This window comes from Providencia sp. AGC89, assembly GCF_053543535.1.
Genome location: NZ_JBIXLP010000089.1, coordinates 1 through 55036, shown reverse-complemented (window position 1 = coordinate 55036; position 55036 = coordinate 1). Strand labels below are relative to the sequence as shown.

Sequence of the window (55036 nt, the reverse complement as noted above, 5' to 3'; positions counted from 1 at the left end):
TCGTTTTGCGGCAATCGAGGAAGCTCCTGTTTCTTTGCGAGCTAAAGCTATTGGGCTTGTTATGAGTGGGGGCATTGCTGCTGCGTTAATTGGCCCAACCCTAGCGGTTACCACCCAAGGATTTTTTGCAGAATACCCTTTTGCTGGCCCATTTATCATATTAGGCATCATTTATCTTATCGCTTTGCTTTTATTATTAATTGTCCCCTTGAAGAAGACTGTTAAGTCCACAACAGACGAAACCTTAGTTAAACGTAGCTATAAGGCTTTGTATTTACAGCCAATTTTAATGCTGATTGCAATTGTTAGTGCTGCAGGTTACGCCATTGTTGTCTTTACTTTTGCCTCAATTCCTTTATCTATGAAGCAACATGATTTCCCCTTTTCTTCAATTGCAATTGTATTTCAGTTTCATGTACTTGGCATGTTCGCTCCATCATTCTTTACGGGCACATTAATTCATCATTTAGGCGCAAAACGCATTATTTTCTGCGGTATTGTTTTATTAATTTTATCTGCTGTCATGAACTTACTCGCTAACCATTTTTATAACTATCTTTTCGCGGGTATTTTTGTCGGTGTAGCATGGAATTTAATTCTTATCAGCACGACCAACCTGCTACCACACACCTATGAAATACATGAACGTGCCAAAGTACAAGGAATGACGGATTTTCTTATTTATTTTTTTGGGGGAATTGGCAGCTTAGCTGCGGGTATGTTGTTTTTCACTCTAGGGTGGCAAGTGATGAATATCTTATCCGTTGTTATATCCATCGCAATTTTGGTCGGTTTTTGGCAGTTAAAAAGATATATTCCAACGCACCAATAAACCATTTAATACTCACATCTTAATTCTGTGCTTATGGTGTAAAAACAAGTTCATGATAGTTTGTTGCTCCATAAATATATCACCATAAGTCAAACAACACTGGTTGAGTACTAATTAAAATTTTGCATTATTGTTATTTCACAAATTAACAGCCTGTATTTATATCTGTTTATCTTTTATTTATTGGTAATTTACATAATCAGAGATATGATTAAAAAGTAACTAGTAGGAAAATATTATGTATAAAGAAATTACTGTTCCCTACCAAGGGAAATACACGGAATTTCAATCTACAGTTGTCAATGAGATATTAGTTTGGATTGAAATGAACTTAACCAATCGTCTATTACTCGACGATATTGCACTAAAATCGGGATATACGAAGTGGCATTTACAGAGGGTATTTCGCAAAGTTGTTGGGATACCTTTAGGTGAATATATTCGCCGAAGGCGGATATGTGAAGCAGCAAAGGACCTCTGCACGACCGACCTTCAAGTTATTGATATAGCAATAAAATACCAATTCGACTCCCAGCAATCATTTGCAAAGCGGTTCAGAGCATATTTAGGTACATCACCGTCAATTTACCGAATTTCCGGTGAAAGCCAAAATGACCCTTTACTACTGGAACCCAAAGTTGCCTGATACGCAATATGAAAATAAAATTTGTATATTCTTTTATTCAACCTTCAATACAAAGCTCCATGTAAGTTAATTACTGGAGCTTTTTCTATTATTACCTTAAGAAAATATTAATTTAAGAAACTCTTAATTTAAAATTAATAATCTCTTAAGGTTTAAAGTTATTATTTAATTTATTAAGATAAAAATAAAGGCCTCACAAGGAAGCCTTCATTATATTTAATATATTCCTCTAATTATATTGATAATTAGAATGGAATATCATCATCGAAATCCATTGGTGGCTCATTAGTTTGTGGTGCTGGTGCTTGTGAACGAGCTGGCGCACCACCGCCACTAAATTGTTGAGCAGCTTGAGCTTGTGGCTGCTGAGGCTGACCCCAACCCCCCTGACCGCCTTGCCCTTGTGATGACGAATCACCACCACGACCACCTAGCATTTGCATTGAACCACCGATATTAACAACAACTTCAGTGGTGTAACGGTCTTGACCGCTTTGATCTTGCCATTTACGGGTTTGCAAAGAACCTTCGATGTAGACTTGTGAACCTTTTTTTAAATATTCACCCGCAACCTCAGCTAATTTGCCGAAAATAACCACGCGGTGCCATTCTGTTTTTTCACGCATCTCGCCGGTTTGCTTATCGCGCCAACTTTCAGAAGTTGCCAGAGTCAGGTTTGCCACAGCCCCACCGTTAGGCATATAACGGATTTCTGGATCTTGTCCTAGGTTACCGATAAGAATTACTTTATTTACGCCTCTGCTGGCCATTTATTACTCCTGATGCATTGAATTTTAATCTCTGGATTAGCCGAGAAGTTTACCACGACCTCGCTGATTTGCACCACGAAATTGAAACTCCCCCTCGAACTTGCGAAACACTTTCCAAATTTTAGTGTAATTTCTGAGTGCAATTTCAGTATAGACACAAAATAATTCACCGTTTCCCCTTCGACAAATTCGTTCTTCCCTTGAGCTTATGTATAATTGTACATTTTTAAGACTAAAACTCCCCACTCTAGACTGTTTAATTCATAGCTAGGCGGCAAGCGAAGGCATTACAAAGGTATATATAAGTATGTAACTACCTAGCCAAGCACAACCAACAGCACTAAGAATTTAAATAGGAGTAGTAGAAAAATATGGCAAGTACTGTATATCCATTCAGCCATAATTATGTGATAATGATCGCTTGCGATTGTTCAATATCAAATCATCCGGGAAGTGGTAAATGGATAATATCGAAGTACGCGGCGCACGCACGCATAATCTGAAAAACATCAATCTCGTTATCCCTCGTGACAAACTGATTGTTATTACGGGTTTGTCTGGCTCTGGGAAGTCATCTTTAGCTTTTGATACCCTATATGCCGAGGGTCAGCGCCGCTATGTTGAGTCCCTATCCGCCTATGCACGCCAGTTTCTTTCTTTAATGGAAAAACCGGATGTCGACCATATTGAGGGGCTATCTCCAGCCATTTCGATTGAACAAAAATCGACTTCACATAACCCACGGTCAACTGTCGGGACAATCACTGAAATTCATGATTATCTACGTTTATTATTTGCTCGTGTCGGTGAACCTCGTTGCCCTGATCATGACATACCACTAGCAGCACAAACAGTTAGCCAAATGGTTGACAATGTACTAGCGCAGCCTACCGACCGCCGGATGATGTTATTGGCTCCTGTCGTTAAAGAACGCAAAGGCGAGCACGTTAAGTTACTTGATAACTTAGCAACACAGGGTTATATCCGAGCAAGAATTGATGGCGAAGTCTGCGATCTTTCTGATCCTCCAAAGCTCGAATTACAAAAAAAACACACGATTGAGGTTGTTGTCGACCGCTTTAAAATTCGTGATGATATCGCCCAACGTTTAGCCGAATCCTTTGAGACCGCACTCGAGCTTTCCGGTGGTAGTGCTATTGTTGCCGATATGGATGACCCAAGTGCAGAAGAATTGGTTTTTTCTGCTAATTTTGCCTGTTCGGTGTGTGGTTACAGCATGATGGAACTTGAGCCACGGCTGTTTTCCTTTAACAATCCAGCGGGGGCTTGCCCAAGTTGTGATGGCTTAGGTGTTCAGCAGTTCTTTGACCCTGAACGGGTTATCCAAAATACAGAAATATCCCTGTCTGGCGGGGCTATTCGTGGCTGGGATCGCCGTAATTTTTATTATTTTCAAATGATAATGTCATTAGCAGAACATTATAAATTTGACGCAGAAGCGCCATACAGTTCATTAAGTCCTGCTATCCAAAAAATTATTTTATACGGTTCAGGCAAAGAAACGATCGAATTTAAATATCGTAACGACCGTGGCGATGTCACTGTTCGTCGTCACCCATTTGAAGGGGTGCTCAATAATATGGAGCGCCGTTATAAAGAAACAGAATCCACTGCGGTACGTGAAGAACTCGCCAAATACATAAGCAATCGCCCTTGTGTTTCTTGTCACGGAACCCGTTTGCGTAAAGAAGCGCGCTTTGTTTTTGTTGAGAATACAACATTACCTGAAATTGCTGATTACAGCATTGGCCACGCAATGGCGTTTTTCCAAAATCTAAAACTCACGGGTCAACGTGCGCAGATCGCAGAAAAAGTATTAAAAGAAATTGGCGAGCGGCTGAAATTCTTAGTTAATGTGGGGCTTAATTACCTTAGTCTTTCACGTTCTGCGGATACCTTGTCTGGTGGGGAAGCTCAGCGTATTCGTTTGGCAAGCCAGATTGGGGCTGGTTTAGTCGGGGTGATGTATGTTCTTGATGAACCTTCAATCGGCTTACACCAGCGTGATAACGACCGCTTACTCGAAACGTTAATCCACCTGCGTAATCTTGGTAATACTGTTATCGTCGTAGAGCATGACGAAGATGCCATTCGCGCCGCTGATCATGTGATTGATATTGGGCCTGGGGCCGGTGTACATGGTGGGCAAGTTGTCGCTCAAGGCACATTAAATGATATTGTCACGAACCCAGACTCTTTAACCGGTAAGTATTTAAGCGGTGAGCGTAAAATAGAAATCCCTCAGCAACGTGTCCCTATTAACAAAGACAAAATACTCACTGTATTTGGTGCTAAGGGTAACAACCTAAAAAATGTGACGCTAAAAATCCCTGTTGGTCTATTTACTTGTATCACAGGGGTATCAGGCTCTGGTAAATCAACACTAATTAACGATACTTTATTCCCTATAGCTCAACGCCAACTAAATGGTGCAACAACCATTACTCCAGCCCCTTATTTGGATGTAGAAGGTATAGAACATTTCGATAAAGTTATCGATATTGACCAAAGCCCTATTGGCCGTACGCCTCGTTCAAACCCTGCCACCTATACGGGGGTGTTTACACCAATTCGTGAGCTATTTGCCGGTGTTCCTGAGTCAAGAACACGTGGTTACAACCCGGGGCGCTTTAGTTTCAACGTCAAAGGTGGGCGCTGTGAGGCATGCCAAGGTGATGGGGTCATTAAAGTAGAAATGCACTTTCTGCCAGATGTGTATGTCCCTTGCGACCAATGTAAAGGCAAACGCTATAACCGTGAAACGTTAGAAATCAAATACAAAGGGAAAAGTATTCATGAAGTCCTCGATATGACAATCGAAGAGTCTCGTGAATTTTTTGATGCCGTCCCAGCACTCGCTCGTAAGCTACAAACCCTGATGGACGTAGGTTTATCCTATATTCGTCTTGGCCAATCCGCGACCACATTATCCGGTGGTGAAGCCCAACGAGTAAAACTCGCCAAAGAGCTATCTAAACGGGGTACTGGGCAAACTATTTATATTTTAGATGAACCAACAACGGGTCTGCATTTTGCTGATATTCAACAGTTATTAGCTGTTTTACATCAGTTACGTGACCAAGGAAACACCATCGTTGTCATTGAACATAACCTTGATGTGATTAAAACGGCAGATTGGATTGTCGACTTAGGCCCTGAAGGTGGTAGTGGTGGTGGTGAAATTTTAATTTCCGGCACTCCTGAAGAAGTTGCTGAGTGTGAAAAATCACATACTGCAAGGTTTTTAAAGCCTATTTTAGAGCGCGGTTATTAAAAACTAAAGGCACAGGGAAAGCCGCCATGGCTTTCCCTTCATATCATCTGTATTCTTTCTAACCTAACGAATAACTAGTTATTAATACAATAATATCAATTAAATCAGTTTATTGTTCATCCGTCCTCAACAATGAACCTAAATCGCATATGGCTTTCAGTGGATAGCTATTAGAACCAGTTTCTGACGGGGTAGCTCATACTTATTTTATTTTTTGACATCTATTTCATGTGAGGCTGCCGTTATTGATACCGCAACGCTAAAGTTACATGGTGTTATCGATCTCACATCATCGAATCGGGTCGCACAAGAACGTCAAGGGACCTTAACTGGGGATACTGTCTTAAATGTTGAACCCATTAATGATACATTCAGAAATACTTAAGAACTACTCATATATGGGACACTATTTTTCGTCTCAGTGATCAGGTAATGGCTGTTATTACAGATAAAAGATAAAAAAACGCAGGGCTCAGCCTGCGTTTATTGAATAACTTTCTTTATGGGTAAATAACTATTGGCTAACCGCAGCAAATGCTTCGACAATGCGTTTCACATTATGACGATTGACCCCAGCCATACAAACACGGCCAGTTCCCACTAGATAAACTGCAAATTCGTCTTTTAGGCGAGTTACCTGTTGTTGTGAAAAACCCGTATAGCTAAACATACCGCGTTGTTTTAACAAATGGTCAAAGTTTTGCTCAGGTAAAGCTTTCTTCAGTTCATCAACCAGCACTGTACGCATATCTAAAATACGTAAACGCATTTCTTCCACTTCCGCTAACCATTTCGCTTTTTCTGCGCTGTTGGTCAATACGGCAGCCACAATTTTGGCACCATTTGATGGAGGACTTGAATATAGACGGCGCACGCCTGCTTTAAGCTGACCTAATACACGGTCACGCTCATCTGGGTTTTCGCAAATAACTGATAACCCACCCGCACGCTCACCGTAAATACCAAAGATTTTAGAAAATGAGTTGCTAACAAATACAGGTAACCCTGCTTTGACCATAGTTCTAATCGCGTAGGCGTCTTCGTTGATACCTTCGGCAAAACCTTGGTAAGCGATATCCAAAAATGGGATTAGTTTATGTTCAATCGCCACTTTAGTAACTTCATCCCATTGGGCTGGCGTTAAGTCAGAACCCGTTGGGTTATGGCAGCATGGGTGCATTAAAATGATGCTATTTGCAGGCAATTTTTTGAACGTTGCCAACATTTCATCGAATTTAACACCTTTGGTTTTTTCATCGAAATACGGGTAATAGTGAACTTTTGTGCCAGCACCGGAGAAAATAGACGCGTGATTTTCCCAAGTTGGGTCGCTGCACCAAACCTCTGAATCAGGATAGTACTGGTGTAGGAAATCCGCACCAATTTTTAATGCGCCAGAACCACCAATAGTTTGCACGGTTGCAATACGCTCTTGAGCGATCAGTGGGCAATCTTCGCCAAATACTAGTTTTTGCAGTTCAAGGCGGTAATCTTTCAAGCCTTCCATCGGCAAATACAACGACGCACTGGCAGGGAGTTTGTTTAATGTAGCTTTCGCAGTACCAACAGTACCCAGTTCAGGCGTTTTACCTTCACCATCGTAGTAAAGACCGATACTCAAGTTAATTTTATTTTCACGAGTGTCTTTATTAAATTCATCCATCAACGACAAAATTGGGTCGCCCGGATACGCATCAACATGTTGGAACACAGGACATCTCCTAATCATTATTTAGCATTATTTCGTTTTGTTATTTGAAAATAACCCTTTGCTAACTATTCGTCTACATATTCCATCGCAACTCGTGAGGTTAATTTTGTGAGTAACTCATAGTTAATGATGCCTGTTTGTGCGGCAATTTCTTCAACTGGTAGACCATTGCCCCACAAAATAACGTCATCCCCCACTTTATCTTCGGCATTTGGCCCTAAATCCACGACAGTCATATCCATAGAAATACGCCCAATAATTGGCACTTTTCGTCCATTAATTAACACTGGCGTGCCAGAAGGGACATTACGCGGATAACCATCACCGTAGCCGATTGCGACAACCCCCAACCGTGTATCCCTATCGCTACACCATGTTTCACCATAACCGACGCACTGACCAGCAAAATGCTCCCTAACCGCAATTAAAGATGACTTTAATGTCATCACTGGTAATAAACCGAAACTATCTGCACTTTTCCCCTCTTGTGGGGATGCCCCATACATCATGATCCCCGGTCTTACCCAATCATAATGCGCTTCTGGCCAGAGTAAGATCCCTGCGGATGCAGCGATGGATTTTTCACCGTCTTTGCCTGCTATAAACTGTTTAAAGCAAGCTATCTGATTTGCGGTTGTAGAAAGGAGTGGAGCATCAGCTTGGCAAAAATGACTGACGATATTGATAGGAAGCTTAACATTTTTACAACGTTGCAGCCGTTGGTAAAAACCTTCTGCATCTTTTGGTAGCACGCCAAGACGATGCATTCCCGTATCTAGCTTCATCCAAACTTTCAGTGGGTGTGGAAGGTCGGCCGCTTCCAACATTGCCAGTTGCTCTACACAGTGGATAACAGTATCGATACGCTGTGCAGCCATCACAAGCAAGTCAGATTGCTCGAAGAAACCTTCTAATAAAACAATAGGTTTAGTAATACCATGCTGTCTGAGCAATAAAGCTTCATTGAGCCTCGCTACGCCAAAGCCATCCACCAGCTCTTGAACTGCGATACCGACTCCAGCTAATCCATGACCATAAGCGTTTGCTTTAACAACTGCAATCAATTGGCTATTTGGAGCGATGCTTTTCACCCGTTGCAAGTTGTGTCGCAGAGCGCGGCGGTTTATCAATGCGGTTGCCGCTTTCATTATTTCCTCGTTGTTTCTCTCTAATTTGGCCAAAAATTAAGCTGCACGTTGGCAGCTCAATATATTCTCTATTTGTTATACGCTAAAAAATATCAATTTCCATTCGATATTATTTTTATGGATCATTTAATTTTAATACTCTAGCCAATACTCTAAATAGTTTGGGTTGTCGCTAAGCGGCGATTGAGCTAAGCCTAGGAGCATACATAAGTATGTGACTTGCGTAGCTGAGTGTAGCCAGCACCGCGACAGCGCAAAAATATGACGAGTAGAACTATTTAATCTTAATACTCTAGCCAATACTCTAAATAGTTTGGGTTGTCGCTAAGCGGCGATTGAGCTAAGCCTAGGAGCATACATAAGTATGTGACTAGGATTAGGGAATGAAGCCAACACCGCGACAGCGCAAAATATGACGAGTAGAACTATTTAATCTTAATACTCTAGCCAATACTCTAAATAGTTTGGGTTGTCGCTAAGCGGCGATTGAGCTAAGCCTAGGAGCATACATAAGTATGTGACTAGGATTAGGGAATGAAGCCAACACCGCGACAGCGCAAAAATATGACGAGTAGAACTATTTAATCTTAATACTCTAGCCAATACTCTAAATAGTTTGAGTTGTCGCTAGGCGGCGATTGAGCTAAGCCTAGCAGCATACATAAGTATGTGACTAGGATTAGGGAATGAAGCCAACACCGCGACAGCGCAAAATATGACGAGTATTTAGTCTTCGTCGTTATACGCAGGCCCCGCGTAATTATCAAAGCGCGACCATTGACCATTAAAGGTCAAACGTACCGTACCAATGGGACCATTACGTTGCTTACCAAGGATAATTTCAGCGACACCCTTGAGTTCGCTGTTATCGTGATAAACCTCATCACGGTAGATAAACATAATCAAGTCGGCATCCTGCTCAATAGACCCCGATTCACGTAAGTCAGAGTTAACAGGGCGTTTATCGGCGCGTTGCTCAAGGCTACGGTTTAACTGGGATAGCGCAACCACAGGGACATTTAACTCTTTGGCTAGTGCCTTAAGGGAACGAGAGATTTCGGCAATTTCAAGAGTACGGTTATCGGAAAGTGCAGGAACACGCATCAATTGAAGGTAGTCAATCATGATCAAACTTAAACCACCGTGCTCACGGTAAATACGCCGCGCACGGGATCGCACCTCCGTCGGCGTCAGGCCTGAGGAGTCATCGATATACATATTGCGCTTTTCCATCAAGATGCCCATGGTGCTTGAAATTCGCGCCCAATCCTCATCATCTAACTGCCCAGTACGAATACGAGTTTGGTCAACACGGGATAATGATGCCAACATACGCATCATGATTTGGTTACCTGGCATCTCCAAACTGAAAATAAGCACCGGTTTTTCCTCGGTCATTGCCGCATTTTCGCACAAGTTCATCGCAAAAGTAGTTTTCCCCATTGATGGACGTGCGGCAACAATAATTAAGTCAGAGCCTTGCAACCCAGCTGTTTTTTTATCGAGATCTTGATAGCCAGTAGAAACCCCTGTCACCCCATCGTGCGGTTGCTGATAGAGTTGTTCAATCTTTTCAACGGTTTCAGATAAAATGGCTTCGATGCCTTTTGGCCCTTCGTCTTTATTAGCCCGTGATTCTGCGATTTGGAAAACTTTAGTTTCCGCAAAATCGAGGAGATCTTCACTACTACGCCCTTGAGGATCATAACCCGCATCCGCAATATCATTAGCAACAGAGATCATATCACGCACAATCGCACGTTCGCGGACGATGTCAGCATAAGCATTAATATTCGCCGCACTTGGGGTATTTTTCGATAACTCTGCTAAGTAAGCAAAGCCCCCAACACTATCCAGTTCACCTTGTTGTTCAAGGGATTCTGATAAGGTGATTAAGTCAATGGGCTTGCCCTGCTCAAGCAGGATCTGCATTTGTGCGAAAATAGTACGGTGGGGACGGCTAAAAAAGTCGGCATGAGTGACTCGTTCAGAGACGGTATCCCAACGCTCATTATCTAACATTAACCCCCCTAAAACAGATTGCTCCGCCTCAAGGGAATGCGGTGGAAGTTTCAAACCTTCCATTTGGTGATCCCGGGGGGCATCTGTTTTAAAATTCGATGAGGGTTTTTTAGCCATACATTTGCATCCAAGTCTATAATTAACGAACAGCTTCTAGTATACGCCAATCTGATTTTTGTTGTGGCATTCTTTGCACCTTCACGCGAGAGAATTGCCTGATAACGCTTTCAACAAAAAGCACAAACCAATAATTCTTCTGATTGAAAGATGGCGTTATAGTAAACCTATTGATATTGTAAATAAAATGAATAGTCCTTATTGGAGATTGTCATGGCAAAACGTATTGAGTTCGCACAACATGGCGGCGCTGATGTACTTAACTTAGTAGATTATTCCCCAGTAAATCCGGCAGATAACGAAATTCAAATCGAAAACCGTGCTATTGGTATTAACTTTATCGATACCTATGTCCGCAGTGGTTTATATCCTGTCGCTAAACTTCCCAGTGGCCTAGGTACCGAGGCTGCTGGTGTTGTCGTTAAAACCGGAGCTCACGTTACCGGTTTCAAACCGGGCGACCGTGTCGTTTATGCTCAAGGCCCTTTGGGCGCTTATAGCGATGTACATAATGTCCCAGAGAGTGCGGTTGCGCATCTCCCCGATGGGATAACCTTTGAGCAAGCCGCAGCAAGTTCATTAAAGGGGATGACCGTCTATTATTTATTCCATCAAACCTACCAACTTAAGCAAAATGAAGTATTTTTGTTCCATGCCGCAGCGGGGGGTGTGGGCTTAATCGCATGCCAATGGGCAAAAGCATTAGGTGCAAAAATGATCGGTACTGTAGGCTCCGCAGATAAAGCGCTGCGTGCTAAAGAAGCTGGTGCATGGGACGTAATTAATTACCAATCTGAAGATATCGCAGCTCGTGTTAAAGACATCACTCATGGCGAAAAAGTCAATGTGGTTTATGATTCTGTAGGGCAATCCACATGGCTGGCTTCTTTAGATTCACTAAAACGCCGCGGGTTGATGGTAAGTTTTGGTAACGCATCAGGCCCGGTTTCGGGTGTGAATTTAGGGATTTTAAACCAAAAAGGTGGGTTATACGTCACTCGTCCATCACTTGGGGTATATGTCACAAACCGTGCTGAGTTGGACCAAGCCAGCAACGCATTGTTTGACATGATTTTAAGCGGCAATGTGAAGGTAGATGTGCCGCAATCGCAAATTTTTGCTCTGAAAGATGCGCAAAAAGCCCATGAAACAATTGAGTCAAGAAAAACCCAAGGCTCGAGCTTGCTTATTCCATAACATAATAAGTAACGCCGAATAGAGCTGAAAAGCACCTTACGGTGCTTTTTTTATAGGTAAAATATGTTACTCACCCCGGGTTACAAACGCCAACGCTTGCTCAACGACCGCTAAATCCGCGCCTTTTTTATGGGCATTCTCACTTAAATGGCGGCGCCATTGGCGAGCACCAGGAATACCTTGAAAAATCCCTAACATATGGCGCGTCATATGACCTAAATAAGCGCCTTTAGTGAGTTCATTTTCAATATATGGATACATTTCTCGTACTGCATCTACCCCATTCGTAATAGGAAAATGCTCACCAAACAATTGGTTATCTACGGCAGTTAAAATCGATGGGTTTTGATACGCTTCACGCCCGACCATTACGCCATCTAAATGTTGAAGATGCTCTTTCGCCTCTTCCAACGTTTTGATACCGCCGTTAATCGCCATAGTTAAATGCGGAAAATCGCGCTTTAATTGATAAACACGCGGGTAATCTAACGGTGGTATTTCACGGTTTTCTTTTGGGCTCAAACCGGATAGCCATGCTTTACGAGCATGGATAATAAACATTTCACAGCCGCCTTGAGTCGAAACTGTTTCAATAAAATCACATAAAAATTGGTAGCTATCTTGCTCATCAATGCCAATACGTGTTTTAACTGTGATCGGAATAGTTGCCGCATCTTGCATTGCTTTCACACAATCAGCCACCAACTGCGCATCCCCCATTAAACAGGCACCAAAACGCCCATTTTGAACGCGATCTGAAGGGCAACCCACATTTAAGTTAACCTCATCGTAGCCACGCTCTTCGGCTAATTTTGCGCATTGAGCTAATGCAGCAGGGTCGCTTCCCCCAAGTTGTAGAGCAACAGGGTGTTCCTCTTCACTAAATGCGAGGTAATCCCCTTTTCCGTAAATAATCGCCCCTGTTGTCACCATTTCAGTATACAACAAGGTATTTTTGCTTAATAAGCGGTGAAAATAACGGCAATGACGATCGGTCCAATCGAGCATAGGCGCAACGGAAAATCTATTAATGTTCTTATAGCCTGTCATACCTTGAAAACCCTTGTTTTCGCTGTTTTTTATATTTGTCGTGTTTCCGTGCATTTTGACCTATTTTAGTGTATTTTTGCTTTATCAGGACACCAGTGAGGACACCTTGAATTTGGTGTCCTCAGTGTCTAAATCTGTCATGGAAAATATTAAGATGGCTTATTATAGCATAGACAAAAGAATGAGAGCAGATGGTACTGTGCGATATCGCTGCTCGGTTAGCATCAAAAAAGACGGTAAAAGAATTTATAACGAGAGCAAAACATTCACAAAGCAAGCTCATGCTAAAACATGGGGCTCAAAGCGTGTCATTGAATTAGAACAGTCAGGAGTCCCCAATCCTGACGATGTTAATAAAATAACTGTTGGTGAACTAATTTATAAATACATCAATGATCCTAACCTAGGTGGTAAAGCTGGTCGCACAAAAACCTATGTTTTAAATATGCTACTCGATTCAGAACTAGCAAAATTACTTCTAAACGAATTATCTATTAATCATATTATCGAACATTGCCGCTATAGAAATGCTGCTGGCGCTGGCCCATCAACAGTAAATCATGATGTTAGTTATTTGGGGTCAGTACTGCAGTCAGCAAAACCTGTTTACGGAATTGATTACACTAAAAATCCAACCCTTGAAGCTAGACCGTTACTTAATCAAATGGGGTTAATTGGTAAATCTAATAGAAGAAGTCGCAGACCTGTTAATGACGAACTAGAAAGGTTAGAAGAGGCATTAAAAAAACGAAGTGAGCACAGAGGGGCGCATATCCCATATCTAGACATTCTAGAGTTCTCAATTCTTTCATGTATGCGTATTGGTGAGGTCTGCAAAATAAGGTGGGAAGACGTTGACTACAATACGCGTTCCGTCATTGTCAGAGACAGAAAAGATCCACGTAAAAAAGCTGGAAACCATATGTTTGTTCCATTACTTGGTAATGCTTGGGAAATTTTACTTCGACAAGAAAAGAAAGATGATCGAATTTTTCCATACAATTCAAAATCTGTTTCAGCTGGCTTTCAACGAGTTAGAAATAAATTAGGAATTAAGGATCTAAGGTATCACGATTTAAGGCGAGAAGGAGCTAGTAGGTTGTTTGAAGCTGGGTTAAATATTGCTGAGGTTGCTCAAGTGACAGGACATAGATCTTTAAACGTATTGTGGCAAGTTTACACCGAACTTTTCCCCAATACTCTGCATGGAAAGTATGAAGAGCTTATCAAAAAATAATTTTTATCCACCTAAATATTGCAACTCACTTCATTACTGTATATAAATACTGTATAAAAACACAGTAAAAAGGAGTTGCAATTATGCTTCGTATTGAAATTCTCTTTGATAAAGAAGCAAGTAATAAGCCATCAGAAAAAGTACGTAATGCTCTACGTGAACGAGTAATACAAAAGGTGGGTGATAAATATGGCCCTCTAAACGTTAGAGTAGACTTAAGCTCGTCAACATCATTAGTAGTTACGGGTGCTAAAAGTGATGATGCCACTAAAGAAATAAATGAAATTATCGAAAGTATTTGGCTTGACGACTCTTGGGTTCCAGCATGAAGAATGACCGCGGAGAAAGTAATATCGATATTGTCCCTCGAATTACAGAAGTGAAAGTAGGCGTTAATAGCCCTTATGAAATTCTAGTGTTGGAAATTACCTTTGCCGATGGCTCTATCAACAAAGAAACGCACAAATAGGAAGATATTGATAGACCGGCACAGTGCACCTACTTATCTCGTGATATTGCAGAGCATATGTACGCTAAGATTGGAGAGTATTTAGAAAAAACAGATGATGACTATCCTGAACCTGTCAAAAAATATTTAATGTGATAAGAAGCCGCTTTTTACAGCGGCTTTATTTTTTATCTAAAACGCACTCAAAATGAAAACATTGAGCCGATACAGATCTAATCTACAAAGTTGGTATTTACACTAAGAAAGTAATCACTTATTGCATTCTCCGATTGATTCTCTATGTACATCAACCCCCCTTTTCGATTAAACGCCGTTGATTGCACTGCATTTGATAGAATATATAATCTATTCCCTTCAAATTTTATTTGAAACCTAACAACTCCTGATGATGTATTTACATTTATTAAAGATGCAACAACACTATCATCTTCACCCTGCTTTACTTCTAGTGTTTTTTCATTTGTCATTTCAACATAGTAGCCATTTTTATAGGAAACATCGGGCTTGTATGCTATCCAGATCCGCATACCAACCGCAAATTTGGCTTCAAAACTAATGTAACCACTAAATGTATCTGAAACGCGGTCAGCTATGCGGCTGCCTATTGAGTAATCATATTTGTCATTATGATACCCAGATTTATTATCGACGATGGTTATCGGTAGCAAGCTTCCTTTTCTAACATCTGAATAAAATTGATTGCAACTTGAATTTTTCACGGTTTTCGATACAGATAAGAACGGGGCATATCCTGTCGTTGATGATTCACCGCTATAATAGACTCTTATAATATTCGGGCCATAGTCTAAATCGGTCAAACGCATTACATAATATCCCTTTAATTCAGCCCCTACTCCACTCACTGTTTTTTGATATGATCCACTTGCATTCATTAAAATAACAGCTGCGGGCTTTGAGTGAGGCGAGGGTAGTGGAATAATAATATTCAATACACCCCCGACAACTTTATTGTTGATAAGAAAATCGAAGGTCGGTGTTTTAGGCGTTGTGCAGCGACTAACTGCGCCAAAATCTGCTAAAAACCGCTCAGATGTATCGTTTAATGTAATTGTATTAAATTCTTCCCGACTGATAGAGTCATAGCTGATATGACGCGCGGTCCTAAATGCAGTGATCACGTCGTTGCTATCTATCTCTGTAACACGAGTATTAAATAGTGCATTGACAAGCTCGTAACCCATAAAGCGATGACCGATCTCTTTTGGGTGCGTAAAATCATAATCTTGTGGTAAAGGGCCTGAATAAAAAATATCAGATAATGTTGATTTACTATTGCATGCATAGTCAATTAGCTTTGAACCAACATCAAACCATTCAACACCATAGCGACGAACAACAGCATCTTTAAATGCCTCGGTGTTGTCATTTCTTACAGAGCACATTGAATTCGAAATTAACGCGACGTACGAGCCGTAGCCCCAGCATTTTCTTATAAATTTATCAAATTCATCTAAATACTTATTAACTAATTCCTCAGATGTAATGACATCATTATGCCCCATCGCAAGGAAAACAACGTTAGGCATTGTATTTTTATACGCCGCATTTTGAAAAAAACCAAAGTCGATATTACGGCAAGCCCACCCGTCGATTAATTTTTTACCACTTGATGATGCGTTGCTTGTTTCAATTACACGGTTTGGATTCAAACTAATTGCATGGCGCGATGAATTCCTGAACACAGAGAAATATCCGTTTTTCCCGCCATTTGCGTCATGATCATAATTCGTTGAGTTTAAGTTTCCATCCGCATCTACAGGGTTAGGCTTCCAATCCACTGATGCTCTACCGTCGCTGATTGAATCGCCTATAATCCCGATCCGGGGGTTTTTATTTTGAGATAAAATTGAGTTTATGCGTGATTTTATTGAGTGCTCTTGTACTTGAAGATTTGCTAAAGCAACATCAAATACATGCTCAATATTCCAAGGGTCGCGAGTCAGTATTTTCCCCTCACCCTTGAAAATTGTGACATCATCGCCGGGTAAAAGGTTGCAGCGGATGGTTGTGTTTAAAGGGATGTAAACATCTTTTCCATAGTTGTAAATTGCATCTCTATTATTTGTGGTCGTATCCATGACAACATTGGGAACAAACATTACTGGTAAAATTGAATTATATTTCCCTAATGCAATCTCTTTCCCTGCAAGCGGGGTAATTGCCTCTGATTCGCTATCACCGACAGCGTTAGAAAGCTTTGTTTTCCCTTTTACTTCTGTAGTTGCATCAGGCACATTAACTTGGCTATCCGATATCGCTTCTGTGACTGCTTTTTGACTCATAACCTCATCTTCAGAAGAACCCGTTTTCTGAACAAGTTTCGGAACTGATGATTTAGCTATTTTTTCAATAGACAGAGCCAGTTGGTTGTCTTTATTCGGATCTTGTACCACACCAGCCTTTACTAAAACATTCAAAATTTCTCGCTGGATTGCGGTAAGCCATGGCCCCTCCAATATTGTCGGTGGCGTTCCTGTTGAAATATTACCATTCGTAAATTCGCCGTTTTTATCGGCCGTGTTGGTGACATCACCAATTTTTTTCATGACAAATCCTCACTCAATTAAGGTGATAAAAGTAAATTAATAAGGTAATTAATTAGTTATTCAGAATAACCAATTTGGACAATAGTATGAGGGGGAGATATTTGATTAAATTTACACTTAAGATATCGGTCTCCCCATGACCTGAGAGGATCACCGCAATAACTGATTCCAGCTTTAGCTGCTGTCACGTCTGTATCACCGGCATTAACTCGCCATGTGTATAACCAATCCCCCGTATACAATGAGTCACCACATGCTGATATTCCCGCCCTTAGCGCCCGAAATTCTGTAATGGTAATTTGATATCCCAATTCATCAGCTAAATGGATAAAAAAGGGTTTAGATTGCCCTCCAGTTGAAATTAGCCTTGAAACAACCGCACCTTGTCTTTTAGGTAAACTGTCCATTTCACCGATTGCACAATCATCTGGTAAGCCTAGCGTTTTTTCCCATTCGGTTAGCATCACCGTGGCTGTTTTAGGAAATGAGCCACTCAGCAATTGAATAGAGTCAATATCAGAAATATGATAATTCCATGCAAGCCCCTTTAAAACGGAGTGCATTGTACTGTCAGGCTTCCAGCTCCACGCTAAACCATGAGGGGCTAAACTGATTAGTGCCTTTGTATAATCCTCTACGCTGTATGCAATCATGAATAAATGACCTCCCCTCGTATTGGAATTTCACCGATCCCCAATTCAATTTCATCAATAGGCATAATTAACTTGTACCCAACTAGACCCAATGCAGCAAAAATGGTGCGATCGATATCTGCTGGGTTAATCGTATTTAATTCCGATGGGTCACTATTGATATAGAAAAACCCATCAATGGCTCCTTCTAATTTTCGTCTTGTTTCTTGGTCAATATGCGACAACCCGCTAAATTCAAAATCAATTTTCTTTTCAACTGGAGAACAAACCCACAATAATGCGGTAACGGATTGGAGGTCATAAAGATAGTCAGCAACGCGCAACTGATCTCCAGTCGCATGGACTTGATAAACCTCTTTCGTTGCTGGGCCATCAGTGCCGATTGGAAAACCGCCATTAGTATTATTGTCACACATGATATAAATACCAACTGATCCCGCACCTAAAGCTCGACGCCTAATCCATGCTCGCGTTATTCCTGGTACTTCTTTTGCCCATCCTACATAATCATTAGCATTTCCACCTTGTGATGGATTTTGATAGGCTTCTAATATACGGCTTCTAAATAGTTCTTCTTGCTCAATATCTGCACCGCCAACAATAGGCTCAATTGCAACTAATTCCGAGGAAACACCGGGAATGCTAACATCTAAAGTTAATTTAGTTCCATCTGGACTATTACCAAATGAACCATCACCATCTTTAGTTGTATTGATATCAGGTAAAATCGCTACAATTGACAGAAAGGTTTCGCCAGAAGGTTCAATAATACCTTCCTCTGTCGTTTCATATTGGTAGCCATCTCCCCGATTCAGTTTACTCCCTTTACTAATCACGCTACCCGGAACACCCATCGCTTTTACAGAGTTGCATTTAGCCTTTTGCGGGGCTTTTCGATAAATTCGTTTTAATGCCCCCCATCCTGCTAACCATTCATCTGTTGCTGTAAAGGGAGTTGTTTGCTTTGCAATATAGTCTAAATAGCCATAATGCATATGCGACATACCCGCGGTCATATCTGCTAATATTTTCATATTAGAGAAACGCAATAATGCCCCTGGTTCTTTTAACTCTGAACGAATGAATTGCTCGCCCTGCTCCCGTAATTCTGAAAGTGTTTTTCTTTTAAATGGCATGATTATGCCTCCCAAACCCAATAAAATCGTAAGTCACCTTTATCACCCGGTCTGTGATAACGAATAATCATATTTAGCCTATTTGGGTAAACAATTTGAGTGGCCACTTCAAAAAAAGAAACCACCCCATCATCAATAAGCCATTTAAGAGACTCTTTGGCATAATCTTCCGCTTTACTCGCAACAGATTTAGTTAGCTTTTCTCTGTCGAGTAACCACAGGCGAGATCCAATGTTGTAATTATTTCCTAAATCCCCCCACCAGCCTCTGCGATAACTTTCATCCAATTTATCATCAGGTTTTGCAACACCATCCGTAAATAAACTAATCATGATGGCAGTTTGTAGATCATCACCCGCCAATAAATCACCAGAACCTTGAAACCAGTCCGCTTTATTTGAATTAACATGCCACCAGCTTGAAATATCGGACATTAAACTTTCTCCTTGATGGTGTCACTGGTGATAGTGCTACCACCCGATTGGACATTTTTAACATCATGATCATGGTCGTTATAACTGTCTCTTAATGCTTTCAACGTCGATTGGTTGCCTTCACAGTTATCAATGATATCGCCTGTCACTTTCAATAGTGGGGTATTAAGTAAGACCTCTGTCGTTGCATTGACTGTCACTTTATTGGCGTTGTTAACTGTGACATCTTTATCTTTTGCCTCAATCACAATGCCTTCCTCTGTCATTAAAATATGTAGGCCCCATTGGTTATAAAGCACACTTTCACCTGATTTAAGGTTCTGATGCCTTGATGAAGGATGGTTACTTGCAAAGATAATCGCATTTGAGCGATTACCATTAAGGTAAGCAATTAAAACGTCTGACCCAGCTGGCAATGATGATGAAAAACCAAAGTCGGTATAACGAATAGTACCGTCTCTCACTTCCATATTATTTTGGTACTGTACTTTTTGAGAGTTGCCTGCATCATCAGATAGGGTTGTTTTACCAAAACCAACCAACATTGCGATCCGTGTTTTGATATCTCTTAATATCTGATTCATCATTACATCCTGATCGTTTGATAGAATTCATATGGCTCAACAATGAATGCTTCAGGAGGCATTAGGGTTAAGATAGCTTTAGTACCATCACCACCCCGAATAAATACAACTTCAGATAGCAACCATTGTTTATCTTCAAGACCGAATATTGGAATGTTGATAGGAATTAACGTATTGGGTTGCCAAAGTTGATTATCTTTATCTCTCCAACTATCAATGACAACACGTAACTCCTTAGATCGGCCATAGCGACGGTTCATTTCCCAATTAATCGCTTCCTGCTCTCTTCTTGCTGTAATAAGGTTGCTTTCAACAATTGTGATGTAATTACGGTACCGCATTTTATCGGCTTCGGGATCTTGTGCTCTGGCGTTCTCAACTGATGAGTAGTCACCGCTCATTGGTGATATAGATAGAGAAACACCAATATATTCAGAATACCGATTACTCATGGAATCAGAGTAATTAGCTTCTTCAATATTTTGGCCTTGAGAAATACCACTAGCAGCAACTTCTGTTCCAGCTCGAGACAAAAATAAACTCCCATCAGGGAGTTCATAATAAAGTAGTGCAGACCAACGGCAAGTTCGTTCAATGACTTGCTGTGAAGACTCTCCCCAATTAAGCGTAAACTGGGGAATGTTCTGAAGTTTGTTATCAGGGATATCGCTAACGACATCAATGTCATACCAGCTAGCCAGTTTTTTCGCTATTTGTAACGCATTAGATTGACTAATAACATTATTTTCCCAATTCGCTGAACAATCGACCAAATCTTGACACTTACCACGCCCTGAAACACGGATCTGATGTTGCGTCTTATTAATAGCAGGGTTCCAACTATCGATATAGCCAGTAACAACCCTATCTTCACCTATCATCACTTCACAAGGATCACCCGCTTTCACTAATTGTTTTTCATTCGTCGCTGGATAATAGTCCATCAATGACAATTCAAAGTCGCTGGGGAATCGTTCAATACCACGCGTAATGCGAATACTGTCCCACCCCATAATGCGTTTGCCATTTATGAGTAATGAAACTTCATCGTTGTTTTTATCACTCATTTTTTCAATGCCTTAAAATTTATGGGCATAAATGCCGGATGGCGAGGTGAAACCTCCATTACCAATTCATCACTACGACTTGCATCCTGGTAAATTCGATTAGAAACATGTAAAACACTTAATGTTTCAGGTAATGAATACTGAGTTAAGCGCCCTTTTTCTGATCCCTTATAAATATATTGAGTTACAACGGCTGCGCGCATTTCATAAAGTAATTGATATGCATCATCCATCCCTAGATCGCCTATTTGGGTTAATGCATTGTCAATAATATGGCAAATGTCTCTTTGTTGGCTTGCTGCGTCATTACTGCTACTCGGCAATGTTTGTGTCGAAAGTGTGGCAACTGCCGCTGAAGTGATAACCGATAAATAAGCAACTGTCAGTATTGTAACCCGCTTACTTTGTGCATCTTCTTGGTATTCTGGATATTCAAACAACGATAACTGCGAAAGTAAGTGAATTCTACGGTCAATTGAACTGGCCAACTCCATCATTTTCGCTATAGTGTCTTGGGTATATTGGCAAAATTGTTCGGGGTCTTTCGCTTGCTGAACTAACTCAAGTTGCTGAGATAGATTCTCACGATCTATTGTGATAGCTGTTAATTGCTTATCTACAATTGTTGATTCATCACCATTTAATTCAGTAATAAACTTTTTACCTGTCGCCCCCGAAACTGAACCGCCCAATTTACCACTCTGATAACGGCCATACTGATCTGAACCAAACACACTACCTAATGAATCACTCAAGTTTGTGGCTTCATTAACCGTTTTTTCAGCCATCATGACCCAAAAACTTGCCGTTCGTTTTATCGTTTCTAGTGTCTGAGTAACCGCTCTCATTTCACCTTTGATAAGAGAAATATATTTAGCGGCCATTGTTGTGGTCGTTTTTAGCCAATTTTTAGAAGTTAAAATGCCTGAATTTTCTGATTCTGTTATTGCGAAAATTTTTAACCCTGATTCAATAACAACTAGCTCAAACTCAAATACTCGCCCATTCTCAGCATTTTCATTAATTCGCAAGCCACTTTCAGTCACATTTACCGTTAGCTCGCCTAATGTGGGATGAATTAACGTTCCTTTATTTCCTTCCTCACAAGCAGCGATCAAGTTATCACGCTGAGTGAAAACATCAGGCGCGTCGTAAACCAAGCTATCTTGAATTAAAAAACCTTTTATTGTGAACCGTCGAGTGCTACGACCTATATCCTCAACCCATGCCTGATCTCGGTAAGGATATTCATGTACTGCGACACGGCGACCAAATACACCCTCGCCAGACACCACACCAAAGGGAACGCCACGAAATGAAGCCTGACGTAAATGTTCAGTCCATGACCATGAGCTATCCTCTCCCAATAAAGAAGATAATGCGTTTTTAATTAATGCCATGGGAACTCCAGAAATGAAAAAAGCCGCAAAAGCGGCTATATCAATATATTTTTAATTACAATTTTATGTGGCAAGCTGTAACAAATTGACTAACGGCATTTGTTGAATTATTAACATCCCCAGTTCTAGACTCTTTGAAATCTACACTCTCAACATTAACTCCTACTAAAAATTTGCCTTTAGCGACTTTAAGTTGCTGTAAAGAATTTAAAATTTTCTCTTTGTCTGTTGATACCACTTCTACAGCATTAGCATTTTTAACTCTAAACGTTGCATCTAGCTTAATTATACTATTGCCATCCACTTTAAATAATAGTTCCGCTGGCACTGAAGGAAACGTTGCATCTTTGACAAACTCTATATATGAGAAATAAAGATCATCTCTTTCACACCTAAATAGAATTACGGATTTAGAGTTTTTAAGTTCCCCTACCATCATTGCATCACTTTCACCAAAAATATTTTCCTCGGCATTTGTCATCCATGCCGCTTGTGAAAATACTGGAGCAAGTGATATTAATAACAATAATATTAGCCTTTTCATGCTACCTCTTAGTGCGATTAAAATATTCCCTATAATACTAAGACATTTTAACTGATGTTGTCACTTTACTATTTATGGTATATCCATAGCTGTTGTAATACGGCCTGTTGTATTCACGTTTAATAACTGTTTGACACCTGTAACAGGATTAGTTAATACAATTTCTAACGTTCCTTTGCTTTGATTTTCTGCCAGCCCTAACCGTATAGCTTCACCTATCACCTCGGCAATGTTGGTATTGGCTGAAACATCATTCATAGTGATTGATGGTGCGGATTGAGAAGTAGGCTCTTGCTGTTGCTCAGAATCCAAATACCATCTATCGCGCTGTTCCATTAATCGTGTAGAATTGCGTTTTCCAGCCCACTTAGGGTGATTTATAGCATCATCAATAGAACCCATCATTTCTTCATAAGAATATGGCTGATAGCCTGTTTCCTTTTTGATTATCCCATTCATGGCATTGGCTAGCACTTCGGGATCATATAAGTCTAAAGGTTGATATGGCCCAACTCCCATATGCTGAGACATATGGCGAATATATTCACCTGTTTTATTATTATCACTTCTAGGGGCATACTTTCTCATAATCCCATCTAAGGTGTTATTACCACGATCCATAAATAGTAGTAGTTGGCGTGCTAATGCAGCCCTACCGTCATTTTCGTCTTGGAAAATAGCAAAGCCTTTTTTATTCCCATATATATCAACTCCCGGTTCATCTCGTCCAATCTCATTACTAGCTTCCCTGACATTACCTGGGTTGTTATTACGGAACGCCCGTACTCTTGGATCTTTATTGGTTGTCATTGACCAGTAATCAGGAATTTTGTCACCGATATTGATTCTAGACTCTGGGGGTTGTGGCTTAGGGTGACTTTCCAACCATTTATCATACTCTTTTTGAATATTGTCAGTCATATAACCAAAATCAACGGCAACCTGATCCAACCAGCCTAACTGATCTTTAAACTCTGGGGTTTCATAAGCCCAGCGTAGTATTTTGGATTGCTCGCCATTAATTATACCAAGAGACCGATTGATTGCTGCACTATCAGGCCCATACTCAATAAGCTCTTGAGCTCCCCCCATGATGAAAGAATCATTAACCGCAAATTCGTTAACTTTATCCTTTATTTGTGTTTTTTTACCTTCCCACCTTGCTACAATTTCATTGAGGGCCGTATCGACCTTGCTCAAATCTTCAATAGTCTTTGTTTTTCTTGTAAACCCCCAGTCATCAGAGTTCTGTAACCTTTTATCAAGTTTTCCCTCCCGTAACAATCCAAGTATATTGTCATCCAGACCAACTTTACTTTGTAACTCCCAGTTACGGCTTTCAGATATTTTTGATATTGCCTTTTCAAGGCTCTGCAATGTCTTGGTAGTATCAACTGCACCTCCTTGTTTCTGGTAGATATTTGCACCAATTTGGCGAATAGAAGCAAGAAGCTCATTATTCTGCCCCTTAATTGCTTTATCCAGTTCGACATAATATGCTGACATAGACTGACGGGCTTCCGGTTCATCTACGCCGCGCTGCTGAAGTGTGCCAGTTAATCGGGTTTCTTCCTCAACGGACATTCCCATACTTTTTGCACTGGTTGAGATATCGGTGGCTTTTTTACCTTCATCACGGATCTGAGAAGCTATTTGATACCCAGCATAGCTAATAGCACCAATCCCTCCAATTTTTGTTGCCATGCCAAGGTATTTACTCGATAACTCACCAAAGTTTTTTAATGGTGGAATCATATCACCGATATTTTGTGCACCTTTACTTGCTACATCACCAATACCCCGTAATTTGTCGCCAATTGCCCCAAGACCTGATTCGGTATCGCTACCACCAAGATTCAAACCTTCTTTCACATCACGAACACTGGGGCGTAATCGGTTTAGATCAGCTTCAATCTGACGGATAACGCCACTTGCTTTATCATCCGCAACCAACTCAAAATCAAATTTGTTACCCGCCATTTTAACCCCTATCTCTATTGATGATTCTGTTTGTATTCTCAACCCACCAGAGCAACCTACTTTTAGTGAGAGACCACGCTTCGTGTGGCCCCCATTTATAATGGTAAGTTACTTCAGCAGCTAACTGTTGCCACGATCTGATGGATTGAATGCCAAAAAACTTTGTAAATAGTCCCGACAAACAGCAAAGTCCGTTATAGACATTTTTTTGATCATTGGATCAGGGATGCCGCTCACAAGAACAATCAATAATCGCATAGCGGGCAGTGAGCTTGAATATTTTGCTTGTTCTGCATAAAACTGTTCAACTTGAAAAAGTACAGGCTCTTTCAGATTAATTTCTTCATAACGTTCAGATCCATCATTAGACTCAAGAGCTGTGGTTAGCCTAACTGTTTTCGTTTTTTCAATTTCCACATTAATTCTCCGTTACCGAGCGGCCTTCCCAGCGCACTTCAAATTCTGCATCTTCACTTTTAACTTCTTGCGTGTTAACTGACCATAAACCTTGACCGATGATAGTTTTTCCATTGGCTAACTCAGCCACGATATTTACATCAGTTTGATCATTAAAATCAGCCACAGTCGTGCCACCAGAATCACGGACGCGCATGGAGATAAAGCCTGGTGTTGGTTTCTCTTTGTATCCATGCACCGAGTCCATTCCTGATAGCGTTTCGCGTTTTACCCTTGATGGGCTATAGGTAAAATCCCCCACGACCATGATTGAAATACCATTGACGGTGACGTATGCCGTCCCCGCCAAACGGTTAGCTGTATTTGACATAGTCTCCCCTTAAATTGTTGGTTGTAAGCGGAACTGGTTAAGTAACGCAAACACACGAAGTTGATTAATTAGGGTTCCCGTCCATAAAACATCTAGACGATTTGGGTTCTGGCTATTACGCTCAACAAGCAAGCCTTTAATAAAAGCATCAGAATCTTGCACATGACCATTAAATTCTAATGACTTGTATTGCGCGATTAATTCAGCACGAACAATATTAGGTGTAACAATCGCAGCACCAGGAGCAAATCGAGTACCATCATTAGCCAACTTCATACGCCCAAATTTACTTGTTATTTGAGTTCGCATAAAACGAGAAACAAACATCAACAAAAACAAGGTTTCTACTTGAAGGTAACTATCGTCATTATCGCCATAAGCATTTTTCTGATAGGTCGTAATGATGTTTTCAACACGCACGGTACCATCGTCATCAACTGTAAATGTCGATACACCACTATGTAATAGGTTATTACGCTCAATAAGACCGATTTGCTGAGTTGCATCAGGCGCTAAAACACCATTAACAGGTAATGTTTGTAGTGGGCGACCCGGGTCGTTGCGTAAACTTTGAGCAATAGCGCCAACATAAGCAGCGGCCCATTGGTAAATGGGAGATGGTGATTTAGGAACCCCCAGCAAAGAATTATGCTGATCGTTACGCTTTTCACCGAAATCAGCTAATTGGCCATATGTTCCTGTAATTGCGGTAAAGCTATGCCCATAAAGTTGCTGATCCCATGACCAACGCCCACCGTTATCGGACAAAAAATCCTTAATAGCATCAAGTGAGGCCGTATCGCTATATGGGTTTACAATGAAATCAAACGAGCGATCATTAAGGTTAGATAACCCATCCAACAAATCAGGTGCGCTACTCCCACCAACCATGTCTGTGATAATAAGCTCTAGCCCTGAAGGTGTAGTTTCTCCCCCTGCTAAACCTCGATAATTAAGTTGAATATCAATGCTATTTCCTAAAGCACCTTTATTTTTCGCAGTTAATGTCAATGTATCGTTTTCAGCTTTAGCCGTTACTGGCATTTCTGATAATCGATTAATCGCAGTAACTAAACTTGAAGCGACAATTTCTACTGTATCTGTTGCTACAACAGTAACTTGAACGCGAATACCACCAACATAAAGTGAAATAACACCTGTAGCATTTGCAGGGCTGTTAACCTTGATTGTACCTATTGCCGCAGTCATTGACTCAGTATCGCTATGAGGTAAGGCCCAAACCTCTGCAGCAGTATCGTTACCAATATATGCCTTAACCATACTATGCAAAATTGAGCCACTACCAAATCGTTCCGCGGCTTGCGATGCTGAGGAAATGCGCTCAGGAATAGCATTCTGCGCGGCTGCTCCTGTTAACATTTGACCTACAATCAAAGTGCGCTGAGTCGCCGTTGCACTGTTGGCCATCGAATTATCAAATTCAATATAGAAAAGTGGCGCACGTAGATTATTTGGAACTCGTGAGAATGGCACTGTCATGCTTTTTTCTCCTTAGATTTTTGTACAACAAGCTCAACATCGCCATCGTTAAGCCGCGCACGCCAATAAACATTATTTTGTACTTCTTGCCCTGTTTCAGGCAGAGGAGAACCCTTGACCGGACAGCGAACGCTGCGGCCCTTAATTGGTTTTACATACATAGAAACTCCTGATTAGGTCAGGTCAATATTGATGTGATGCTGAGGTGTACCATCTGGTTGTTGAACATTGATATCAATACCCATTAACGGATCCGCGTCAATAGGATAAAACTCTTCGGGGCCTTGGTAATATTCGATATCTAAATCCATCAATAACTGTGCAAGGTGGCCTTCACCACCTGCGCTGATATCGATTTGAGAACGAATTTCAATAAACTGCTGAATTTGGCGCGTCAATTCATAACTATTAATGACAGCACGCTCAACTTCTTCCCGTAACGCTTCCAATGCTAGTTCGGCTTTCATGGCTCCATCGAGGTCACCACCATCAAACTCTTCTAGTCGCCCCGTCACACGTACTGTCGTGATGGTATTGAATTGAGGTACGTTACGACCCAGTGATTTTTTGTGGTCAAACGGTGTTTGAACAATAATACAAGGATAATCCGCATTCACTGTTGACCAATCCATCGGTGAATAAACACGGTTTTCTGCGGCTGTTTTTCCTTTTAGAGAGTTAACAACTAACTCGCGGATCTGTGCTGCATTCATGATGATGCCACCTTATTTAAGATGAGATGTGTTCCACCATGACTATCTGGCTGGACATCCCCAACAACAAATAATGTGCTCACACTATAGATAAATACCTTGTCACCTTTTACTGGGGCAGTGTTGAAAATAGCATCACGCACACCTAAAATCGGGCGAGTGGTGTTAATTCCACTCTCCCCATCGAGGGATTCATAGTTCTGGGCATAGGCTCTATCAAATATTCCCTCAATATCATAATGCTCTCCTTTTTTAGGTCGCCAGTTCGCCTTTTCAGCAAAAACATTATGAAGTGGATTTAATAGATGCTTATCCCAATCAACCCCCACTGATGGTTACCGTGCCAGATGGGTTGGCTTGAACCAACTTTTCACGCACGCTAGCCAATGACATAACAACACCGAGAGTAACAAGTCGATTGGCATCAATCTCATCCAATTCAATTTGTTGGCTTTCAGTATAGAGAGTGCCGTTGTGCTGGACAGAGCGACCTTTTACAACGACATAAATATCATCGGCTTCATCATCGTTATCTGATTTTGGTTCAGGGTCTAATTTTTGATCGGATTCAACAGGCGGTTTATCATTTAATTCATCTGTTGGAGCAACACGTTGTTGAGTATTACCATCAACCTGTAACTCAGGGGGTAATCCCCCCAAGCCATCAGTTTTATCCTGCTGCTCTTGGGGCTTCTTCGCCATAATGCCTCCGTTAGACTACCGTTGCACACAATGCCGCATTCACACGGCTAGGAATAACCAGCGGTGAAGATTGCATCATTAAAAAGCGTTGAGCGGGGTCATGTTGAAGCCATGATTTTGGTGCGTAAGCCATTGGTCCATAATTGAATGCAGGGTCAATTATGGCACCAAACGAACGAGTTCCCATTAAATCGGCACCGGACATAATCACTGCACCATCGGGGATCATCGGTTTTTCAACATTATCAATTGGGTCAATGAACCAATCATTGTAAAGCCACAAATCATAGTTACCCCAACGCCCTTTATATACCGCACCTTTTTGAACTTGTGTGCCGGCATTAATTTGGTTACCAAATGGGCTTAACGCAGGAAATTTAATTGCATTGTCCTTAATCGTGGTATCTAAACGAAACGCTTTCCATGATTTCGTTGTAAAAACGATATCTGTAGCAACTGCACCTGAGTTTTTCAGAATGCGCTGCGCCCAATCTTCAATATCATCAGAGGGCTGAGTATTGGTTTTTCCTGCATCAATCTGAGTTGGCCATGTATCACTGCCACTTAATGTGACTGTCAATTCAGCGGCGCGACCAAAATTAACAACTTTAGTGTCGTAACCCTCACCCGCCACTGTGACCGTACCTGAAACCAATGCGCTCGATGCCATCCACTCTAAGCGACGGTTGATCATGTCGATTTGGTCAGCCATTTCGAACTGAAGGTTTAACATTTCGCGCTCTGCTGCAGATAGCTGTCCACCAATGCGTTCGCCAATTTGACGTTTGATAGGTTTGCGCAAATCAGGCGCACGCTTGTCTTTAATGTAGGCTGGTTTAAAACTGTTGGTTTGGAATTTACGAGACTCAACAAGTTTGCCCTCCACCAATGGAGAAACAAAAGGGGCCATACGACGTAAGCCCACATCCACATCAATAGAGACTTCTTCAGTGTCAGACTCAACCACATTGGGAAAGAATTTATCTAATAACCAGTTTTGGCTAGTCATTAGATTTGGCACAACTTGAACTAAAATATTCGTATCGAAAATATTCATACTTTTTCTCATTTAAAAGACGTCAAAAACCCTACTATTGCTAGCATTCAACGTCTAAGTGAATTAATAGGGAATTAAGCTTGTACGCTATCGCGGAGGAAAATAGAGAATTGACGCAGTTCGTCAGCAAGTTCAGGCACGGTCCAAGTTGCATCATAAGTGGTTTTATGGTGATTAAACTCACCCATGAGAAACACCCCCGTAGACGCTGCTTCGCTTGTTGTATCAACATTATTGACCAAAATAGCGCAGGGTTTTTCGCTACCGTCTGTCGCATCTTTTTTGCAGATAACATATTCGCGGGAGTCTTTAATTTTACCCAAAATAGTGCCACGCACTAGAATACCCGCTTTAGCGATAACCACAGTATCAGTGACAACTTGTAATGGACCAGAAATCAACTGATCAGGGTTAAACTGTGCTTGTCTCATACCCGGTTGGAATGGGTTTTGTGAAATCTGATCCATTATTTACCCCCTTTGTTGCTGTTATACAGGTTGGTCATTTTATTAACGATAGATGCGGCAGAGCCTTTCGGGGCAACTTCTGCATCTTGCCCTAAACGTACTTGCTCTTCTTCACGCATACGGGCATCAAGAGAACGGCGATTGCTTTGCGGTGCTGGAGCTCCGCCCATTGCTTTCAGTGTGCTGATTGCTTCAGATGATGACATACGAGTATTAAATGCCAAATGAGCAGCCATATCTGGACGTGCCGCAGCAGCTTTACTACCAAAAATACGAGCGCAACGTTTACGTTCAGCTCGACGACCTTTTTTCACGTCTTTGTTGTCTTCATCATCTTCAGCGTCTTCATCGTCGCCTTCTGCATTTTCATCATCTTCTGCATCAGGGTCTTCATCATCATCTTCCGCTTTCTTGCTTTTTGCCTTTTTCGCTTTACGACCTTCTTTTTCGTCGTCTTGATCTTCCGCATCCTCTCGATCTTCGTCGTTTTCCGCATCATCGCCTTCCGCTTTGCGCGCTTTTTTGTCCTCATCCTCTTGCGAGGCTTTGGCTTTTTTACCCAATCCAATGAGGTGAGCAAAGGTAAACTTATTGTCTGACATAATTAAATTACTCCGGATTCTTTCATCAGTTCCTGAAATGCGACATCAGGACTAGCTACCACATCAGCCAGCCCCATCTGTACGCCCTCAGCTGCCAAATAACAGGCAGCCTGTGTATTGCGGACAACCGTCTCAGATAATCCGCGGTTACGGGAAACAGTGCTCACAAACAGACGCCCCATTTCATCGACATCGTGCTGAATAGCGGCTTTCGCCTCGTCACTCAGCGCCACATACGGGTTACTTTCCGCTTTGCGGTTCCCATAGGTAATAATGGATACCTTCAGCCCGTCATCTTTGATGTGCTGTGACCAGTCACAGTGAATGACAATCACGCCGACCGAGCCGACGCCACCTGTGCGCGGGACATAAATTTTGTCGGCCGCGCTGGCAATTGCATAAGCGGCTGAATACGCATTTTCGGACAGGATGGCGTAGACCGGTTTTTTGCCGCGTTCAGCATAAATCAAATCCACTAGATCAAAACAACCTGCTACTTCTCCACCGGGTGAATCTATATCCAAACAGATACCCTTTACCTCTGGATCATTCATTGCGGTCAGAAATACCCGACGGATGCCGTCATAGCCTGTCATGCCGCTGTAAGGTCTCAGGGTTCCGAGTTTCTGCACCAGCGTACCGTATACTGGAATAACCGCGATACCTTCCAGTACGTCATAACCACTGTCCTTCCTGGCCTTGCGGCTGAAATACTCGTCATCATCTTCCATCATAGAACTGCGGATCTGCGTGATACCTAACCGTTCTGTTAGTGATGAAACAATTACCTCCGCTTTCTGAGGATGTATGGCCAGAGGGGTATTAAATAGCTTTTGCGCTAAGTGCGGTAAATTCACTTGGCCTCCGTATTATTAGTTTGTTGAGGGATTGGCTCAGCCCATTCCGGTAATGGAATGCCACGTTCAGCAAAAGCACTAATTTCACGCGCACGCTGATCAAGCATTTCTTCCCAGTCCTCACCTGCGTTTTCTGCGGCTTCCATTTCAAGTGTGGATAAACCAGCGTTCATACCCAGAATTGAACCTTTCTTCTCAGAAACAGGATCTATCCATCCACGACCCGGCCCCATCCAACGAGCACGACAATACGCCGCTTTCGCCTCAAGGAAATCAGGTGCGCTATTTGGTAGTGGCAAGTCTTCCGTATCATGAATCTCTTCAACAAATGCAGAAGCAATAGGCTGTGAGAACCCGATAGAAAAATCATCACGACGACGAGTTAGGGTTTTCCATGCTTCAAGCATCGCAGCTCGAGCAGATGAATAGTTCACATCTGACCAATCTTGTGTCACTTGCTGAGTTGATAGCCCTGTTGCTGCGGCAATATTCCGCAATACTGCACTTTCAAAACCATCAAAATTACTGGTTGGGCGAGCTGCGGATAAGGTGACGATTTTTTCATTAGGAAATAGATGAGGAATTCGAGCACCGTTTTGTAAGTTTAGGCGCTTATCTTCATAATATTCTGCACGCTGCGTTTGATAAGCGCTGAGCTCTTCGCCATCACCAAAACCAGTATCACCCAATGCTGATGACACCATTTGTGCATCATAGGGGCTTTCGATATAAGCACCGAAAATCGCATTCAAAATTGCGGCTTCTAACTCTGATTCATCGTACTTAATCAGCATTTTAAGTCGCTGAACAATAGGAGCTAAAATTCCAACTCCACGATGTTGAGCCCCCCGTTCGTGGTCAAAATCATGAACAACATTAGGTCTGCCCCATGCGGTTTCACGTTTAATACGTTTCCATGAAACCGTTTTATCAGCAACATACCAATCACCCATGTGCGCTTCACGCATGTAATAAGCGATTGGAGCGCCATCACTATCAATTTCGACACCACCACGGACATTGGCTTGGTCAAAGTTTTGCTGAGGATTGCTTAACCTATCGGGGTCAATGATTTGAACTGTTGTTGCATAACGTCCTTTTCCTGCGCCAAGACGATCTGGTCGATACTGAATAACGGCTAGTGCATCGCCATCAAGCAACTTATGACGAAACCCGAGCCGTAACATCTGCGAGATAGTTTGCTTTCTCTCAACATCACAATATCGCCCCGGATCATTTGCCCAAGAACGCCAATGCGCTTCAATAACTTTCCCGTATTCATCAGCCCATGTCGCATCAAATGCTTTATTACCCGTTAGTAACTTGAGCATTCGATAATCAGGTTTAAATATTGGTCGATAATTTGCACCAATCGCATTATCTAATACCCGAGTGATCGTGCCCGATGCCCAACCGTCATTACGAGCAAGGTCACGCATCCGAGAGACGATGCGGTCACGGTAAATATTGATTTCATTGTCAGGTGACCACAGTGCTGGCTGCCAATTAGCTAACTGATCACTATATGAATCAGCGGCATCATAGGGAACTCGCCCACTACCTGATAATGCATTAAATTTTAGTTTGGCATTAGATGGTGGTAACGGCTCTCCATTTAAGCCAAGAATTTTTACACTCATCAGTATCTCACCCTAATTGGTCGCCTGCGTGATATCCCCAACATGGCCTGTATCGTTTGAATTAAGGCCAACAAATCACCAAGGCTTGTTTGCTGGTAAGATACTGAGCGCGTTCCATCCCCTTGCGTATACGAAAATGAAACGCCTTTAGCACCTGTTGAGAGATCAATATAGGCTTGCTGTGCTTGATTGAGTGCCTGTTTAAGCTGCTCTTGGCTCATGCCCGTCAACAGCGTTTTGATTTGTGACATTGGCACTCCTTAAGGTAATAGTTGCGATATCCGCTTACGCCTTGGTTTATCTTCCAAATTCTCTGGAATAACAGCACCAGGTAATCGAAAATCAATTCTTTGCTCAGGTTTTTCAGGTGGTGAGATCAAACGATCAGGGTTGTTCGTAATGTTGTCAGACAATGCATTCAACTTAAGCCCCATATAATTCAATCCGCATAATGCTGCATAGCTATATACTCGGCAGTCCAACGCTTCATTTGCTCGACCAGGAATAGCTTCCCAAACTCGGTAGCGTTGCCCACCAGCTACTTTAACTATCGACCTTTCGGCCAGTAGTTGGCTGAAATAATGTAAGTCACGATCAATCGGGAAATGCATATAAGCAGGCGAAGCCTCATTGCCTTCTGGTGGCTCTAAATGCAAACGTGCTCGAATAGAGTCCTTTGCCGCATTGACACCTATAATGATGGGTTTAAACCCTGCTTTGGATCGGGATGTAATTCGTTTTGTTGGCCAGATGGGAGAACGCTTACCACCACGAGCTGATTCCCCTTTTATCGCCCAAATTCGACGGCCTAAACGTGCCTTACAAAAGTCATAAACTTTCTGAGTATGGTGTCCACCGGAGTCATGACATGCCGCCATGATCGTAAACCCTCGACCATCAGCACGGCGCCATATTTGTTTTAAATAGGCATCCAACCGTTCCCATGGTTCATCAGTTTCTAAATCACCTTCAATCACGTCATGAGCAATAGACCAACTTTCTTCACTGCGCCCCCATCCGACCACTTCAATTTCGAAACGGTCATCTTGGGTATCGATGCCAGCCGTTAAAACTGCGACACCATCGGGCACATCGGCTGGCCAAACTTCACAACGTTCAAGTAATTTTTTCTCACTCAATGCTTTTTCCCCTCGATCTTCATAAGGTTCACCTAACACAAGGTTAATAAACGTTTGTCGCATTAACGGATCATCCTTAACGCGAAGCCACTCTTTCACCAAGTTAGGCCATGATGCATTGGGGAATAAACTGTAAGCAGCCCAAATATGGAAACCTGCATGACCAGTAAACGGCTTTTCTGCTCGCCACTCACCATTTTTAATCATCAATGCTTTGTCGTTATCATGAATAACACAGCCATTGTGACGACAAACGTAATAGGCAGTTTCTGGTAACCCATTGCCTTCGCTGTCTTTATCCCACTTCATGCCATAAGGCGTATCGGGTCCCCCCCATTCTAAAATCTGATATTCATCACAATGAGGGCATGGAACCCAATAACGACGCTGATCACTTTCACCATACGCCTTTTCAATCCGGCTAACGTTTTTAACCGTTGGTGTTGAACCGAGCACTATCTTCCGGTTCCAGAATGTTTCTGAACGTTTAGTACCCAATGCAATTTGGTCACCCTCTGCACCCGCACCACCAAATGGGTAACCATCCACCTCATCGAATAAAATTATTCGGCATGTAATACGACGGAACCCGCCCGGTGAATTTGCCCCCACAAGCGTTAAATTGGCTCCATTTGAAAATTGTTTTTTCAGGATAGTTTGACCGCTGTCTTTCGCTTTCGCCTCCCCTGCAATCGCCTTTAATACAGGCGTATCACGTAGCATGGGGGCAATCTCACCCTTACTGTAATCCTCCGCATCCTCAACCCTAGGCTGTACTACTAAAATCGGTGAGGGATCATGAGAAAGGTAATAGCCAACAACATGGTCAAGAATTTTGGTATAGCCCACTCGCGCTGATTTCATCACAGAAACCTGAGTAACAGTGGGATCAGTGATAGCATCCATCATGCCATCTTGATATTTAAATGAACGAAATCGACCTGTTTGTGCGGCATTTTCACGCGATAATACCGCGTATTTATTCGCCCACTCGCTTAATGATAAAGGCTCTGGAGGTTTGACATCGGCACGCTTCTGAACCAGTGCACGGGTGAATTGTTGCCATGCATTATCCCCCCTGTTCACTGTGGTCAAGGCTTAATTCCTCCATCGCCTCGTGGATAATATCTTGCAATGCGGTGACAAATTCAGCGTCGCTAGATGTGGTTGCCAATGACCGCAAGCGAGGCCCATGCTCTGGAGCAATAGCGATTAGTCGTGTCCGCATTGCGTGATATTCCTCACCGACTTTATTGATCATGTCTTGCCACGGCAAAACCAAGCCTGATTTTTCTTCATATTCCAACTTGGCAAGTTCCGCAAAATAATGCTCTTTGATAGCGCGTGACTCTTCTAAATCACGAACCTCAACATCACCGGAAACGAGCCCAGCTAAAACAGACTCAGCTTGTTGCTGAAAGTCTGGCTTTTCTTTCGCTGCTTTTTTTTCAGGGGCTTTTTTAGTTTTTCTTGTCGCATTTTTAGTGCGAGGATCTTTACTATCTCGGTATTTTTTTAAATTCTTATCACTTGCATCAACATTAATTTCGTCTCCAGACATCACGATATATTGCCCACTCTTCATCCAGCGTGAGATCGTCTTGCGGTTCACACCAGTATGTTTGGCATAATCAGAAATATTCATCGTGGACATGGGACATTTTCCGTTTGAGATGGGACATTGGGAACATGGGACATTGCGTGGGACATGCCCCACAAAACATGGGACACAAACCCTAATGATTTTTAACGTAAACTTTTGAAATAAAATTAAAAGGCTTCATCCCACGTCATGGGACATGGGACACAAATTCAAAATTTTGTAGCTAGACGCAGAACGCGGCGCGCAATGCCCGTGAAATAGCAAAGTGCTAGGAAGGACCCAAAAAATTTATGTGATTCATTTTCTATATAATCCGTATAAAATATACCAAAACTACTAAAAGGATATTCACATGAGTGATAATGAAGTTTACGGAGCAGATATCAATTTAGATTGGTATGATGCAATTAATCTTAACGACATTGAATACAAAGATAGTCATGACTGCATAAAAGAAATCCCTAAAACACCCGGAATATATATCTTCTGGCGAAAATTTGCTGATACACATGAATGTTTGTATATCGGAAAAGCGTCAGATTTGAAACGTCGAATCACCCAACAGCTCAATGCTAAAAAATTGATTGACCATATTCAAGATGCAAAAAAGGGTGCTAAGTTACTTTCCTTTGCAGAGATCCGTATGCATCAAAGCTGCGATATTCCTACCTATCTAGATGAGGTAGAAACATTCCTGATAGCTGAAGCACTAAGTGAAGGCCATAACCTTTTTAATTCAAAAAAAACAAAACTTTATTTTAATACGATTACTAGTGATGGTAATGGTGTTCCTAATATCTTTGATGGTGAAATGTACTTACCAACAAGAAAGAAGTAACGTTGACTATTTAGCCGTGCGCATAGCTTCCTCAAGTGCCCGGCTTATTTCCTGTGGTAATAAAGCCTGTGCCATTCGTTGTGCCCTATCCTGATATCCAAGTACAGGCTGGACAGGCAGAGCATCACCGAATCGAATAAGTAACTTAGGGGGTCTGCTAGGAGCGCGTTCACGTCGAGTACCATTAGGGGATCTGCTGAGGCGCTTACGATTTTTCTTTACTTTTTTAGCTTTTTTCCGCTGCCAAACACCATTAACACCTTTCCCGTATCTTGTTGATAATTCACCAACAAAAACATTATCCTTATTTTTCAAACTATTTAATTTATTCCTAGGTAAGTTACCGTATTTATTTAGCTTAATGTTTTTAGGGTTAAGCAATGCAGAACCATTAAGCTTATGAATTCCACCTTCTTCAAACGGCTCCAAGTATGTGGCAGCCGTTTTCATTACAAACACTTTAGCCCGTAGATCACTTTTACGTGCCCCGCGGCTTTTAATGCTCTTAACAGTGAAAGGTGTTGGGCTTTCTAAATTACGTTGCAATGCAACCTTTTGTGCATTTTCTATTTTACGTACTGTGCTAGTCAGTGCTTGCGCTGTCGCGAAAGGGATTTGCTTACGAATAGTTCTTAGTTGATTAGCTAAATCAGTTAAATTAGCCATAATTTACTCCTGAAAATAGCAACCAGTTAAAGCTCTATCAACGCCACTCAAAGAATGACGTTTGTAGAAAGTTATCTTTGTTGCCTTATTTGGTCGAGCGCATCTAATTGAATATTGGCCTGCTTTAGGTTTGCTAATAAATAAGGTATCCATTCGATAGCCTGACAATAAGTTAATTGTCGGGAGGGAGTGAAACCAACACCTGTTGTGTCAACTCGCTTGGGATCGCCGGACAAAGTGCTGGCTCGTAAACGGTATGTGTCGTCGAGCACCCCATCAGTAAAAGACTGAGGAACAATAAGATCACAAGTCGGCTCTTTCTTAAGAATCGTTCTGTATTCAATAATTTTCTCCTGTGACTCTGCCTTAGACATAATGCCGTTTCGATAAGCGGTACCTGTTATTTGATTGATGCGGTTGAATTCGAAGGACTGCTCAGCAATTAACTTGCTTTGTTTGTCATTATCGACTTGAAGCCTGTCATTATCTTTTTTCAGCAGCTTATTATCATCGTGAACAGTAACAACCCACCAGCCCATTCCTACAACCATAATGAATAGCCAGAATGATTTATCGAATTTCATAATTAACTTGCCTGCCCTTATAATGGTCGATAGCTTTTTGACAGCGCTTTTCTAAGCTGGCCTTATCAATGCCGCATGTGTTATCTGTCATACGGTAAGCGCCAAAAGCAATAATTGATATCGCGAGTAGCATAAAGCAAATTACAGCTACTATAGGTTTCCATGACATATAGCAGCCTCCGCTTCTCTGCGATTAACTAGACCACGCCATACCTTACCACCAACGTAAACCCATTTTTTAAGCTCTTCACAAGCGCCGTATTGGTCATCTGCATTTAGCTTTTTCAACATTGTCGATTTAGCAAATGCACCAGTGCCAACGTTGAAAGCAAATGAATAAAGCGCGGCTTTTGTATGTTCATCAACAGGAACTTTAACCAGACGATCTACCTGTAATTTAGTTCTCATAAAATCCAGCTCTAACAGCTCGTTGCATTCTTCTTTGGTATAAGTTTTATTGGGAACAATATCTTTCCCCGTATGACCGTAACAGACCGTTAATACCCCGCCCACATCTTCATAGGGCTCATATCTAACACCTTCAAAATGTGCAATCACTGTTAAAGCGATAGCCGTAGCCCCTGCGCTAGCAAGCACAGTTAGTTTTTGTTTGAGTGACATTAGATATCCTTTGGTGCTTTCGCCATAAGTTCAGCGGCTTTTCGTGCGGTGGCTGAAGGGTTTTGTGGGTCAGTCTTATTGACCAGATCTTCAAATAAACGAGTTCGCTTTCGTTGTTCCCGCCTATTCATGAAGAAAGTCGCTAAGCCTAGGATGATGCTGAATGCCATCCCGATAATAAAACCCCATTCATAAAGTGATAAGCTTGCAAAGAATGCTGTAAGCCCAGCACTGCCGTAGGCTGCGTTGCTATATTTATCCATACGCATAATTTCACCCCCTACGGAGTGCCCGATATTTAGTTAATAGGTAGCCACCAGAAAATTAATTGCAGTAATTAAACATGTTGATAGTGATTTGCGGTGGCTATATACGAAAAAGGCCACTCAATGCGCAGCCTTGAAATCAGTTGTTCGGAATAACCGAATATGTGAAATTTAACTTAAAAATATTACGTACGATAATGTTTTCAAATACTTAAGTTACATATGAACTATCCGGAAATACCGGATGGTTGAACCTGTAAGGATTACTTACAAGTTAACTTTTATGCTCTGCAGTGGAATGATCACACCGTTTGCATATGCAGCAATGACGATTGTTAAATCGTTCACCATCAAACTTGTCGATCAAGCTATCAATATCGGGTAAAAGTGCCCATGCAATATAAAAGTCATGAGGTGTCATTTCAGTTCCGGCAAAAGGATAAATACCGATATAACAATCATCACCCTCTCTATCTACTTCTATTGTTCCCGTATGCCAACCATCACAGGGATTAATAACAATAACATCTCGATTATCCATATCTGCGGTTGGTAATTCGCTAGCGGGTCTAAATACTAGATCTGTAGGTATTTGCATACTGGGCCTCAACGAAAAATGAATGCCTGATTTAGCTCAGGCAAGCTGTTGTACGCCACTACAACTATTGACGCGGTTTATTCTGCTCTATCTCTAACTTTGTTTGTTCAAAACGATCGGTTTCTAATTCAACACCGATAACTCGGCGGTTAAGTTTTAATGCTGCCTTTACTGTTGCCCCAGATCCCATAAAGAAATCAGCAACCACATCACCTTCACGGCTACTACTATTGATAATGTGTTCCATCATCTCAGCGGGTTTTTCACATGGATGTTTACCGGGGTAATATTGTACAGATGAATAATTCCAAACATCGGTATAAGGAACATCAACGGTCACAGTGAAAGGGCGACGTAATAATTGGTATTGTTCAGCTAATTCATGATATTCACGCCTTAATGTTGCTTGCTGCATCACTAGTTCAGCGTGTTCACGATCTAACGGATTTTTACTTAATTTTTCATCTGCAACACGTTTGAATAAATCCTGAAGCTTCAAATAATCCGGTTCACTTGGTAGCTGCCACTGGCTATAACCAAACCAATGTGAGGCCATTTGCTTACCTGTTGCTTTGTGGATCTCTTTTGCCGTTATTCCTAACAAATCACGGGCTTGCTTGAAATACTCAATCAACGGCTTAAGCACATTTTCTTTAAGTTCACGGCATTGTTGCAGATATTCACTACTTTTCCCTTTGTAAGGGCATTGGTAATGTTCTGCAAATATAATGCGCTCTGTACTTGGGAAAAAACTACGCAGATCAGCTTTACACGCTCTTCGCCATGGTCCTGACGGTTTAGCCCAAATGATATGATTTAAAACATTGAACCGCTCACGAACTAATATTTCAGTATCTGCAGCCAGCTTTGAACCACAAAACATATATAAGCTACCGTTTGGTTTCAAAACCCGCCAAAACTCCGCCAGCATTTCATCAAGCCAAGATAGGTATGCAGTAACATTTTCCCACTGATTATCCCAACTACAGCTTTTAACTTGAAAATATGGCGGGTCGGTTGCGATTAGGTCAATACAATTATCTGGAAGTGTCTTTATATAGCGGAGTGAGTCATCATTGATTAAATTTATACTGTTTAAAGTTACAGTGTTTTTCATAGATCAGGAGAACCTTTTTTGATAAGCTCACCTAGCTTTACGCGTAAAAGCGGTGGGCCTTGGTTTGTCCGTGACCTCTTACAACGGGCAGATGGCTGGTGGAGTGCGTCAACACCCACCAGCCGCCCATTTTTCACAGTTGAATGCTTTGATATGTTCTTTCTTTGATGTTTTCTTTGATTAACCCAGCCATGACAAGTTGTGTCAGTATTAGTTGGCAGCATGAATCTGTTAACTTAGCATCCTGCGAAACCTCACCTGCCGTGGCTGGCACATCAGTAACCGCATTAAAAACAAGCCTTGCTTTTTCTGTCATATCTACATGTTTTAACATGATAATTTCAAACCTTTGGTTAGTTATTGTGCATAACTACACATGTAACTCTGACCAATCGTAACAGCAAGTCTTATGTTTATTTCAGGCATAAAAAAACCCCGCATTGCGAGGTTATAAACAATTTTGGCAACATACCAAATTAGTGTTAAATATGGCTTATTTTGTTCGGTTTTGCAAGTATTATGATGTTAAATTGCAAGAACGTGACTCATTTCTAATATTTGAAACAGACAACAAAACCTCACGATCTATTCGCTCAACAATAGAAACCAACATAGTCCAATGATCCCGATATATCTCTGACCATGTTGACTTACTGACACCGACTAATTTTGCTAACGCTGTATCGGTATATTTATCAAGTGTTAGTATTTCCCCAAACCTTGAAGCGGTATCTTGTGCCGCTAACCATACCAATTGCATTAATCTGGCCGTTACCTTTTTAGTGATCCGTTTCCCTGATAGTGAGGGTTTAAACTGCTCCCACACGTAATTACATATTTCTACTTGATGGTCATAATCCAAATCATATGCATAACAGTACAACAGCCATGCCTTATGAGCTTCATCTAACTTATTAACTGCACGACGCCATGAACTAAGACAGAATGTTGTTTCGAGTATCGGTGGCATCGGTGATTTACTTATCCGTGTTTCAGTACATTTAACGGGATCCGATTCACGCATTGCCCCTGTACTATCACGCATTTTATTTCTTTTGAATCTACTCGTTCTTACTAATGCTGCACCTTGAAACGCATCTAATTGCCCTTTAGTTCCTCCGTTAATATTGGCTAATGCTAAGGTCACACTTGCTCGAAGATACTCTAAATATTGATAATTCATGCTGTTATCTCCTGCTGCCACATTAACCTAATACACCTAGGGCAAATGCCTTATTTACCAATTTAATAAAAAACTCTATTTGAGTTCCGTGCTCTTTTTCCCACCCTTTAGGGTCTCGATGTAACTCACTATGATCTACGCGACATAAAGGAATGACAAAAAAGTCGTGAGGCTTTGTTCCCATACCGCTAAGGCCATGATCAATAATATGATGAGCATCATCAGCAATAGCACCACACCCGCAGCATGGCTGTGATTTAACCCACTGAAGGTATTTATCATTAGTCCAGCGCTGTAGCTTCGGATTTAACATCAAGCTAGCTGGTGGCTCAGGATCTACAGTTAGTTTTAATACCTGTTTTATCTCTTCAATATCATTAAATTCGTCGCTGAGGAATGATGAAGAAAGAGAGATAGGCCCTACTGATTTATCATTTAATGAATTAGGTACCGGGATAATTAGCATGCGCCCATTAAAATTTGATATCTCACCCACTCCTGGTCGAAATATTACTAACCCCAAGTCTGGTACCGTATTCGCTGTAAGTATGGAAGCTTTATGCATGGGCCTGACTCTCCATCCACTTGCTTGCTATCCAACCAACACCTTTTGCTGTGAACCTTGCTTGTGAGAATGCATAAGAACTTTCTTTGGTTACCCCTGTTTTAACTTCAAATCGTCCAGCGTCGATATGAGGTTGGTATGGGGTTAAAATATTATTCAGTCGGTAAACGATCCGCCTATCGATTAAAAAGCATCTGAAGTCATTTTCTTTAGCACCAAGCATTTTGCAAACTTGGCGAAAAGTCATAGAGCCATTCGCTTTTACATACTTATCAACGAACTCAACTTTCGGAGCGGCTTCAATTAACTTATTTTCAAGCTGTTGTTTTTCTTCTTCCAGATCCGCGGCTAAACGCAAGGCTTCAGAGAATGTTGTCGGTACCAATTTTTGATTTTCTAGCTCTTGCCATCTATCCACCAGCTTTGCTGTGAACATTGGTGATAATTGAGCCACGACAACATAACTGTCACGTTTATTTAATTGATAAACTTGTACCACTTGGTTTTGATGATTTCTAACCTCCCCCATTGGGGGGAGTTGAATTGCACCTCGCGCCGCTAGGCGTTCTATAGACTGCTTAACTTTGTCATGACGAGATTCAACTAATTCCGATATTTCAACGCTCGACATTGTTAATGCTTTTATCGCTAACTGATTCATATAATTTCTCCACATTTACGCAACCGCATTTGCGCTATCAAGTAGGTTGATTGTTATTTCAAATCGACCACCTTTAACTACTTCACACCACCGCATATCAACATGTTTAACCTGATCATCGTCTTTCCAAATATTGGCATGTGTTAATGCATCAAATGGCGCTTTTAAATAATTATCAATATCCCTCCTATGATTAGTGGGTGGGTACATCTTCACAATGACTGACACGTGTTCAGTAATAGCTTTTGGTCTTTTGCGTAGCTGTTCGTAGATAGCGGCCATTGCATTTGCCCGGAATGCCCGTCCCTTTGCACTGATTAACGTTTTACCGTTTATATTCCGCCAGCACGCATTAACACTTGGAGGGAAAGGTAGGACAAGGCTTAGAGATCCAGACATATTTGTCCCCCGCCTCGGATAGCAGATAAGTGATTACCTTTAGCTGAATTAAACTTGGAGTAGTGAGCTTGGCGATAAATTTTAACCTGCCCAATGTCATCAAATATATAATTGCGACCAAAGCCTATTTCCTGACTTTCGCAAATAGGGCAATAATCAATTGATTCACAGCCACCTGAGCGCCCCTTGCGCCAGTGAAGGTTTCCATGGAAAGTGGAACAACTTGCACACATAGGAGCGTCGCAAGTGTAAGCCGATGAGAATCGGGATAGTACGCCACTATCATTTCGCTCACCGATGTAGCAAATAACGCCATCGCAATGCAAATCAGCATTGCCCCCACAGAACATGCATTTATTGCTAGCCATTTGTCACAACCTCATTCCATAATTTTACAGCCTCAGTTCTATCGTTTACTGCAGGGCTTTTTTTTCCGCAGCTATGACAATAAACATAAAACCAAGTGCGATATTCTAGGGTTTGAATGTGCAAATCTTCACTGCCACATTTGCATTGATGAATTTCTGGCATTTTGTTTTTCACTATCTCACCTCCGCCAGCAACTTATCTAACTGCTTAAGTGATTTATTCCCCATGTCCCCTATATAAGCCTTTTCAACAACCCTGATCCCGCACTCAAAATTATTTCCTTTTAAAATTGCTGCGGGCTTAACCTCGTTTATGTGGATTGTTGACTTAATGATTTGTTTTGCTTGATTTTTTTTGCTTTCTCTATTTTTTAGCTTTGCTTCCCACACTACTTTTAGCTTTGTAATCGCATGGGGATCGATGCTGTATTGCTTTGAACGTTGCTTTGTTTCTACTGTTGGTAAATTACCGACATATTTTATACAGCCAATTTTTTCTAACATTTCAAAAGTTCGGTGCGCTGCGGATGGTGAATAGCTAGCAACAGATTTTAAGATTGAAGCGTTTACTGTCTCAAACTCACGTCCAATTCTAATAACTTCAATTCCTTGAGTGTAATTGTGTTCAGTTATCATTTTATGCAGTCACCCTCTTAGCTAACCACCTAACCTGCTCTATGAATGTTCTGCCTCGCTCCTCTAGATCTTCACGCTGGATATAATCAAATGGTTTTCCATCCCATGTTTTATCGAAAACAACGATAGCCCCGGCAAAGAATGCACCGGTTGGTTTTTGTTTCTCATCAGCTGGGTTAAACCACTTCGGAACGCCAAAACCAATACGACCGCGAATAAAGCAAACATGATCTGCATTTTCTGGCCACCACACCTCACTCGTTGCCACTTTCAATAAAAAGACATAACGGCCACCTAACTCCCTCATTGCTGAGGCATGAGACATGATGTGACGAACACCTGTGATTGCCTGTTTTTCATGATATGAACTGCGTGAGTACGGAGGGTTACCAAAAGCAACACCACCAATTTCTTTTAACTTCGCTGACCAATCCTGTGTTAATGCGTTATCTTTGGCCGTATAGAAATGAGGTGCCTTACTGTTTTCACCGTCAGTGAATAAATCAAGCGTGAATAGTCCATATATTGAACTGATACCCCAGTACAATTCATCTGGAGTGCACCACTGATCCCCAATTTCATTTAGCTTATGCAGGGGCTTAGCTTTGAGCATATCGAGGCTTTGTACATATTTGTTCATTAGATAGCACCTTGTTGCTGGTGGGATTTAACATACTCGCGCATATGCTTATAACGCTGTTGAACTTGAAAATCGTCAGCATAATGATTTAAGTGGCGAAACTTTCTACAGGTGACTAAATCACGACGAGATTGATTCCATCTGTTGCGAAGCTTGCGAATAGTGCGCCATTTACGTAGCTGTTTGAACATGGCAATCATGCCTAGCACGTCAACGCCATAGATTGTTTTAGTTTCACTTCGCATCATGCTGCTCCTCCTAAACGCTGCTCATGGTCATTCCAGATACTTACCCATTTTTTCTGCGCCCACTCTGGCTGCATGCGCTTAACGCCTGCATTGCTTGCATCACGCCTCACTAAGTTTTCAAGTTCTGTTGGATTTTCAATTGGAAGAGATTGGCCTAAGAAACGCTTAAAGGCCTTATCACACTCAGGGTTGTGGGCTGATGCTTGTGATTTTTTATGTGGATTTTCTTTGCTCTTAACGGTCAGCGTGTCAAAGTGCTTGCGGAGGCTTTTTGTGCTTAAAATATTTTTATGCCAAAACGAATCACGGCTAGCCCAGTCAAACAACGCACAAATTTGCTCATGGGTACGACCATCAATTTCACGCATCAAGCGGATATCATTTGCCCAATCAAACCACTTAGGGGCTTTCTGGGTCGGGTTGATAACTTGAATGCGCTTAAACATCCACTTGGCTGCTTCTAAATCTTCCAGCGTTCCCCATAGCTGGCCATTCGCACTCGATACCGCTGAATTTAAATTTTTATTAGAAACATCACTCTCAGCCGTGTCGCTGGATTCGCTAGAATTCTGCGACGAAAGGGGTTTACTGATCTGTAAGTTATTATCTGAGTTAAGATCTGTATAAAGATAGGAATCCGCATTTTCGACGTTTCCATGATTCTGCATTTCTGCGGTTTCCATTCCGCATTTTCGACGATTGGATTCGTCGATTTCGACGTTTCCATTCCTCACTTTCGACGTTTCAGAAATTGCAGGAAAAATCATTGAGATAAGTGCATTACCATCTAATCGATAGTGCGTTACTGGAGTGCCGTTTACTTTCTTAGTCTTAGTTTCAATGATGCCGGGGAAGTATTTTTTACGTAATTTATCCACCAGCCTACGCGATTGCTCTTCACCTGACAGCCCTTTAATTTCATCAGCAAGATCTTCATGGCTCTTATAAAACCATCCACCCTCTGCACTCGATGCAACACCTGACCAGAATACCAATTGATTCAGTATTGCAGCCAAAGCATGAGCTTGCTGATCACCCTTAAAAAACTCAAGGTAAGGCACAGGTATAACAATTACGTTTTTATGCCCTGACATTGCTTGCACAACATCAAATGTATTAGTTGCCATACCTATCACCACTTTTAATCTTCGACTTCTGTGTAATCACGCTGAAATAACCAAAGTGGAACAAAGCACCGATGTGGATAATCGCCCCACATGAAGATGACCCGCTTTTGGTACGGATCCCACTCAATGACTTTAACGACGATACCGCGCCTATCTCGGAAGTAACGGTTAAGGTTTTTATGCTTTTCATTGGACATGTCCCCCTCTCCCACTACGGAAATAGTATTCAGCCCAACAACGTTTGAATTCACTGCTATCTTTGTCTACCAATTGTTGTTTAGTCTGGTAGTTGCCTGATTCATCAGCTAACGTTATGATCTCTACATATTGAATTGAGTCACTTTTAGAAGTAAGCAAACACTTAAATTGCTTTCTTGGCTGTAACTGATTTAAACTGTTCATAGCGTTCATTACTCCACACTTTGTTTTGACGCTCGGCGCTCGGGACCGCATATCCTGAGCGCCACCCTCTCTTAGTGAAATCATGATTTCTCAGCCCTATATACAGTTTTAAATGATTCTAAAAATCCCTTTGAATACGAAAATATTTCACCTAAGTCCCTCTCCATTGCCCTTAGCTTTTCGTCCGTAGCAAAACCAGCAGCAACACACTTTTGCATCAATGCGTACAGCGAACCGTACTTAGCGTCTAAATTCATTCGAATTTCGAACAAATCCACCTTATCTAACGGCTCGGCCTTGATTTTTCCTGCTTCAATCTGATTTCGTTTTCCTTTGAGATATTCAAATAGCAACGCTGTTCCTGATAACATCTCCATTTCTTCTAACTCTTGAAGTTCAAAGAAACGACAGCCATTTTTTTCATATAATTTGTTGTTAAATGTGTTTTCTGACATACCTAATGCGCCAGCCATTCCTGCACGTCCGTTCGGATATCCTTTGCACATTCCTTTAACAACTTCTCTAAGTGTTTGATTGCACATATCTACAATTCCTTTTTTTTCTGGTAGTTAACTTAATTAATTAGCTTTGATATTGTCTTGATAAAGTTCTGGGTCATACTTGAGCTGCCCATTTGTTAATCTATCCACCAGCAGCGCCTGTTTTTCGGGTATTACCGACTTCCACCGACTTACAGCAGGATGAGAAATCCCCAGAGCGCTGGCGGTTTTTTGAACACCACCAAAAAAGTTAATAACATTCTGTTTGTACATTTTGTTTCCTCTTGTTTGAGTTTAGATTGAAATGTAACAAAAGGTACATCAACAAGCAAACACTTTTCACATCGAAATGATGTAACATTGGTTACATGAAAAAAGAAGACATGAATTTCAGAATTAAGGCTAGACGCCTTCAGTTAAATCTTACACAGGAAATCTTGGCTAAGAAGCTAGGAGTTAGCCGTGTGTCTGTAACCAAGTGGGAAACTGGCGTGTCTAAACCTGACGGTGAGAACCTACAAAACTTAGCTCGTGTGCTAGAGACGTCAGCTGAGTGGATACTGTATGGGAAAAATGCCCCTGTAGAAAAAGAGCTATTCCCATCAAGAAAGCCACTAACTGTAATAGAGGTACCAGTTATATCTTCAGTTCAAGCAGGGTTATGGAATTCAACATGCGAGTCCGTAACTATAGATGATGTTATCCGATGGGTTGGAACTACTGTAAGAGTTTCCGATAGTGCTTTTGGCCTTGATGTCCGAGGTGACTCTATGACAAACCCTAATGGTTCCCCAACGATACCTGAAGGTTCTACTGTTATTGTAGAAACAGAGTATGGAAATGTTGATGATTTATATGGAAAAATAGTTGTAGCCATTTTAGATGGAACCTCGGAAGCTACGATAAAAAAACTAGTATGGGATTCACCCTATAGTTACCTAATGCCTCTGAATCCATCATTCAACCCCATCTTGATAAATGGAAATTGCAGAATTATCGGAAAAGTAGTACAGGTAGTGCAAAACTTATAACCCTCAAACAGCCCTCAAAAAATCAATGTAACTTATTTCACATTTTATTATTGACACTTGATGTAACCTAATGTACCTTTTGTTACATCAAGTGCAATCAATGGGAATAAGATCATGCAACTCAATTCAAACGAACCAATTGTTACCTTTAGCGTGCCAATGTCGCAGGAAGACGCTCAGGCATGGATTCTAAAAAAAGCATCTGAATTCAAAACGCTTGAATCACTAAAAGCTAAACAAGCTCAATATGAACAAGACAAGGCCGAACTGCAGCGCAAGATTGAAAAGCTTGATGACGAAATCTTCGACCAGCAGGAACTCTGTAAAGTCACCATCAGCGCCTAACTCGTGGGGTATTCAGGATGAAAGTCACTGTAATAGATGAGAAAAATACTGATATTCGCTGGGAGTTCAGGCAAGAACCAAAAAGCGGACGTATGGCAGTTAAATGGCTAAAGGACGGAACGCAAGATCGGATTGTTACTGCCCTTGATCAAGCATTAGAAGAGGCAAAAAACCAATATTCAATGGTTAGTTCAACCACTAGCAATTTGGTAACTATTGATGAGCAGTTATTTAAAGACCTTATTTATCTAGCCATCAATAATACAGAATTTGTAAATAAGCTTTGCGATATGAAAGTAAATTCTGAGCCTGACAATAACGTTACGATGGAATTTAAACCTAGTGATTTTCTTTTTCGCTTATCTGAGGCAATTAAAGAGCCCTCACGCGCTGCACCAATAGGCGTTGATAACAAATTAAATTCACTAAATGCTTGGAAACCAACTATACAGCACATTTTACACCCTGAAAAATATCCGGCTTCATGGATTATTCAGCTAGGTAAGAATGAAGTGCAATTTAATCGAGTTATCGACGGGAGAATAGAGGAAAGCTACGCCCCCGTTAATTATGCAAAAGCCAATGTATATGCGGCAGCTATTTTGAATGATCTTCAACCACCAAGAGATCTTCGGTTGTCCGATAAACCGACTGATTAAATTCAATTTGAATAAGGTTTTCACCCTGTTTATTTATGCGATAAAAATCAAGACCACCGAAATAAACACGGGTTTCAGGGGGATAACCTTCAAGTTGTCGAAGTAGATCACCAAGCTCAATAGTATGGCTTTGAACTATATCTTTAAATGACATTATTTATACCTTCTTGGTTGTGTAGGAACTTCCAAGAATACCACAGCCGCCTGATGTGGCTAAATAACCAGGCACTAATTTTCATGTGGAGTAGTGGAGAGGGATATATGCTTATTTTGACACGTAACGTTGGTAAGGCGCTCATGATCGGTGATGAAATTACAGTTACCATATTGGGAGTTCGCGGTAATCAGGTCCGAATAGGTGTTGAAGCACCAAAGAATGTGGCTGTACACCGTGAGGAAATTTATAAACGTATTCAGGATGAAAAAAAACGCCAGTGCTAGTAAGTAGTTATTGATAGTTTTGGTGGCGACCTGAATCTTCCACACTACGAGGTTGATGATAATGTTCTATTCAGTAGCCACCCTTTTTACATCACACATAAGACCGCTGATATTTAATCAGTCCATACTAGGTAATATGTTTTAATTATTATTAGCGGTCTTATTTGTGGAGTAATAACCTAATAATGAGGATCTACTCATGAGTGAAGATAGAAAAACAAATGTTCCAGATTTTCTTTCTGAATTAGATGCAGGCACATTTCAGAATAAAATTTCTGCAGCATTAAATCTTGTCGGTGGTGGTGTTAATAAAAATGGTGGTACGGGTGAAATTCAAATTGTTTTTAAAATTACTCAATTTGATGAAAATAGAGTGAAAGTTTCACATAAATTGAAGTTCGTCACACCAACTCGACGCGGTAAGCAATCAGAAGAAGATACAACAGAAACACCAATGTATGTAAATAAAGGTGGGAAACTTACTATTTTGCAAGAAGACCAAGGTCAATTATTTGCAATTAATGGTGCACCTGACGGCAAATTAAAACAAGTTAATTAATTTCTTTTTAATCTAAATATCAATCTTTAAAAATACTTTATTAAATAAGTAGGAGCCTTTATGTCTCAATTAAATGGTGATGCTATTTCTAAAATTACAGAACTAGCTATTTCAGGTGTTCGCTTAGGTGCTGTGGAAAGTATGCCTTGCCCTGCTGTTGCCAAACCTGATGGACTTGAAATTGTTAGTCTAGAGAGATATCAAGAAGGTCGTTATCGCTTCCGTGGTGCACTAAAAACCACCAGCATTAGCGACTTCGTAAAATATAGTGTTGGTTATGCTGATACTCCTGGTGTTCGTTGTTTTATCGATGCTGAAGATATGAGTGCAAAAACTATCTTTAACCTCGGTACTATTGCAGCTCCTGGTCACGCGGATAACTCAGCTGTAATTGGCCTGAAAAAAACATCCCCTTTTTCTGCTGTTCTATCAGTTAATGGCCGCAAACAAGGACAAAAAGAGCTTGCCGAGTGGTTGGAAGATTGGCGCGAATTCTTATTAGCTTTCGATGCTGAAGGTAATGTTCTGGATATTAAGCAAGCTATTGGTGCTGTCCGTCGAATTACTATTGAATCAAGCCGTTCATCAGATCATGAAGATAGTGATTTTTCGGCAAACCGTTCTGTAATGGAAAGTGTTGAAGCGAAAAGCAAAGACATTATGCCAGCTGTTTTTGAGTTCAAATGTACTCCGTATGAAGAATTGCAAGAACGCGCAATTAAACTTCGCTATAGCATTTTAACTTCACACGATACGCCAGCATTGATTCTTCGTATTGTTCAACTTGAAAATTTAGAAGAGCAAATGGCGCAGGAATTTCGTGATCTACTTGCTTCTAAATTTGAAGGCACTCAGATCGAAACATTCATTGGGAATTTTTCAGCTTAATTAATTTATGCGCCACTAGTTTAGTGGCGCTATTTGTAGTGTGGAGATTTGAACATGTCATATATTTCAACTTTTACAGGAAAGCATTTTAACTTTATCAATATCAGTGCGAATGATATCGATATTAATGATATTGCTCAGGGTTTATCTAATGAATGTCGCTTTGCTGGGCAAATTAGCCAATTCTATTCTGTTGCTCAGCATTCTGTTTATGTTAGTCAAATTGTACCGTCAGAATATGCGTTAGAAGCATTACTACACGATGCATCAGAAGCCTATTGCAAAGACTTACCTAGCCCATTGAAAGCGCTGTTACCCGAATACAAGACAATTGAGCGCAGAGTACAACAGACAATAACTGACAAGTGGAACCTACCAACTAATTTAAGTGATGTTGTTCATTATGCTGATTTAACAATGCTAGCTACGGAACGTCGCGATTTAGAAGTTGACGGTAATAACTACTGGTCAATTTTAGACGGTATTCCAGCAACTGATTTAATTACAGTTAGCCCACTATCCCCTATACAAGCGCGAGCAATGTTTATTTATCGCTACAACCAGTTAACAGGAACCATACCTGAATTCGATGCTGATATAAGGTTAAGCACAATTCGCGGTGAATGTGCGTGGGGTGACATTTATTCAGATAAGAAAAAGCGCTTTCAAGATGGCGATCCTATTCAAACATCGCGAGTTATCAATATCGATACTTATTTAACCGATGGCTATATACAAACAGTTAATTCAGTTTACAGAATTATTGTTTAGGTGGCTGATATGAAAGAGCGCGGAATTATTTTTAATGCTGAAATGGTACGCGCCATCATTGATGGCCGCAAAACTCAAACTCGTAGCGTAGTTAAAGGCGCGACAAGCAATCATATCTTTCATGGTTGGGTAACATCAAGCATACACTCAAAGGATGAAGGTAGGGCCTGCTGGTCTAATAACACCCTGTCCATGCGTGGAAACTCTATTAGATTGCATTGCCCGTTTGGTGAAATTGGTGATCGCCTTTGGGTTCGTGAAACATGGCAAGGGCCATTGATTAATTACACAGATGATGAGCCACCGTTCAAGGGGCATCATATATTCGAGAAATCAGATAATTGCGTTTACAAGGCTGACGGTGCGGCGACACCTGAATTTATTGACAGTGATGATAATTTTCGGCAAGGCTGGAGACCCTCAAGCAATATGCCTCGCTGGGCTTCACGTATCACACTAGAAATTACTGATGTTCGCGTAGAGCGCCTGCAAGAAGCTAGCGACGATGATTTTAAAGCTGAAGGCTATCCGCTGGAGAGAGAATTAACTGGCGGCAGTACTGATGCATTTTGCTGGTTTCGTCACTTATGGGATTCAGTTAGTAAGCCTGACTGTAATTATGAAAGTAATCCGTGGGTGTGGGTTATTGAGTTTAAGCGAGTGTGATTATGAATAATGAAATGCTTGAATTAGCCAAAGAATTAAAAGCCGCCGCAATCAAGTTGAAGGTCAATAAATATGATTATGTGTGGCTAAAAAATGAATTAACAGACGACTGGAGTCATGGTTCGCCATATGAATATTTTGCTCTTTTATCTAATTACCATAAGGTAATTAACCTCTGTGAGCATATTGAGCGTATTTCTCAAATTAACGAAGATAGTACTAAATTGATTGAAGCATTCTGCGCTGATGATGCCGAATGGCATAAGTTACTTGATACAAGGGAGCAAGAAAACTCAAAACTAATCCGTTTAGTAGTTAAGTTAGCTGATAAATACTCTGAAATACAAAAAGAATTAGAGCGTATTAATAACTTGCAGCCTGTAGCTTGGATGTACCCTGTATTTCATGATGAAAAAATGCAATTCACAACTGATGCGGTTGCATCTGAAAATATTGATATCCATTTTCAATCTCATGGTTCACCACTTAAAGTCACACCACTTTATAAATTAGATAAATAAGGACTAACAATGAAATATAAGCACTTAATGGTAGATCTGGAAACTATGAGCAATAAAGGTAATGCCGCTATTGTTTCTATTGGTGCTGTAGCTTTTGAGCCGTCAACGGGTGAAATTGGTCCTACTTTCTACCGCACGGTTGATTTAACGAGTTGTGAGCGCGTTGGGCTTCATATTGATGCCGATACCGTTCTTTGGTGGATGAAGCAAAGCAGTGAAGCAAGAGCCGCTATTGTTGATGAGCGCGCAGAGCCTATTATGTATACGCTTACATGTTTGTCTATGTTTGCTGAAGAGCATTTATCGAATAAAATTTGCGTCTGGGGTAATGGTAGTGATTTTGACAATGTTGTTTTAGCTAATGCCTATAACGTATGTGATTTAGAGCCATTCTGGAAATTTTATAATAACCGTGATGTTCGCACCATTGTAGAACTTGGTCGCAGTGCTGGTATTGATCCTAAGCGTACGCTCGAATTTGAAGGAGAACAACACAACGCATTAGCTGATGCAATCCATCAAGCTAAGTATGTGTCTATTATCCACCAGCATTTGATTAAACCAGTTAACGACGATATTTAATTTTTAAATCTGTATGCGGCAGATATGTGGGGATAAATATGAACACAATGTTTTTATTAATGGCTGAATGTGGAACATCTCAGATACCACTAGAGATAGTCGCTGAAAAATATTTAAATTTGACACCAGCATATGCAGATAAAAAAGCAGCTTTAGGTGAATTACCATTTTTAACATACAGAGATGAAAATAGCCAAAAATCACCAAGAATGGTTCATATTAGTGACTTAGCTGAATGGATCGATAAACAAAGAAACATCGCTAGAAAAGAATTTGATAAAATTCAAAGCTAAATAAACATGCTAGCTACAAAATGCTATTACTATGTAGCTAGCATGTATACATTATGAGCTGAAAACCTTATAAAGTGCGATACCTGCGGCAACTGCAATTCCTATAAGCCATCTAATATTCGCTGATTGATTATCTTTTATCTTGTTAATAACAGTTTGTTCTGACCTTAGTATTGATTCTCTTAGTATGTCATTTTTATCATCTATTTTTGTTAAAATAGTGTCATGCTTATCTGCTATTTTTTGATTTAAATTATCACACTTGTCATCTAATCTATCTTTAATAATTTCATGATTTACTTCTACTTTGTTAGTAATAGAAGTTATATGATTTTCTAAAGTAATTTTGATAGCACTGTGAGATGCCGATAATCTATTTAATTCCTGCATAACCCATTGCAGTTGAGAGTTATCAGATGATGAACTAGGTGTGCTATTTGGGTTTGGAGTGCCATTTAAGTCCATTTTTTTACTCATATACTACCCCTTTTTAACGCTTAACCAATCCCACAGTTCCCTATTGTGCCTTCCCCAGTATGCGGTAAAAAGAGTAACTATAGTATTGTTGAGATCTACTGTATGAGATTCCAATAACTCATAAAATTCTTTAGGGGTAACAATATTGTTAGGACTAGATACAACCCAAGCTTTGGAGTCAATTTTATACCTATCTCCTTGGGGAACTATAGCATTAATAGCTTTTTCAACCTTTTCTGGACTACCTGAGGTTTGTACCATAAATACAGGCATACAAGTTTATCTCCCTATTGTTTGCTTACCTTGCTAGTTATTTTGTAATGATAGCATAAAATATTTTTATTCATTAGCATTTGAATGCTTATCTGAATAAGAAAAACAAACTTAGCAGGACACCAATAGCGCACCATGATTTTATAACTTATTGATATTTAATTGTGGTGCATCCCATCGAGCAT

The 55036-nt window shown here is 41.0% G+C and carries 71 protein-coding genes and 1 pseudogene (1 of these 72 cut by a window edge); 19 read left to right on the top strand and 53 right to left on the bottom strand.

The genetic code is table 11. From position 1 onward, the window contains the following. Together ACIPUA_RS18320 and ACIPUA_RS18315 are read left to right on the top strand one after the other, a co-directional pair. A protein-coding gene (locus ACIPUA_RS18320) for an MFS transporter (RefSeq protein ID WP_349488765.1) crosses the window boundary here: on the top strand, positions 1-832 show its 3' portion. 341 nt of this gene lie to the left of the window's left edge; the window shows 832 of its 1173 coding nt (coding positions 342-1173); its start codon lies off the left edge, out of view; the stop codon is at positions 830-832. A 238-nt stretch (positions 833-1070) separates the two neighbouring features. Beyond that, the gene (locus tag ACIPUA_RS18315; RefSeq protein ID WP_198861122.1) at positions 1071-1478 is read left to right on the top strand and encodes a helix-turn-helix domain-containing protein; all 408 of its coding nucleotides are present in this window, start codon (positions 1071-1073) and stop codon (positions 1476-1478) included. Positions 1479-1723: 245 nt separating this feature from the next. Here the strand turns inward: ACIPUA_RS18315 and ACIPUA_RS18310 are convergent, their stop codons facing one another. Beyond that, complete coding sequence (locus tag ACIPUA_RS18310; protein WP_042848855.1) at positions 1724-2248, bottom strand: single-stranded DNA-binding protein; 525 nt, start codon at positions 2246-2248, stop codon at positions 1724-1726. Positions 2249-2708: 460 nt separating this feature from the next. Here ACIPUA_RS18310 and uvrA point away from each other — a divergent pair, with 460 nt between their 5' ends. Further along, the gene (uvrA, locus tag ACIPUA_RS18305; RefSeq protein WP_042848856.1) at positions 2709-5543 is read left to right on the top strand and encodes an excinuclease ABC subunit UvrA; all 2835 of its coding nucleotides are present in this window, start codon (positions 2709-2711) and stop codon (positions 5541-5543) included. Positions 5544-6057: 514 nt separating this feature from the next. Here the strand turns inward: uvrA and ACIPUA_RS18300 are convergent. The 3 genes from ACIPUA_RS18300 to dnaB form a co-directional block, all read right to left on the bottom strand. After that, positions 6058-7254, bottom strand: coding sequence for an amino acid aminotransferase (locus tag ACIPUA_RS18300; RefSeq protein WP_042848857.1), 1197 nt, complete (start codon positions 7252-7254; stop codon positions 6058-6060). Positions 7255-7319: 65 nt separating this feature from the next. Next, positions 7320-8402, bottom strand: coding sequence for an alanine racemase (gene alr / locus ACIPUA_RS18295; RefSeq protein ID WP_042848858.1), 1083 nt, complete (start codon positions 8400-8402; stop codon positions 7320-7322). 726 nt (positions 8403-9128) lie between these two features. Continuing rightward, the gene (gene dnaB, locus ACIPUA_RS18290) at positions 9129-10541 is read right to left on the bottom strand and encodes a replicative DNA helicase (RefSeq protein ID WP_042848859.1); all 1413 of its coding nucleotides are present in this window, start codon (positions 10539-10541) and stop codon (positions 9129-9131) included. 213 nt (positions 10542-10754) lie between these two features. Between dnaB and ACIPUA_RS18285 the strand changes: the two genes are divergently transcribed. Then, positions 10755-11738, top strand: coding sequence for a quinone oxidoreductase (locus tag ACIPUA_RS18285; RefSeq protein ID WP_042848860.1), 984 nt, complete (start codon positions 10755-10757; stop codon positions 11736-11738). A 66-nt stretch (positions 11739-11804) separates the two neighbouring features. Here ACIPUA_RS18285 and dusA read toward each other — a convergent pair whose 3' ends face one another. Further along, the gene (dusA, locus tag ACIPUA_RS18280; RefSeq protein ID WP_226618998.1) at positions 11805-12788 is read right to left on the bottom strand and encodes a tRNA dihydrouridine(20/20a) synthase DusA; all 984 of its coding nucleotides are present in this window, start codon (positions 12786-12788) and stop codon (positions 11805-11807) included. 154 nt (positions 12789-12942) lie between these two features. Between dusA and ACIPUA_RS18275 the strand changes: the two genes are divergently transcribed. The 3 genes from ACIPUA_RS18275 (at position 12943) to ACIPUA_RS18265 (ending at position 14494) form a co-directional block, all read left to right on the top strand. After that, a complete protein-coding gene (locus ACIPUA_RS18275; RefSeq protein WP_449059994.1) occupies positions 12943-14025 on the top strand; it encodes a tyrosine-type recombinase/integrase in 1083 nt (360 codons plus the stop codon). Between the two features lie 83 nt (positions 14026-14108). Beyond that, a complete protein-coding gene (locus ACIPUA_RS18270) occupies positions 14109-14354 on the top strand; it encodes a DinI-like family protein (protein WP_449059990.1) in 246 nt (81 codons plus the stop codon). Then, positions 14351-14494 (top strand): hypothetical protein, encoded by a 144-nt coding sequence (locus ACIPUA_RS18265; protein WP_449059989.1) that lies wholly within the window; start codon positions 14351-14353, stop codon positions 14492-14494. The genes ACIPUA_RS18270 and ACIPUA_RS18265 overlap by 4 nt, the downstream gene beginning before the upstream one ends. Positions 14495-14706: 212 nt before the next feature. On the opposite strand, the gene ACIPUA_RS18260 is transcribed toward ACIPUA_RS18265, so the two are convergent. The 24 genes from ACIPUA_RS18260 to ACIPUA_RS18145 form a co-directional block, all read right to left on the bottom strand. Continuing rightward, positions 14707-17061: a hypothetical protein gene (locus ACIPUA_RS18260; protein ID WP_449059988.1), complete on the bottom strand. Its 2355-nt coding sequence runs from the start codon at positions 17059-17061 to the stop codon at positions 14707-14709. Between the two features lie 56 nt (positions 17062-17117). Beyond that, a complete protein-coding gene (locus tag ACIPUA_RS18255) occupies positions 17118-17714 on the bottom strand; it encodes a YmfQ family protein (protein WP_449059987.1) in 597 nt (198 codons plus the stop codon). Next, positions 17711-18850, bottom strand: coding sequence for a baseplate J/gp47 family protein (locus ACIPUA_RS18250; protein WP_449059986.1), 1140 nt, complete (start codon positions 18848-18850; stop codon positions 17711-17713). The genes ACIPUA_RS18255 and ACIPUA_RS18250 overlap by 4 nt, the downstream gene beginning before the upstream one ends. A gap of 2 nt (positions 18851-18852) precedes the next feature. Continuing rightward, positions 18853-19284, bottom strand: coding sequence for a phage GP46 family protein (locus ACIPUA_RS18245; RefSeq protein ID WP_377146180.1), 432 nt, complete (start codon positions 19282-19284; stop codon positions 18853-18855). After that, a complete protein-coding gene (locus ACIPUA_RS18240; protein ID WP_404462905.1) occupies positions 19284-19868 on the bottom strand; it encodes a phage baseplate assembly protein domain-containing protein in 585 nt (194 codons plus the stop codon). Before ACIPUA_RS18240 ends, ACIPUA_RS18245 begins: the two co-directional genes overlap by 1 nt. A 2-nt stretch (positions 19869-19870) precedes the next feature. Then, complete coding sequence (locus ACIPUA_RS18235; protein WP_449059985.1) at positions 19871-20935, bottom strand: phage baseplate assembly protein; 1065 nt, start codon at positions 20933-20935, stop codon at positions 19871-19873. After that, positions 20932-22335 (bottom strand): DNA circularization protein, encoded by a 1404-nt coding sequence (locus tag ACIPUA_RS18230; protein ID WP_449059984.1) that lies wholly within the window; start codon positions 22333-22335, stop codon positions 20932-20934. The genes ACIPUA_RS18235 and ACIPUA_RS18230 overlap by 4 nt, the downstream gene beginning before the upstream one ends. 55 nt (positions 22336-22390) lie before the next feature. Continuing rightward, positions 22391-22879: a hypothetical protein gene (locus ACIPUA_RS18225; protein WP_449059983.1), complete on the bottom strand. Its 489-nt coding sequence runs from the start codon at positions 22877-22879 to the stop codon at positions 22391-22393. A gap of 72 nt (positions 22880-22951) precedes the next feature. Continuing rightward, positions 22952-24859, bottom strand: a complete 1908-nt coding sequence (locus ACIPUA_RS18220; protein ID WP_449059982.1) for a phage tail tape measure protein — start codon at positions 24857-24859, stop codon at positions 22952-22954. A gap of 120 nt (positions 24860-24979) precedes the next feature. Continuing rightward, positions 24980-25276, bottom strand: coding sequence for a phage tail assembly protein (locus tag ACIPUA_RS18215; RefSeq protein ID WP_449059981.1), 297 nt, complete (start codon positions 25274-25276; stop codon positions 24980-24982). Position 25277: 1 nt separating this feature from the next. Next, on the bottom strand, positions 25278-25646 hold the full coding sequence (locus ACIPUA_RS18210; protein ID WP_112307724.1) for a phage tail tube protein: 369 nt from the start codon (positions 25644-25646) through the stop codon (positions 25278-25280). Between the two features lie 9 nt (positions 25647-25655). After that, positions 25656-27146, bottom strand: a complete 1491-nt coding sequence (locus ACIPUA_RS18205; RefSeq protein ID WP_449059980.1) for a phage tail sheath subtilisin-like domain-containing protein — start codon at positions 27144-27146, stop codon at positions 25656-25658. Next, positions 27143-27307, bottom strand: a complete 165-nt coding sequence (locus ACIPUA_RS18200) for a DUF2635 domain-containing protein (RefSeq protein WP_449059979.1) — start codon at positions 27305-27307, stop codon at positions 27143-27145. Before ACIPUA_RS18200 ends, ACIPUA_RS18205 begins: the two co-directional genes overlap by 4 nt. Before the next feature lie 12 nt (positions 27308-27319). Beyond that, positions 27320-27859 (bottom strand): ATP-binding protein, encoded by a 540-nt coding sequence (locus tag ACIPUA_RS18195; protein ID WP_449059978.1) that lies wholly within the window; start codon positions 27857-27859, stop codon positions 27320-27322. After that, positions 27856-28188 (bottom strand): head-tail joining protein, encoded by a 333-nt coding sequence (locus tag ACIPUA_RS18190; RefSeq protein ID WP_449059977.1) that lies wholly within the window; start codon positions 28186-28188, stop codon positions 27856-27858. Before ACIPUA_RS18190 ends, ACIPUA_RS18195 begins: the two co-directional genes overlap by 4 nt. Beyond that, the gene (locus ACIPUA_RS18185; RefSeq protein ID WP_449059976.1) at positions 28178-28561 is read right to left on the bottom strand and encodes a hypothetical protein; all 384 of its coding nucleotides are present in this window, start codon (positions 28559-28561) and stop codon (positions 28178-28180) included. The genes ACIPUA_RS18190 and ACIPUA_RS18185 overlap by 11 nt, the downstream gene beginning before the upstream one ends. Before the next feature lie 10 nt (positions 28562-28571). After that, positions 28572-29618 (bottom strand): major capsid protein, encoded by a 1047-nt coding sequence (locus tag ACIPUA_RS18180; protein WP_449059975.1) that lies wholly within the window; start codon positions 29616-29618, stop codon positions 28572-28574. A gap of 74 nt (positions 29619-29692) precedes the next feature. Further along, positions 29693-30085 carry a head decoration protein gene (locus ACIPUA_RS18175; protein ID WP_449059974.1) on the bottom strand — a complete coding sequence of 131 codons (393 nt, stop codon included), beginning with the start codon at positions 30083-30085 and terminating at the stop codon, positions 29693-29695. Next, on the bottom strand, positions 30085-30687 hold the full coding sequence (locus tag ACIPUA_RS18170; RefSeq protein ID WP_449059973.1) for a hypothetical protein: 603 nt from the start codon (positions 30685-30687) through the stop codon (positions 30085-30087). The genes ACIPUA_RS18175 and ACIPUA_RS18170 overlap by 1 nt, the downstream gene beginning before the upstream one ends. Positions 30688-30689: 2 nt before the next feature. After that, positions 30690-31544 (bottom strand): S49 family peptidase, encoded by an 855-nt coding sequence (locus ACIPUA_RS18165; RefSeq protein WP_449059972.1) that lies wholly within the window; start codon positions 31542-31544, stop codon positions 30690-30692. Beyond that, positions 31541-33184, bottom strand: a complete 1644-nt coding sequence (locus tag ACIPUA_RS18160; protein WP_449059971.1) for a phage portal protein — start codon at positions 33182-33184, stop codon at positions 31541-31543. The genes ACIPUA_RS18165 and ACIPUA_RS18160 overlap by 4 nt, the downstream gene beginning before the upstream one ends. Further along, positions 33184-33435 carry a gpW family head-tail joining protein gene (gene gpW, locus ACIPUA_RS18155; RefSeq protein WP_096864638.1) on the bottom strand — a complete coding sequence of 84 codons (252 nt, stop codon included), beginning with the start codon at positions 33433-33435 and terminating at the stop codon, positions 33184-33186. Before gpW ends, ACIPUA_RS18160 begins: the two co-directional genes overlap by 1 nt. Positions 33436-33444: 9 nt before the next feature. Then, positions 33445-35418 (bottom strand): phage terminase large subunit family protein, encoded by a 1974-nt coding sequence (locus ACIPUA_RS18150; RefSeq protein WP_449059970.1) that lies wholly within the window; start codon positions 35416-35418, stop codon positions 33445-33447. Beyond that, entirely contained in the window at positions 35393-35977 is a 585-nt protein-coding gene (locus ACIPUA_RS18145) for an RNA polymerase subunit sigma-70 (RefSeq protein ID WP_449059969.1), read from the bottom strand. Before ACIPUA_RS18145 ends, ACIPUA_RS18150 begins: the two co-directional genes overlap by 26 nt. A 301-nt stretch (positions 35978-36278) precedes the next feature. Between ACIPUA_RS18145 and ACIPUA_RS18140 the strand changes: the two genes are divergently transcribed. After that, positions 36279-36764: a GIY-YIG nuclease family protein gene (locus ACIPUA_RS18140; RefSeq protein ID WP_449059968.1), complete on the top strand. Its 486-nt coding sequence runs from the start codon at positions 36279-36281 to the stop codon at positions 36762-36764. Positions 36765-36770: 6 nt separating this feature from the next. Here ACIPUA_RS18140 and ACIPUA_RS18135 read toward each other — a convergent pair whose 3' ends face one another. From ACIPUA_RS18135 to ACIPUA_RS18030, 22 genes are all read right to left on the bottom strand, one after another. Then, positions 36771-37430, bottom strand: a complete 660-nt coding sequence (locus ACIPUA_RS18135; protein ID WP_449059967.1) for a hypothetical protein — start codon at positions 37428-37430, stop codon at positions 36771-36773. 71 nt (positions 37431-37501) lie between these two features. Then, positions 37502-38014 (bottom strand): hypothetical protein, encoded by a 513-nt coding sequence (locus ACIPUA_RS18130; RefSeq protein ID WP_449059966.1) that lies wholly within the window; start codon positions 38012-38014, stop codon positions 37502-37504. Beyond that, complete coding sequence (locus ACIPUA_RS18125; RefSeq protein WP_449059965.1) at positions 38001-38183, bottom strand: hypothetical protein; 183 nt, start codon at positions 38181-38183, stop codon at positions 38001-38003. Before ACIPUA_RS18125 ends, ACIPUA_RS18130 begins: the two co-directional genes overlap by 14 nt. After that, the gene (locus tag ACIPUA_RS18120) at positions 38165-38635 is read right to left on the bottom strand and encodes a lysozyme (RefSeq protein WP_449059964.1); all 471 of its coding nucleotides are present in this window, start codon (positions 38633-38635) and stop codon (positions 38165-38167) included. The genes ACIPUA_RS18125 and ACIPUA_RS18120 overlap by 19 nt, the downstream gene beginning before the upstream one ends. Next, positions 38635-38904 (bottom strand): HP1 family phage holin, encoded by a 270-nt coding sequence (locus tag ACIPUA_RS18115; protein WP_004912034.1) that lies wholly within the window; start codon positions 38902-38904, stop codon positions 38635-38637. Before ACIPUA_RS18115 ends, ACIPUA_RS18120 begins: the two co-directional genes overlap by 1 nt. A 271-nt stretch (positions 38905-39175) precedes the next feature. Next, positions 39176-39499, bottom strand: a complete 324-nt coding sequence (locus tag ACIPUA_RS18110; protein WP_449059963.1) for a hypothetical protein — start codon at positions 39497-39499, stop codon at positions 39176-39178. 64 nt (positions 39500-39563) lie between these two features. Continuing rightward, positions 39564-40616: a DNA-methyltransferase gene (locus tag ACIPUA_RS18105; RefSeq protein WP_449059962.1), complete on the bottom strand. Its 1053-nt coding sequence runs from the start codon at positions 40614-40616 to the stop codon at positions 39564-39566. Between the two features lie 133 nt (positions 40617-40749). Next, the gene (locus tag ACIPUA_RS18100; RefSeq protein WP_164565494.1) at positions 40750-40950 is read right to left on the bottom strand and encodes a TrmB family transcriptional regulator; all 201 of its coding nucleotides are present in this window, start codon (positions 40948-40950) and stop codon (positions 40750-40752) included. A gap of 183 nt (positions 40951-41133) precedes the next feature. Then, positions 41134-41799: a bacteriophage antitermination protein Q gene (locus tag ACIPUA_RS18095; RefSeq protein ID WP_449059961.1), complete on the bottom strand. Its 666-nt coding sequence runs from the start codon at positions 41797-41799 to the stop codon at positions 41134-41136. A gap of 22 nt (positions 41800-41821) precedes the next feature. Further along, positions 41822-42364 (bottom strand): DUF968 domain-containing protein, encoded by a 543-nt coding sequence (locus ACIPUA_RS18090; RefSeq protein ID WP_449059960.1) that lies wholly within the window; start codon positions 42362-42364, stop codon positions 41822-41824. After that, positions 42357-43025, bottom strand: coding sequence for a phage antirepressor KilAC domain-containing protein (locus tag ACIPUA_RS18085; RefSeq protein ID WP_449059959.1), 669 nt, complete (start codon positions 43023-43025; stop codon positions 42357-42359). Before ACIPUA_RS18085 ends, ACIPUA_RS18090 begins: the two co-directional genes overlap by 8 nt. Positions 43026-43040: 15 nt before the next feature. Next, entirely contained in the window at positions 43041-43424 is a 384-nt protein-coding gene (locus ACIPUA_RS18080; protein WP_449059958.1) for a RusA family crossover junction endodeoxyribonuclease, read from the bottom strand. Then, a complete protein-coding gene (locus tag ACIPUA_RS18075; RefSeq protein ID WP_449059957.1) occupies positions 43409-43792 on the bottom strand; it encodes a hypothetical protein in 384 nt (127 codons plus the stop codon). Before ACIPUA_RS18075 ends, ACIPUA_RS18080 begins: the two co-directional genes overlap by 16 nt. Next, a complete protein-coding gene (locus ACIPUA_RS18070; RefSeq protein WP_430261707.1) occupies positions 43785-43967 on the bottom strand; it encodes a hypothetical protein in 183 nt (60 codons plus the stop codon). The genes ACIPUA_RS18075 and ACIPUA_RS18070 overlap by 8 nt, the downstream gene beginning before the upstream one ends. After that, a complete protein-coding gene (locus ACIPUA_RS18065) occupies positions 43967-44428 on the bottom strand; it encodes a hypothetical protein (protein WP_449059956.1) in 462 nt (153 codons plus the stop codon). Before ACIPUA_RS18065 ends, ACIPUA_RS18070 begins: the two co-directional genes overlap by 1 nt. A gap of 1 nt (position 44429) precedes the next feature. Continuing rightward, positions 44430-45068, bottom strand: a complete 639-nt coding sequence (locus tag ACIPUA_RS18060; RefSeq protein WP_449059955.1) for a phage N-6-adenine-methyltransferase — start codon at positions 45066-45068, stop codon at positions 44430-44432. Continuing rightward, positions 45068-45316: a hypothetical protein gene (locus ACIPUA_RS18055; protein WP_449059954.1), complete on the bottom strand. Its 249-nt coding sequence runs from the start codon at positions 45314-45316 to the stop codon at positions 45068-45070. The genes ACIPUA_RS18060 and ACIPUA_RS18055 overlap by 1 nt, the downstream gene beginning before the upstream one ends. Beyond that, the gene (locus tag ACIPUA_RS18050) at positions 45313-46443 is read right to left on the bottom strand and encodes a replication protein 15 (protein ID WP_449059953.1); all 1131 of its coding nucleotides are present in this window, start codon (positions 46441-46443) and stop codon (positions 45313-45315) included. The genes ACIPUA_RS18055 and ACIPUA_RS18050 overlap by 4 nt, the downstream gene beginning before the upstream one ends. Before the next feature lie 14 nt (positions 46444-46457). Beyond that, complete coding sequence (locus ACIPUA_RS18045) at positions 46458-46640, bottom strand: DUF4222 domain-containing protein (protein ID WP_112307916.1); 183 nt, start codon at positions 46638-46640, stop codon at positions 46458-46460. After that, complete coding sequence (locus ACIPUA_RS18040; protein ID WP_148699142.1) at positions 46630-46845, bottom strand: hypothetical protein; 216 nt, start codon at positions 46843-46845, stop codon at positions 46630-46632. Before ACIPUA_RS18040 ends, ACIPUA_RS18045 begins: the two co-directional genes overlap by 11 nt. A gap of 80 nt (positions 46846-46925) precedes the next feature. Further along, on the bottom strand, positions 46926-47387 hold the full coding sequence (locus ACIPUA_RS18035; RefSeq protein ID WP_449059952.1) for a YmfL family putative regulatory protein: 462 nt from the start codon (positions 47385-47387) through the stop codon (positions 46926-46928). Between the two features lie 36 nt (positions 47388-47423). Next, complete coding sequence (locus ACIPUA_RS18030) at positions 47424-47618, bottom strand: Cro/CI family transcriptional regulator (protein ID WP_449059951.1); 195 nt, start codon at positions 47616-47618, stop codon at positions 47424-47426. Positions 47619-47713: 95 nt separating this feature from the next. Here ACIPUA_RS18030 and ACIPUA_RS18025 point away from each other — a divergent pair, with 95 nt between their 5' ends. The 11 genes and pseudogenes from ACIPUA_RS18025 to ACIPUA_RS17975 all read left to right on the top strand — a co-directional run bounded on the left by ACIPUA_RS18025 (position 47714) and on the right by ACIPUA_RS17975 (position 54101). Next, entirely contained in the window at positions 47714-48376 is a 663-nt protein-coding gene (locus ACIPUA_RS18025; protein ID WP_449059950.1) for a LexA family protein, read from the top strand. 114 nt (positions 48377-48490) lie between these two features. After that, on the top strand, positions 48491-48721 hold the full coding sequence (locus tag ACIPUA_RS18020) for a hypothetical protein (protein ID WP_449059949.1): 231 nt from the start codon (positions 48491-48493) through the stop codon (positions 48719-48721). A gap of 17 nt (positions 48722-48738) precedes the next feature. Continuing rightward, positions 48739-49380: a hypothetical protein gene (locus ACIPUA_RS18015; protein ID WP_449059948.1), complete on the top strand. Its 642-nt coding sequence runs from the start codon at positions 48739-48741 to the stop codon at positions 49378-49380. A gap of 261 nt (positions 49381-49641) precedes the next feature. Next, positions 49642-49821 (top strand): carbon storage regulator CsrA, encoded by a 180-nt coding sequence (csrA, locus tag ACIPUA_RS18010; RefSeq protein ID WP_449059947.1) that lies wholly within the window; start codon positions 49642-49644, stop codon positions 49819-49821. A gap of 199 nt (positions 49822-50020) precedes the next feature. After that, a complete protein-coding gene (locus ACIPUA_RS18005; protein WP_048608734.1) occupies positions 50021-50380 on the top strand; it encodes a hypothetical protein in 360 nt (119 codons plus the stop codon). A 60-nt stretch (positions 50381-50440) separates the two neighbouring features. After that, complete coding sequence (locus ACIPUA_RS18000) at positions 50441-51268, top strand: YfdQ family protein (protein ID WP_449059946.1); 828 nt, start codon at positions 50441-50443, stop codon at positions 51266-51268. Positions 51269-51322: 54 nt separating this feature from the next. Then, positions 51323-51838 (top strand): annotated as a pseudogene (locus ACIPUA_RS17995) (YfbR-like 5'-deoxynucleotidase); the annotation flags it as partial. A gap of 210 nt (positions 51839-52048) precedes the next feature. Beyond that, positions 52049-52705: a hypothetical protein gene (locus ACIPUA_RS17990; RefSeq protein ID WP_449059945.1), complete on the top strand. Its 657-nt coding sequence runs from the start codon at positions 52049-52051 to the stop codon at positions 52703-52705. A 2-nt stretch (positions 52706-52707) separates the two neighbouring features. Further along, positions 52708-53226: a hypothetical protein gene (locus ACIPUA_RS17985; RefSeq protein ID WP_449059944.1), complete on the top strand. Its 519-nt coding sequence runs from the start codon at positions 52708-52710 to the stop codon at positions 53224-53226. Positions 53227-53235: 9 nt separating this feature from the next. Further along, positions 53236-53808, top strand: coding sequence for a 3'-5' exonuclease (locus ACIPUA_RS17980; RefSeq protein ID WP_449059407.1), 573 nt, complete (start codon positions 53236-53238; stop codon positions 53806-53808). Positions 53809-53846: 38 nt separating this feature from the next. Beyond that, positions 53847-54101, top strand: coding sequence for a pyocin activator PrtN family protein (locus ACIPUA_RS17975; RefSeq protein ID WP_449059408.1), 255 nt, complete (start codon positions 53847-53849; stop codon positions 54099-54101). Positions 54102-54152: 51 nt separating this feature from the next. On the opposite strand, the gene ACIPUA_RS17970 is transcribed toward ACIPUA_RS17975, so the two are convergent. Together ACIPUA_RS17970 and ACIPUA_RS17965 are read right to left on the bottom strand one after the other, a co-directional pair. Beyond that, positions 54153-54578 carry a hypothetical protein gene (locus ACIPUA_RS17970; protein WP_449059409.1) on the bottom strand — a complete coding sequence of 142 codons (426 nt, stop codon included), beginning with the start codon at positions 54576-54578 and terminating at the stop codon, positions 54153-54155. A gap of 3 nt (positions 54579-54581) precedes the next feature. After that, the gene (locus ACIPUA_RS17965; RefSeq protein WP_449059410.1) at positions 54582-54851 is read right to left on the bottom strand and encodes a hypothetical protein; all 270 of its coding nucleotides are present in this window, start codon (positions 54849-54851) and stop codon (positions 54582-54584) included. Positions 54852-55036 lie beyond the last annotated feature (185 nt).

What these genes read in the sequence shown, in the direction of transcription:
- ACIPUA_RS18015 (WP_449059948.1), top strand. Translation starts at nt 48,739, where the DNA reads ATGAAAGTCACTGTAATAGATGAGAAAAATACTGATATTCGCTGGGAG.
- ACIPUA_RS18170 (WP_449059973.1), bottom strand. Translation starts at nt 30,687, where the DNA reads ATGTCAGACAATAAGTTTACCTTTGCTCACCTCATTGGATTGGGTAAA.
- ACIPUA_RS18045 (WP_112307916.1), bottom strand. Translation starts at nt 46,640, where the DNA reads ATGTCCAATGAAAAGCATAAAAACCTTAACCGTTACTTCCGAGATAGG.
- ACIPUA_RS18225 (WP_449059983.1), bottom strand. Translation starts at nt 22,879, where the DNA reads ATGAAAAGGCTAATATTATTGTTATTAATATCACTTGCTCCAGTATTT.
- ACIPUA_RS18160 (WP_449059971.1), bottom strand. Translation starts at nt 33,184, where the DNA reads ATGAGTGTAAAAATTCTTGGCTTAAATGGAGAGCCGTTACCACCATCT.
- ACIPUA_RS18110 (WP_449059963.1), bottom strand. Translation starts at nt 39,499, where the DNA reads ATGCAAATACCTACAGATCTAGTATTTAGACCCGCTAGCGAATTACCA.
- ACIPUA_RS18050 (WP_449059953.1), bottom strand. Translation starts at nt 46,443, where the DNA reads ATGGCAACTAATACATTTGATGTTGTGCAAGCAATGTCAGGGCATAAA.
- dusA (WP_226618998.1), bottom strand. Translation starts at nt 12,788, where the DNA reads ATGACAGGCTATAAGAACATTAATAGATTTTCCGTTGCGCCTATGCTC.
- ACIPUA_RS18235 (WP_449059985.1), bottom strand. Translation starts at nt 20,935, where the DNA reads ATGAGTGATAAAAACAACGATGAAGTTTCATTACTCATAAATGGCAAA.
- ACIPUA_RS18275 (WP_449059994.1), top strand. Translation starts at nt 12,943, where the DNA reads ATGGCTTATTATAGCATAGACAAAAGAATGAGAGCAGATGGTACTGTG.
- ACIPUA_RS18085 (WP_449059959.1), bottom strand. Translation starts at nt 43,025, where the DNA reads ATGAATCAGTTAGCGATAAAAGCATTAACAATGTCGAGCGTTGAAATA.
- ACIPUA_RS18210 (WP_112307724.1), bottom strand. Translation starts at nt 25,646, where the DNA reads ATGTCAAATACAGCTAACCGTTTGGCGGGGACGGCATACGTCACCGTC.
- ACIPUA_RS18230 (WP_449059984.1), bottom strand. Translation starts at nt 22,335, where the DNA reads ATGGCATTAATTAAAAACGCATTATCTTCTTTATTGGGAGAGGATAGC.
- ACIPUA_RS18075 (WP_449059957.1), bottom strand. Translation starts at nt 43,792, where the DNA reads ATGGCTAGCAATAAATGCATGTTCTGTGGGGGCAATGCTGATTTGCAT.
- ACIPUA_RS17985 (WP_449059944.1), top strand. Translation starts at nt 52,708, where the DNA reads ATGAATAATGAAATGCTTGAATTAGCCAAAGAATTAAAAGCCGCCGCA.
- ACIPUA_RS18195 (WP_449059978.1), bottom strand. Translation starts at nt 27,859, where the DNA reads ATGAATGCAGCACAGATCCGCGAGTTAGTTGTTAACTCTCTAAAAGGA.
- ACIPUA_RS17990 (WP_449059945.1), top strand. Translation starts at nt 52,049, where the DNA reads ATGAAAGAGCGCGGAATTATTTTTAATGCTGAAATGGTACGCGCCATC.
- ACIPUA_RS17965 (WP_449059410.1), bottom strand. Translation starts at nt 54,851, where the DNA reads ATGCCTGTATTTATGGTACAAACCTCAGGTAGTCCAGAAAAGGTTGAA.
- ACIPUA_RS18255 (WP_449059987.1), bottom strand. Translation starts at nt 17,714, where the DNA reads ATGATTGCATACAGCGTAGAGGATTATACAAAGGCACTAATCAGTTTA.
- csrA (WP_449059947.1), top strand. Translation starts at nt 49,642, where the DNA reads ATGCTTATTTTGACACGTAACGTTGGTAAGGCGCTCATGATCGGTGAT.
- ACIPUA_RS18130 (WP_449059966.1), bottom strand. Translation starts at nt 38,014, where the DNA reads ATGAAATTCGATAAATCATTCTGGCTATTCATTATGGTTGTAGGAATG.
- ACIPUA_RS18030 (WP_449059951.1), bottom strand. Translation starts at nt 47,618, where the DNA reads ATGTACAAACAGAATGTTATTAACTTTTTTGGTGGTGTTCAAAAAACC.
- ACIPUA_RS18090 (WP_449059960.1), bottom strand. Translation starts at nt 42,364, where the DNA reads ATGCATAAAGCTTCCATACTTACAGCGAATACGGTACCAGACTTGGGG.
- ACIPUA_RS18245 (WP_377146180.1), bottom strand. Translation starts at nt 19,284, where the DNA reads ATGTCCGATATTTCAAGCTGGTGGCATGTTAATTCAAATAAAGCGGAC.
- ACIPUA_RS18180 (WP_449059975.1), bottom strand. Translation starts at nt 29,618, where the DNA reads ATGAATATTTTCGATACGAATATTTTAGTTCAAGTTGTGCCAAATCTA.
- ACIPUA_RS18020 (WP_449059949.1), top strand. Translation starts at nt 48,491, where the DNA reads ATGCAACTCAATTCAAACGAACCAATTGTTACCTTTAGCGTGCCAATG.
- ACIPUA_RS18315 (WP_198861122.1), top strand. Translation starts at nt 1,071, where the DNA reads ATGTATAAAGAAATTACTGTTCCCTACCAAGGGAAATACACGGAATTT.
- ACIPUA_RS18140 (WP_449059968.1), top strand. Translation starts at nt 36,279, where the DNA reads ATGAGTGATAATGAAGTTTACGGAGCAGATATCAATTTAGATTGGTAT.
- alr (WP_042848858.1), bottom strand. Translation starts at nt 8,402, where the DNA reads ATGAAAGCGGCAACCGCATTGATAAACCGCCGCGCTCTGCGACACAAC.
- ACIPUA_RS18035 (WP_449059952.1), bottom strand. Translation starts at nt 47,387, where the DNA reads ATGTGCAATCAAACACTTAGAGAAGTTGTTAAAGGAATGTGCAAAGGA.
- ACIPUA_RS18060 (WP_449059955.1), bottom strand. Translation starts at nt 45,068, where the DNA reads ATGAACAAATATGTACAAAGCCTCGATATGCTCAAAGCTAAGCCCCTG.
- ACIPUA_RS18100 (WP_164565494.1), bottom strand. Translation starts at nt 40,950, where the DNA reads ATGTTAAAACATGTAGATATGACAGAAAAAGCAAGGCTTGTTTTTAAT.
- ACIPUA_RS18250 (WP_449059986.1), bottom strand. Translation starts at nt 18,850, where the DNA reads ATGCCATTTAAAAGAAAAACACTTTCAGAATTACGGGAGCAGGGCGAG.
- ACIPUA_RS18005 (WP_048608734.1), top strand. Translation starts at nt 50,021, where the DNA reads ATGAGTGAAGATAGAAAAACAAATGTTCCAGATTTTCTTTCTGAATTA.
- ACIPUA_RS18145 (WP_449059969.1), bottom strand. Translation starts at nt 35,977, where the DNA reads ATGTCCACGATGAATATTTCTGATTATGCCAAACATACTGGTGTGAAC.
- ACIPUA_RS18240 (WP_404462905.1), bottom strand. Translation starts at nt 19,868, where the DNA reads ATGAATCAGATATTAAGAGATATCAAAACACGGATCGCAATGTTGGTT.
- ACIPUA_RS18065 (WP_449059956.1), bottom strand. Translation starts at nt 44,428, where the DNA reads ATGATAACTGAACACAATTACACTCAAGGAATTGAAGTTATTAGAATT.
- ACIPUA_RS18310 (WP_042848855.1), bottom strand. Translation starts at nt 2,248, where the DNA reads ATGGCCAGCAGAGGCGTAAATAAAGTAATTCTTATCGGTAACCTAGGA.
- ACIPUA_RS18115 (WP_004912034.1), bottom strand. Translation starts at nt 38,904, where the DNA reads ATGCGTATGGATAAATATAGCAACGCAGCCTACGGCAGTGCTGGGCTT.
- ACIPUA_RS18260 (WP_449059988.1), bottom strand. Translation starts at nt 17,061, where the DNA reads ATGAAAAAAATTGGTGATGTCACCAACACGGCCGATAAAAACGGCGAA.
- ACIPUA_RS18135 (WP_449059967.1), bottom strand. Translation starts at nt 37,430, where the DNA reads ATGGCTAATTTAACTGATTTAGCTAATCAACTAAGAACTATTCGTAAG.
- ACIPUA_RS17975 (WP_449059408.1), top strand. Translation starts at nt 53,847, where the DNA reads ATGAACACAATGTTTTTATTAATGGCTGAATGTGGAACATCTCAGATA.
- gpW (WP_096864638.1), bottom strand. Translation starts at nt 33,435, where the DNA reads ATGTCACAAATCAAAACGCTGTTGACGGGCATGAGCCAAGAGCAGCTT.
- ACIPUA_RS18120 (WP_449059964.1), bottom strand. Translation starts at nt 38,635, where the DNA reads ATGTCACTCAAACAAAAACTAACTGTGCTTGCTAGCGCAGGGGCTACG.
- ACIPUA_RS17970 (WP_449059409.1), bottom strand. Translation starts at nt 54,578, where the DNA reads ATGAGTAAAAAAATGGACTTAAATGGCACTCCAAACCCAAATAGCACA.
- ACIPUA_RS18200 (WP_449059979.1), bottom strand. Translation starts at nt 27,307, where the DNA reads ATGTATGTAAAACCAATTAAGGGCCGCAGCGTTCGCTGTCCGGTCAAG.
- ACIPUA_RS18270 (WP_449059990.1), top strand. Translation starts at nt 14,109, where the DNA reads ATGCTTCGTATTGAAATTCTCTTTGATAAAGAAGCAAGTAATAAGCCA.
- ACIPUA_RS18055 (WP_449059954.1), bottom strand. Translation starts at nt 45,316, where the DNA reads ATGATGCGAAGTGAAACTAAAACAATCTATGGCGTTGACGTGCTAGGC.
- ACIPUA_RS18220 (WP_449059982.1), bottom strand. Translation starts at nt 24,859, where the DNA reads ATGGCGGGTAACAAATTTGATTTTGAGTTGGTTGCGGATGATAAAGCA.
- ACIPUA_RS18175 (WP_449059974.1), bottom strand. Translation starts at nt 30,085, where the DNA reads ATGGATCAGATTTCACAAAACCCATTCCAACCGGGTATGAGACAAGCA.
- dnaB (WP_042848859.1), bottom strand. Translation starts at nt 10,541, where the DNA reads ATGGCTAAAAAACCCTCATCGAATTTTAAAACAGATGCCCCCCGGGAT.
- ACIPUA_RS18105 (WP_449059962.1), bottom strand. Translation starts at nt 40,616, where the DNA reads ATGAAAAACACTGTAACTTTAAACAGTATAAATTTAATCAATGATGAC.
- ACIPUA_RS18125 (WP_449059965.1), bottom strand. Translation starts at nt 38,183, where the DNA reads ATGTCATGGAAACCTATAGTAGCTGTAATTTGCTTTATGCTACTCGCG.
- ACIPUA_RS18265 (WP_449059989.1), top strand. Translation starts at nt 14,351, where the DNA reads ATGAAGAATGACCGCGGAGAAAGTAATATCGATATTGTCCCTCGAATT.
- ACIPUA_RS18185 (WP_449059976.1), bottom strand. Translation starts at nt 28,561, where the DNA reads ATGGCGAAGAAGCCCCAAGAGCAGCAGGATAAAACTGATGGCTTGGGG.
- ACIPUA_RS18025 (WP_449059950.1), top strand. Translation starts at nt 47,714, where the DNA reads ATGAAAAAAGAAGACATGAATTTCAGAATTAAGGCTAGACGCCTTCAG.
- uvrA (WP_042848856.1), top strand. Translation starts at nt 2,709, where the DNA reads ATGGATAATATCGAAGTACGCGGCGCACGCACGCATAATCTGAAAAAC.
- ACIPUA_RS17980 (WP_449059407.1), top strand. Translation starts at nt 53,236, where the DNA reads ATGAAATATAAGCACTTAATGGTAGATCTGGAAACTATGAGCAATAAA.
- ACIPUA_RS18205 (WP_449059980.1), bottom strand. Translation starts at nt 27,146, where the DNA reads ATGACAGTGCCATTCTCACGAGTTCCAAATAATCTACGTGCGCCACTT.
- ACIPUA_RS18095 (WP_449059961.1), bottom strand. Translation starts at nt 41,799, where the DNA reads ATGAATTATCAATATTTAGAGTATCTTCGAGCAAGTGTGACCTTAGCA.
- ACIPUA_RS18080 (WP_449059958.1), bottom strand. Translation starts at nt 43,424, where the DNA reads ATGTCTGGATCTCTAAGCCTTGTCCTACCTTTCCCTCCAAGTGTTAAT.
- ACIPUA_RS18000 (WP_449059946.1), top strand. Translation starts at nt 50,441, where the DNA reads ATGTCTCAATTAAATGGTGATGCTATTTCTAAAATTACAGAACTAGCT.
- ACIPUA_RS18040 (WP_148699142.1), bottom strand. Translation starts at nt 46,845, where the DNA reads ATGAACAGTTTAAATCAGTTACAGCCAAGAAAGCAATTTAAGTGTTTG.
- ACIPUA_RS18285 (WP_042848860.1), top strand. Translation starts at nt 10,755, where the DNA reads ATGGCAAAACGTATTGAGTTCGCACAACATGGCGGCGCTGATGTACTT.